This window comes from Paenisporosarcina sp. TG-14, from assembly GCF_000297555.1.
GTDB lineage: Bacteria > Bacillota > Bacilli > Bacillales_A > Planococcaceae > Paenisporosarcina > Paenisporosarcina antarctica.
Genome location: NZ_AMGD01000007.1, coordinates 1 through 57,671, shown reverse-complemented (window position 1 = coordinate 57,671; position 57,671 = coordinate 1). Strand labels below are relative to the sequence as shown.

The 57,671-nt window shown below is 37.0% G+C and carries 60 protein-coding genes, 1 tRNA gene, 1 other RNA gene, 1 pseudogene and 2 riboswitches (1 of these 65 running past the window's edge); of the genes and pseudogenes, 52 read left to right on the top strand and 11 right to left on the bottom strand.

Annotated features, from left to right (window positions below):
* The 8 genes from hisIE to C406_RS0103325 form a co-directional block, all read left to right on the top strand.
* On the top strand, positions 1 to 454 hold the 3' portion of the coding sequence (gene hisIE / locus C406_RS0103360) for a bifunctional phosphoribosyl-AMP cyclohydrolase/phosphoribosyl-ATP diphosphatase HisIE (RefSeq protein WP_017379177.1). 182 nt of this gene lie to the left of the window's left edge; only the last 454 of its 636 coding nucleotides appear in the window; the start codon falls outside the window, past its left edge; it ends in the stop codon at positions 452 to 454.
* A 73-nt stretch (positions 455 to 527) separates the two neighbouring features.
* Positions 528 to 2,054: a tetratricopeptide repeat protein gene (locus C406_RS0103355; RefSeq protein WP_017379176.1), complete on the top strand. Its 1,527-nt coding sequence runs from the start codon at positions 528 to 530 to the stop codon at positions 2,052 to 2,054.
* Between the two features lie 293 nt (positions 2,055 to 2,347).
* Entirely contained in the window at positions 2,348 to 3,298 is a 951-nt protein-coding gene (gene trxB / locus C406_RS0103350; RefSeq protein ID WP_017379175.1) for a thioredoxin-disulfide reductase, read from the top strand.
* A gap of 378 nt (positions 3,299 to 3,676) precedes the next feature.
* On the top strand, positions 3,677 to 4,153 hold the full coding sequence (locus C406_RS0103345) for an NUDIX hydrolase (RefSeq protein ID WP_017379174.1): 477 nt from the start codon (positions 3,677 to 3,679) through the stop codon (positions 4,151 to 4,153).
* Positions 4,153 to 5,037, top strand: coding sequence for an RNase adapter RapZ (rapZ, locus tag C406_RS0103340; RefSeq protein ID WP_017379173.1), 885 nt, complete (start codon positions 4,153 to 4,155; stop codon positions 5,035 to 5,037). The genes C406_RS0103345 and rapZ overlap by 1 nt, the downstream gene beginning before the upstream one ends.
* Positions 5,038 to 5,041: 4 nt before the next feature.
* Positions 5,042 to 6,034 carry a gluconeogenesis factor YvcK family protein gene (locus tag C406_RS0103335; protein ID WP_017379172.1) on the top strand — a complete coding sequence of 331 codons (993 nt, stop codon included), beginning with the start codon at positions 5,042 to 5,044 and terminating at the stop codon, positions 6,032 to 6,034.
* A 27-nt stretch (positions 6,035 to 6,061) separates the two neighbouring features.
* Positions 6,062 to 7,006: a DNA-binding protein WhiA gene (gene whiA / locus C406_RS0103330; RefSeq protein WP_017379171.1), complete on the top strand. Its 945-nt coding sequence runs from the start codon at positions 6,062 to 6,064 to the stop codon at positions 7,004 to 7,006.
* Positions 7,007 to 7,091: 85 nt separating this feature from the next.
* Complete coding sequence (locus C406_RS0103325) at positions 7,092 to 7,349, top strand: HPr family phosphocarrier protein (RefSeq protein WP_017379170.1); 258 nt, start codon at positions 7,092 to 7,094, stop codon at positions 7,347 to 7,349.
* A 49-nt stretch (positions 7,350 to 7,398) separates the two neighbouring features.
* On the opposite strand, the gene C406_RS0103320 is transcribed toward C406_RS0103325, so the two are convergent.
* Positions 7,399 to 7,470 (bottom strand) — tRNA-Arg (locus C406_RS0103320).
* Positions 7,471 to 7,640: 170 nt separating this feature from the next.
* Between C406_RS0103320 and clpP the strand changes: the two genes are divergently transcribed.
* From clpP to C406_RS0103235, 18 genes are all read left to right on the top strand, one after another.
* Positions 7,641 to 8,234: an ATP-dependent Clp endopeptidase proteolytic subunit ClpP gene (clpP, locus tag C406_RS0103315; protein ID WP_017379169.1), complete on the top strand. Its 594-nt coding sequence runs from the start codon at positions 7,641 to 7,643 to the stop codon at positions 8,232 to 8,234.
* A 109-nt stretch (positions 8,235 to 8,343) separates the two neighbouring features.
* Complete coding sequence (locus C406_RS0103310) at positions 8,344 to 8,922, top strand: LemA family protein (RefSeq protein WP_017379168.1); 579 nt, start codon at positions 8,344 to 8,346, stop codon at positions 8,920 to 8,922.
* Entirely contained in the window at positions 8,922 to 9,683 is a 762-nt protein-coding gene (locus C406_RS0103305; protein WP_017379167.1) for a TPM domain-containing protein, read from the top strand. Before C406_RS0103310 ends, C406_RS0103305 begins: the two co-directional genes overlap by 1 nt.
* A gap of 333 nt (positions 9,684 to 10,016) precedes the next feature.
* Positions 10,017 to 11,288, top strand: coding sequence for an RNA polymerase factor sigma-54 (gene rpoN, locus C406_RS0103300; protein WP_017379166.1), 1,272 nt, complete (start codon positions 10,017 to 10,019; stop codon positions 11,286 to 11,288).
* Positions 11,288 to 11,521 (top strand): glutaredoxin family protein, encoded by a 234-nt coding sequence (locus tag C406_RS0103295; protein WP_017379165.1) that lies wholly within the window; start codon positions 11,288 to 11,290, stop codon positions 11,519 to 11,521. Before rpoN ends, C406_RS0103295 begins: the two co-directional genes overlap by 1 nt.
* Before the next feature lie 116 nt (positions 11,522 to 11,637).
* Positions 11,638 to 12,669, top strand: coding sequence for a sugar-binding transcriptional regulator (locus C406_RS0103290; RefSeq protein ID WP_017379164.1), 1,032 nt, complete (start codon positions 11,638 to 11,640; stop codon positions 12,667 to 12,669).
* Between the two features lie 18 nt (positions 12,670 to 12,687).
* Positions 12,688 to 13,692 (top strand): type I glyceraldehyde-3-phosphate dehydrogenase, encoded by a 1,005-nt coding sequence (gene gap / locus C406_RS0103285; protein ID WP_017379163.1) that lies wholly within the window; start codon positions 12,688 to 12,690, stop codon positions 13,690 to 13,692.
* Positions 13,693 to 13,833: 141 nt separating this feature from the next.
* The gene (locus tag C406_RS0103280) at positions 13,834 to 15,021 is read left to right on the top strand and encodes a phosphoglycerate kinase (protein WP_017379162.1); all 1,188 of its coding nucleotides are present in this window, start codon (positions 13,834 to 13,836) and stop codon (positions 15,019 to 15,021) included.
* Positions 15,022 to 15,033: 12 nt separating this feature from the next.
* On the top strand, positions 15,034 to 15,795 hold the full coding sequence (gene tpiA / locus C406_RS0103275; protein WP_017379161.1) for a triose-phosphate isomerase: 762 nt from the start codon (positions 15,034 to 15,036) through the stop codon (positions 15,793 to 15,795).
* On the top strand, positions 15,788 to 17,332 hold the full coding sequence (gene gpmI / locus C406_RS0103270) for a 2,3-bisphosphoglycerate-independent phosphoglycerate mutase (protein WP_017379160.1): 1,545 nt from the start codon (positions 15,788 to 15,790) through the stop codon (positions 17,330 to 17,332). Before tpiA ends, gpmI begins: the two co-directional genes overlap by 8 nt.
* A gap of 3 nt (positions 17,333 to 17,335) precedes the next feature.
* Complete coding sequence (eno, locus tag C406_RS0103265; protein ID WP_017379159.1) at positions 17,336 to 18,631, top strand: phosphopyruvate hydratase; 1,296 nt, start codon at positions 17,336 to 17,338, stop codon at positions 18,629 to 18,631.
* Between the two features lie 248 nt (positions 18,632 to 18,879).
* Positions 18,880 to 19,107: a preprotein translocase subunit SecG gene (secG, locus tag C406_RS0103260; protein ID WP_017379158.1), complete on the top strand. Its 228-nt coding sequence runs from the start codon at positions 18,880 to 18,882 to the stop codon at positions 19,105 to 19,107.
* A gap of 360 nt (positions 19,108 to 19,467) precedes the next feature.
* Positions 19,468 to 20,214 (top strand): alpha/beta hydrolase, encoded by a 747-nt coding sequence (locus C406_RS0103255; RefSeq protein ID WP_017379157.1) that lies wholly within the window; start codon positions 19,468 to 19,470, stop codon positions 20,212 to 20,214.
* Positions 20,215 to 20,257: 43 nt separating this feature from the next.
* Positions 20,258 to 22,579: a ribonuclease R gene (gene rnr / locus C406_RS0103250; RefSeq protein ID WP_017379156.1), complete on the top strand. Its 2,322-nt coding sequence runs from the start codon at positions 20,258 to 20,260 to the stop codon at positions 22,577 to 22,579.
* A 52-nt stretch (positions 22,580 to 22,631) separates the two neighbouring features.
* Positions 22,632 to 23,099 carry an SsrA-binding protein SmpB gene (smpB, locus tag C406_RS0103245; RefSeq protein WP_017379155.1) on the top strand — a complete coding sequence of 156 codons (468 nt, stop codon included), beginning with the start codon at positions 22,632 to 22,634 and terminating at the stop codon, positions 23,097 to 23,099.
* A 156-nt stretch (positions 23,100 to 23,255) separates the two neighbouring features.
* Positions 23,256 to 23,610, top strand: a transfer-messenger RNA (tmRNA) gene (gene ssrA / locus C406_RS20080).
* A 546-nt stretch (positions 23,611 to 24,156) separates the two neighbouring features.
* Positions 24,157 to 25,467, top strand: coding sequence for a polysaccharide biosynthesis tyrosine autokinase (locus C406_RS0103240; protein ID WP_017379154.1), 1,311 nt, complete (start codon positions 24,157 to 24,159; stop codon positions 25,465 to 25,467).
* Positions 25,468 to 25,478: 11 nt separating this feature from the next.
* Positions 25,479 to 26,228, top strand: coding sequence for a tyrosine-protein phosphatase (locus C406_RS0103235; protein WP_017379153.1), 750 nt, complete (start codon positions 25,479 to 25,481; stop codon positions 26,226 to 26,228).
* A 261-nt stretch (positions 26,229 to 26,489) separates the two neighbouring features.
* On the opposite strand, the gene C406_RS0103230 is transcribed toward C406_RS0103235, so the two are convergent.
* Both C406_RS0103230 and C406_RS0103225 read right to left on the bottom strand, forming a co-directional pair.
* On the bottom strand, positions 26,490 to 27,065 hold the full coding sequence (locus tag C406_RS0103230; RefSeq protein ID WP_017379152.1) for a GNAT family N-acetyltransferase: 576 nt from the start codon (positions 27,063 to 27,065) through the stop codon (positions 26,490 to 26,492).
* Positions 27,066 to 27,083: 18 nt separating this feature from the next.
* Positions 27,084 to 27,569 carry a DinB family protein gene (locus tag C406_RS0103225; RefSeq protein ID WP_017379151.1) on the bottom strand — a complete coding sequence of 162 codons (486 nt, stop codon included), beginning with the start codon at positions 27,567 to 27,569 and terminating at the stop codon, positions 27,084 to 27,086.
* A 148-nt stretch (positions 27,570 to 27,717) separates the two neighbouring features.
* Between C406_RS0103225 and hutH the strand changes: the two genes are divergently transcribed.
* Both hutH and C406_RS0103215 read left to right on the top strand, forming a co-directional pair.
* Complete coding sequence (hutH, locus tag C406_RS0103220) at positions 27,718 to 29,223, top strand: histidine ammonia-lyase (protein WP_017379150.1); 1,506 nt, start codon at positions 27,718 to 27,720, stop codon at positions 29,221 to 29,223.
* Between the two features lie 204 nt (positions 29,224 to 29,427).
* The gene (locus tag C406_RS0103215) at positions 29,428 to 30,318 is read left to right on the top strand and encodes a 5'-3' exonuclease (protein WP_017379149.1); all 891 of its coding nucleotides are present in this window, start codon (positions 29,428 to 29,430) and stop codon (positions 30,316 to 30,318) included.
* A gap of 43 nt (positions 30,319 to 30,361) precedes the next feature.
* Here C406_RS0103215 and C406_RS0103210 read toward each other — a convergent pair whose 3' ends face one another.
* The 8 genes and pseudogenes from C406_RS0103210 to C406_RS0103190 all read right to left on the bottom strand — a co-directional run bounded on the left by C406_RS0103210 (position 30,362) and on the right by C406_RS0103190 (position 32,729).
* On the bottom strand, positions 30,362 to 30,886 hold the full coding sequence (locus tag C406_RS0103210) for a C39 family peptidase (RefSeq protein ID WP_017379148.1): 525 nt from the start codon (positions 30,884 to 30,886) through the stop codon (positions 30,362 to 30,364).
* A gap of 176 nt (positions 30,887 to 31,062) precedes the next feature.
* A complete protein-coding gene (locus C406_RS21390) occupies positions 31,063 to 31,233 on the bottom strand; it encodes a catalase-related domain-containing protein (RefSeq protein ID WP_237740502.1) in 171 nt (56 codons plus the stop codon).
* A gap of 35 nt (positions 31,234 to 31,268) precedes the next feature.
* On the bottom strand, positions 31,269 to 31,406 hold the full coding sequence (locus tag C406_RS21385; RefSeq protein WP_443146799.1) for a hypothetical protein: 138 nt from the start codon (positions 31,404 to 31,406) through the stop codon (positions 31,269 to 31,271).
* On the bottom strand, positions 31,360 to 31,473 hold the full coding sequence (locus tag C406_RS21380) for a catalase (protein WP_443146798.1): 114 nt from the start codon (positions 31,471 to 31,473) through the stop codon (positions 31,360 to 31,362). Before C406_RS21380 ends, C406_RS21385 begins: the two co-directional genes overlap by 47 nt.
* A pseudogene (locus C406_RS21375) lies at positions 31,439 to 31,697 on the bottom strand (catalase). The gene C406_RS21380 and the pseudogene C406_RS21375 overlap by 35 nt, the downstream one beginning before the upstream one ends.
* Before the next feature lie 73 nt (positions 31,698 to 31,770).
* A complete protein-coding gene (locus tag C406_RS0103200; RefSeq protein WP_017379146.1) occupies positions 31,771 to 32,094 on the bottom strand; it encodes a thioredoxin family protein in 324 nt (107 codons plus the stop codon).
* Positions 32,095 to 32,157: 63 nt separating this feature from the next.
* A complete protein-coding gene (locus C406_RS0103195; protein WP_017379145.1) occupies positions 32,158 to 32,472 on the bottom strand; it encodes a spore coat protein in 315 nt (104 codons plus the stop codon).
* Positions 32,469 to 32,729, bottom strand: a complete 261-nt coding sequence (locus C406_RS0103190) for a hypothetical protein (protein WP_017379144.1) — start codon at positions 32,727 to 32,729, stop codon at positions 32,469 to 32,471. The genes C406_RS0103195 and C406_RS0103190 overlap by 4 nt, the downstream gene beginning before the upstream one ends.
* Before the next feature lie 372 nt (positions 32,730 to 33,101).
* Between C406_RS0103190 and C406_RS0103185 the strand changes: the two genes are divergently transcribed.
* The 24 genes from C406_RS0103185 to C406_RS20070 all read left to right on the top strand — a co-directional run bounded on the left by C406_RS0103185 (position 33,102) and on the right by C406_RS20070 (position 57,615).
* Complete coding sequence (locus C406_RS0103185) at positions 33,102 to 35,468, top strand: 3-hydroxyacyl-CoA dehydrogenase/enoyl-CoA hydratase family protein (RefSeq protein ID WP_017379143.1); 2,367 nt, start codon at positions 33,102 to 33,104, stop codon at positions 35,466 to 35,468.
* 25 nt (positions 35,469 to 35,493) lie between these two features.
* A complete protein-coding gene (locus C406_RS0103180; RefSeq protein ID WP_017379142.1) occupies positions 35,494 to 36,669 on the top strand; it encodes an acetyl-CoA C-acetyltransferase in 1,176 nt (391 codons plus the stop codon).
* Positions 36,670 to 36,686: 17 nt separating this feature from the next.
* Positions 36,687 to 38,459, top strand: coding sequence for an acyl-CoA dehydrogenase family protein (locus C406_RS0103175; protein ID WP_017379141.1), 1,773 nt, complete (start codon positions 36,687 to 36,689; stop codon positions 38,457 to 38,459).
* Between the two features lie 90 nt (positions 38,460 to 38,549).
* A complete protein-coding gene (locus C406_RS0103170; RefSeq protein ID WP_017379140.1) occupies positions 38,550 to 38,909 on the top strand; it encodes an arsenate reductase family protein in 360 nt (119 codons plus the stop codon).
* A 69-nt stretch (positions 38,910 to 38,978) separates the two neighbouring features.
* On the top strand, positions 38,979 to 39,359 hold the full coding sequence (gcvH, locus tag C406_RS0103165) for a glycine cleavage system protein GcvH (protein WP_017379139.1): 381 nt from the start codon (positions 38,979 to 38,981) through the stop codon (positions 39,357 to 39,359).
* An 83-nt stretch (positions 39,360 to 39,442) separates the two neighbouring features.
* Positions 39,443 to 39,778 (top strand): hypothetical protein, encoded by a 336-nt coding sequence (locus C406_RS0103160; protein WP_017379138.1) that lies wholly within the window; start codon positions 39,443 to 39,445, stop codon positions 39,776 to 39,778.
* 13 nt (positions 39,779 to 39,791) lie between these two features.
* Positions 39,792 to 40,100 carry a thioredoxin family protein gene (locus C406_RS0103155; protein WP_017379137.1) on the top strand — a complete coding sequence of 103 codons (309 nt, stop codon included), beginning with the start codon at positions 39,792 to 39,794 and terminating at the stop codon, positions 40,098 to 40,100.
* A gap of 57 nt (positions 40,101 to 40,157) precedes the next feature.
* Positions 40,158 to 40,264: riboswitch (SAM riboswitch) on the top strand.
* An 86-nt stretch (positions 40,265 to 40,350) separates the two neighbouring features.
* On the top strand, positions 40,351 to 41,376 hold the full coding sequence (locus C406_RS0103150) for a methionine ABC transporter ATP-binding protein (protein ID WP_017379136.1): 1,026 nt from the start codon (positions 40,351 to 40,353) through the stop codon (positions 41,374 to 41,376).
* Positions 41,369 to 42,037, top strand: a complete 669-nt coding sequence (locus tag C406_RS0103145; RefSeq protein ID WP_017379135.1) for a methionine ABC transporter permease — start codon at positions 41,369 to 41,371, stop codon at positions 42,035 to 42,037. The genes C406_RS0103150 and C406_RS0103145 overlap by 8 nt, the downstream gene beginning before the upstream one ends.
* A 58-nt stretch (positions 42,038 to 42,095) precedes the next feature.
* Positions 42,096 to 42,917, top strand: coding sequence for a MetQ/NlpA family ABC transporter substrate-binding protein (locus tag C406_RS0103140; protein WP_017379134.1), 822 nt, complete (start codon positions 42,096 to 42,098; stop codon positions 42,915 to 42,917).
* Positions 42,918 to 43,077: 160 nt separating this feature from the next.
* Positions 43,078 to 44,268 carry a dicarboxylate/amino acid:cation symporter gene (locus tag C406_RS0103135; RefSeq protein WP_017379133.1) on the top strand — a complete coding sequence of 397 codons (1,191 nt, stop codon included), beginning with the start codon at positions 43,078 to 43,080 and terminating at the stop codon, positions 44,266 to 44,268.
* A 101-nt stretch (positions 44,269 to 44,369) separates the two neighbouring features.
* Positions 44,370 to 44,900, top strand: a complete 531-nt coding sequence (locus C406_RS0103130) for a hypothetical protein (RefSeq protein WP_017379132.1) — start codon at positions 44,370 to 44,372, stop codon at positions 44,898 to 44,900.
* 189 nt (positions 44,901 to 45,089) lie between these two features.
* A complete protein-coding gene (locus C406_RS21210; RefSeq protein WP_017379131.1) occupies positions 45,090 to 45,218 on the top strand; it encodes a hypothetical protein in 129 nt (42 codons plus the stop codon).
* Between the two features lie 284 nt (positions 45,219 to 45,502).
* Positions 45,503 to 46,282, top strand: coding sequence for a Fe-S cluster assembly ATPase SufC (gene sufC / locus C406_RS0103120; RefSeq protein WP_017379130.1), 780 nt, complete (start codon positions 45,503 to 45,505; stop codon positions 46,280 to 46,282).
* Between the two features lie 17 nt (positions 46,283 to 46,299).
* Positions 46,300 to 47,604 (top strand): Fe-S cluster assembly protein SufD, encoded by a 1,305-nt coding sequence (gene sufD, locus C406_RS0103115; protein WP_017379129.1) that lies wholly within the window; start codon positions 46,300 to 46,302, stop codon positions 47,602 to 47,604.
* On the top strand, positions 47,604 to 48,833 hold the full coding sequence (locus C406_RS0103110; protein ID WP_017379128.1) for a cysteine desulfurase: 1,230 nt from the start codon (positions 47,604 to 47,606) through the stop codon (positions 48,831 to 48,833). The genes sufD and C406_RS0103110 overlap by 1 nt, the downstream gene beginning before the upstream one ends.
* A complete protein-coding gene (gene sufU / locus C406_RS0103105; protein ID WP_017379127.1) occupies positions 48,823 to 49,263 on the top strand; it encodes a Fe-S cluster assembly sulfur transfer protein SufU in 441 nt (146 codons plus the stop codon). The genes C406_RS0103110 and sufU overlap by 11 nt, the downstream gene beginning before the upstream one ends.
* Positions 49,264 to 49,281: 18 nt before the next feature.
* Positions 49,282 to 50,679: a Fe-S cluster assembly protein SufB gene (gene sufB, locus C406_RS0103100; RefSeq protein WP_017379126.1), complete on the top strand. Its 1,398-nt coding sequence runs from the start codon at positions 49,282 to 49,284 to the stop codon at positions 50,677 to 50,679.
* Between the two features lie 110 nt (positions 50,680 to 50,789).
* Positions 50,790 to 51,614 (top strand): sulfite exporter TauE/SafE family protein, encoded by an 825-nt coding sequence (locus C406_RS0103095; protein ID WP_017379125.1) that lies wholly within the window; start codon positions 50,790 to 50,792, stop codon positions 51,612 to 51,614.
* A gap of 12 nt (positions 51,615 to 51,626) precedes the next feature.
* Positions 51,627 to 52,991, top strand: coding sequence for a bifunctional metallophosphatase/5'-nucleotidase (locus C406_RS0103090; RefSeq protein WP_017379124.1), 1,365 nt, complete (start codon positions 51,627 to 51,629; stop codon positions 52,989 to 52,991).
* A gap of 46 nt (positions 52,992 to 53,037) precedes the next feature.
* Complete coding sequence (gene yunB, locus C406_RS0103085) at positions 53,038 to 53,811, top strand: sporulation protein YunB (RefSeq protein WP_017379123.1); 774 nt, start codon at positions 53,038 to 53,040, stop codon at positions 53,809 to 53,811.
* Between the two features lie 53 nt (positions 53,812 to 53,864).
* Positions 53,865 to 54,051, top strand: a riboswitch (Lysine riboswitch).
* A gap of 140 nt (positions 54,052 to 54,191) precedes the next feature.
* Complete coding sequence (locus tag C406_RS0103080) at positions 54,192 to 55,751, top strand: Na+/H+ antiporter NhaC family protein (protein ID WP_017379122.1); 1,560 nt, start codon at positions 54,192 to 54,194, stop codon at positions 55,749 to 55,751.
* A 199-nt stretch (positions 55,752 to 55,950) separates the two neighbouring features.
* Positions 55,951 to 57,483 (top strand): sodium-dependent transporter, encoded by a 1,533-nt coding sequence (locus C406_RS0103075; RefSeq protein WP_017379121.1) that lies wholly within the window; start codon positions 55,951 to 55,953, stop codon positions 57,481 to 57,483.
* Between the two features lie 12 nt (positions 57,484 to 57,495).
* Positions 57,496 to 57,615 carry a methionine/alanine import family NSS transporter small subunit gene (locus tag C406_RS20070; protein WP_017379120.1) on the top strand — a complete coding sequence of 40 codons (120 nt, stop codon included), beginning with the start codon at positions 57,496 to 57,498 and terminating at the stop codon, positions 57,613 to 57,615.
* The last annotated feature ends 56 nt before the right edge of the window (positions 57,616 to 57,671 follow it).

The following is a 57,671-nucleotide window of genomic DNA, read 5'->3' as shown; positions in this document are numbered from 1 at the left end:
TAAAGGTGCGACGAGTGGAAACACGCAACAAGTCGTTGCAATAAGAGCAGATTGTGATGAAGATGCATTAGTAGTTGAAGTGCTTCCTAAAGGACCGGCTTGTCATACTGGTGAAGTCAGTTGTTTTCATAAAGTCATCGTTGCTCCAGGTCAAGCGGTTGGAAGCTTTGGGATATTAGCTAACTTAGTTCAGGTTATTCAGGATCGCGAAAAATCAATGCCTGAAGGGGCATATACTACGTATTTATTTGAAAAAGGCGTAGATAAAATTGGCAAAAAAATAGGAGAAGAAGCGACAGAAGTGGTCATTGCTGCAAAAAATCGTGACGCAGAAGAATTACAATGGGAAGCGGCTGATTTACTGTATCATTTATTAGTACTGTTACAAGAACAAAAAGTGAATTTGTACGATGTATTAGAAGTATTACAAAAACGACATGAGAGTAAATCATAAATTTCTGTGATATAATAGAGAAATACTGAAAAGGAACCTAGTGTGTTCCTTTTTATTTTTTCGGAGGCATCAATTGGAAAAAAAACACATAAAACCAGGGAAAGAAAACATCGTCTCGTTTATTCCAACCGGCGAATATTATTATCAAAAAGCATTACAAGCTTTAAATCGAGAGAAGTTTGAAAAGGCCCATAAATATTTAAAACGTGCATCGGAGCTCAGTCCAGATGATCCGCATATTCTAATGCAATACGCTATTGTGGAAATGGAGAATGAAAGTTACGACCATGCACTTGATTTATTGCAAAATGCACATAGTATTGACCCTACTGAAACAGAAATCATTTTTTTCTTAGCAGAAGTCAATGCTCATATAGGCTTTCTTTCAGATGCCCGCAAGTTTGCAAAAAAGTATGTTGAATTGGATATGACTGGCGTCTATGCTGAAGAAGCGTTGGAAATCATTGATTTTTCAGAACAAGGAGATTGGTCTTTGTTTGAAGAAGATAATTTTGGAAGTGAAATCTTAACTATTCAAGAAAAAGCCAGACGTATGATGGAAAAAGGTAACTTTGATCAAGCTATTGAAGTCTTGGAAAAGTTAATTGAAGAAAACCCGGAATTTTGGGCGGCTTATAATAACTTAGCATTAGCTTATTTTTATGTAGGTAAAGTCGATCAAGCGAAAACTTTACTACATAAAGTATTAGAAGATAACACAGGTAATTTACATGCATTGTGTAACTTAGCGGTTGTCCACTATTACGATAAAAATGAGCAGGAGCTCAGTCATTTGTTAAATTTGCTGAGCAAAATCCAACCGTATATGTTGGAACATCGATACAAACTTGGTGCAACTTTTGCTTTAGTGGGTCGCTATGACGATGCATATAAATGGTTACGTTCACTTCAAAAACGAGGGTATGAAGGTGATCCAGGATTTTATTTTTGGTTATCACATTCAGCTTATTTTTCGGGTCATGAAAATGAAGCGCGTCATTATTGGAAGCAATTGATTCACATTGATCCCGAAAAAGAAGGACTTGAACCTTGGGCTGGTCAACAAGAAGGGGATTCTTTAAAAGGGATGGAGCATAATCGTGATTTTATAGTAGAAAAACTCGAAAATGCGTATCGTAGTGAGCGTATGTTTGGTTTGTTTTTACTTGGTAAAACTGCTCATCATCAAGAAATAATGGCTCATCCAGAATGGGTAAATCTTGAAACTTATTCTATTATGGAAAAATGGTTATTAGGTCATGCTTTAGGAAATGGATTCAAAACGAATCAACCGACTGAACGTTCTTTTAAACGTGCACTTGAAGCGACGGAGATTTTGTATATGGATAATCATCCTGTGACAATTGACGGGTCGTTTTTGTTTCAAATGTGGTTTGTTTTGATTGAACGTGCAATTGATAAAGGCTATGAATTTAAAAATCCAAAAGCTTTAGCGGCGGCAGCTGATTATATGTTCCAGTCATCGCGAACTCAAGGAATTACGAAAAAGGCGTTTGCTGAACATTATGGAATTACAACGCCAACTTTGACCAAATATATAAATGAACTTACTCAATACTTACCACTATTTGATAATTAATGTCCGCACATTCATGACTTCAGTCATGCTGTGAGGGCATTTTTTTCTTTTATGAACAATCAAACTTAAAGTAGGGTGTTTGTAAATTTACCTTCCTTCAGTATTTAGTAAATGCCGAGACTTTATTATTAGGAATCTCATGATAACTAAAATCATCTTAGAGTTTTCATGACTGAAAGAATTTTATAAATGAGACTTTAGTCATGTAAACTTAAAACATAAGCAAAAAAGTTGAATCACTACTATAAATCTTATAAGATTTGTGAGCGGACTATGGTTTAGGAGGTTTATTAATGAGTGAAGAAAAAATTTATGATGTTGTGATTATTGGCGCAGGACCTGCTGGTATGACAGCGGCTGTATATACATCACGTGGAAACTTATCGACTTTAATGATTGAGCGAGGAATTCCAGGTGGCCAAATGGCAAATACTGAAGAGGTTGAGAATTATCCTGGTTTTGAACATATTTTAGGGCCAGAACTTTCTACCAAAATGTTTGACCATGCGAAGAAATTTGGCGCAGAGTATGCTTATGGAGATGTAAAAGAGATTATTGATGGCGAAGCTTTTAAAACAATAAAAGCTGGAGGAAAAGAATATAAAGCGCGTGCCGTTATATTAACACCAGGTGCTGAATATAAAAAAATGGGTATTCCAGGCGAAACAGAACTCGGGGGACGCGGAGTAAGCTATTGTGCAGTCTGTGATGGGGCTTTCTTTAGAAATAAAGAATTAGTCGTTGTTGGCGGAGGAGACTCTGCTGTTGAAGAGGGTGTGTATTTAACTCGTTTTGCAAGCAAAGTGACAATTGTTCACCGTCGTGAAGAGTTACGTGCCCAAAAAATTCTACAAGACCGTGCATTTGCAAATGAAAAAATTGATTTCATTTGGAATCATACCGTAAAAGAAATTAACGATGAAAAAGGAAAAGTGGGAAGCGTCACATTGGCTTCAACTGTTGATGATTCTGAACATGAATTTAAAGCGGACGGAGTATTTATATATATTGGTATGCTTCCACTAACAAAACCCTTTTCAAACTTAGGTATCTTAAATGAAAATGGCTATATCTTAACTAACGATCAAATGGAAACAAGCATTCCAGGTATTTTTGCTGCAGGAGATGTGCGAGAAAAAACATTAAGACAAATTGTCACAGCAACGGGTGATGGCAGTATTGCTGCTCAAGCTGCGCAGCATTACATTGAAGAGTTACATGAAAAAATAAATGTGAAATCTTAATTTTTAATCATTCTTTAATCCAGCTGTAATACTATCGCAACAATTAAAGTGTATATTAAAGATAGTAAATTGACCCCCCTTTTTATAGCAACATTTTGTCAGGCTGCTTCTCGATTGAAATCGACGGAGTAGCCTCTTTTTTGTGTATCTAGTTCGCGTGTCGCTCAACTCCCAAACATCCAAGTCAGATTAGATTTGGTTACCCATTATAGGTGGGTCCTCCATGGAGGAGAATAAAGCTAGCATTTAAGGGTTCGACCCAAAAGTGCTGAACTAAAGCGTCGCTCTTCGCTTTTATTTTTGCATACTTTTTGATATGCACTCCATCAAAGTTGTATAATAGAATTAGTGAGTTTACTTGGATGTGGAGTGTCGAATGTGCAACGTATAGCAAATTTAATTGTTTTAAAAGATAATCAAGTACTTTTATTAAAGAAACCACGCAGAAATTGGTATGTCGCACCTGGTGGGAAAATGGAAGCCGGAGAGTCTATCTACAATTCAGCAATAAGAGAGTTTAAAGAAGAAACAAATACAACACCAGTAAATCCCCATTTAAAAGGTGTGTACACTATGGTTACACGTGATGAGCAACAAGTCGAAAGTGAATGGATGTTATTTACATTTGTTTCATATGATTTAGAAGGAATTCCTTTTGAAATCACTAAAGAGGGTATCCTGGAATGGCATCCTGTGGAAGACTTAGCTCATTTACCAATGGCTGAAGGAGATCGTACAAATTTACAATTTGCTGTTTCTGGCAAAGGAGTTCAGTATGGAACATTTGTGTATACAACAGATTTTGAATTAATCAAAGAAGATATTCAAGTGTCATATGAAGGAGAGGAACATTGATGGAATTACAATCAACTCAAGATTCAGAATTTGTCATTATTACCGGCATGTCTGGCGCTGGGAAAACAGTAGCCATTCAAAGTTTCGAAGATCTCGGATTTTTCTGTATCGATAACTTACCACCTGCACTGTTATTGACTTTTTTAAAGTTAATGAAAGAATCAGGTAAAGACATGAACCGTATTGCCACTGTTATGGATATGCGCGGCGGAGATTTTTTTGATTCTTTAATTGGTGCTCTAGATGAAATGGCGAAAGGGAGTGTGGTGACTCCGAAGATTTTGTTTTTAGAAGCAGACGATGAAACACTTGTCAGACGCTACAAAGAAACACGTCGCTCACATCCACTTGCACCTGCAGGTTTGCCACTAGAAGGCATTGCAAAAGAACGTTTATTGCTTTCGGAGTTGAAAGGAAGATCAAATTTCATTTACAACACTTCTACTTTAAAACCGAAAGAGCTTCGTGAAAAAATTCAAGGAGAGTTTTCATCAAAAGGAAACTATACATTTACCTTAAATATTATGTCATTTGGGTACAAACATGGTATGCCTATAGATGCTGATTTAGTTTTTGATGTGCGATTCTTACCAAACCCTTACTATATAGAAGATTTACGACCGAAATCAGGCTTAGATTCTGATGTATCAGGTTATGTATTAAATAAACCTGAAACTCAAGTATTAATTGAAAAATTAACAGATTTACTTACTTATATGATTCCTCAATATAAACGAGAAGGTAAACGCCAACTGGTTATCGCATTTGGTTGTACAGGTGGACAACATCGCTCAGTAACCCTTACGGAATACTTTGCAGAGTTGTATCAAAAAGATTATCAAACTGTAATTACGCATCGCGATATTACACATAGGAAGGATTGATGGAATGGCACGTCCCAAACGCCGTAAAAGAATAGTCATAATCGGTGGGGGAACGGGTTTATCCACGTTACTTCGGGGATTAAAGAAGTTTCCTTTAGACATTACTGCAATTGTAACAGTTGCAGATGACGGAGGAAGCTCAGGTAGACTTCGAGACGATTACGATATTCCTCCTCCAGGAGATATTCGAAAAGTAATGGCTGCATTATCAGATGTGGAACCTCTAGTAGAAGAAATGTTCCAGTATCGTTTCAGTCAATCTGAAGACTTAGGTGGACATTCCCTTGGTAATCTAATGTTGACGGCGTTAACAGATATTACAGGTGACTTTTCACATGCAATTCGTGAAATGAGTCGTGTATTAAATGTTCATGGGACGATATTACCAGCTGCAAATCAGACAATTACACTTCATGCTGAACTCGAAGATGGAACAATTGTAACGGGGGAATCAAAAATCCCTACTTACAACCAACGAATTCTTCGTGTATTTTTAACGCCAACAGATGTGGAACCGCTTGCAGATACTATTAAAGCCATTCGGAAAGCTGATTTACTCGTAATTGGTCCAGGAAGTTTATATACTAGTATTTTACCTAATTTATTAGTACAGGGTATTAAAAAAGCTATTCTTCAATCAAAAGCTCCCAACATATACATTTGTAATTTAATGACACAAGCTGGAGAAACTCTTGATTACACGGCGGCAGATCATGTTCGCGCGCTTACCTTACATATGGGAGAACCTTTTATACAAACGATTTTGCTAAATACAGATCAAGTGCCGTTGTCCATACAAAAAGTATACGAACAAGAATTAGCCAAGCCGGTTAGTTATGATGAATCCCTATTAAATGAATTAGGAATAACAGTGGTCAAAAAAGATATAGCGACCATTCAGGATGGAGCCATAAGACATGAAGCAACCAAAGTTGCTGAATGGCTAGTCCAATACGCGGAAGATAGAGAAAATGCCATTAAGCAATCACTTTTCTAACTCTTTCGCTCGAAAGGGGGAACACTTATGTCGTTTGCATCTGAAACTAAAAAAGAACTGACGCAAGCTGACATAATACCTTGTTGTGCGAAAGCAGAGTTATCTGCACTAATTCGCATGAATGGTGCGCTTTCATTTGCTAATCGTAGTTTAAGTTTAGACGTTCAAACTGAAAATGCTGCAATTGCAAGGCGCTTATATACCTTAATGAAAGAGTTGTATCCCTACCGTGTAGAATTATTGGTACGTAAAAAGATGCGATTAAAGAAGAATAATGTGTATATATGTCGAGTGCGCGATGGCTCAAAAGCATTACTAGAAGATTTAAAAATTATCTCAGAAGATTTTCAGATTAATCACACGATTTCTGCTGAACTGGTTAAAAAGAATTGTTGTAAGCGTGCCTATTTGCGAGGTGCATTTTTAGCTGGTGGATCAGTCAATAATCCTGAAACATCTGCTTATCATTTAGAAGTATATTCAGTATATAAAGACCATAGTGAAGCACTCGTAGACTTAATGAATGGTTTCAAACTAAATGCTAAAACAATCGAACGTAAAAAAGGATTTGTAACATATTTGAAAGAAGCGGAGAAAATCTCGGATTTCTTTAGTATTACTGGGGCACATCACGCGCTGTTGAAATTTGAAGACGTACGAATTATCCGTGATTTGAGAAATAGTGTGAATCGACTTGTAAACTGTGAAACTGCAAATTTAAACAAAACCATTGGAGCAGCAATTCGCCAAGTGGAAAATATACGGTATATAGATAACGCAATTGGTATAGATCAACTACCAGAGAAACTAAGGGAAATTGCTCGTTTGCGTGTCGAATATCAAGATGTGACATTAAAGGAGCTTGGAGAGATGGTTTCTACAGGAACCATTAGTAAATCAGGTATTAATCATCGGTTGCGTAAACTTGATGAAATAGCTGATGGACTTCGCGGTGGTGCGGCTTTTTCTTAATGCAATCGATAGTTGTGGATATAGTCTGAATAGTCTAACATATACACCATACATGAACAAAAAGAGTTTAGGGAGGCATGAACGAATGGCGGAAAAACAAGTACAAGTAGCATTGAAATCTGGATTGCAGGCACGACAGGCTGCTCTTTTTGTGCAAGAAGCAAATCGTTTTCAAGCAGATGTGTATTTACAAAAAGGTGAGAAAAAAGTGAATGCAAAAAGTATTATGGGTATTATGAGCTTAGCAATTAGTAAAGGAACTTCAGTAACAATCAGTGCTGAAGGATCTGATGAGCAACTAGCGGTAGCTGGATTAACTGCAATGATTCAAAAAGAAGAATAGAAAAAAACCTTCGATTAAAATCGTAGGTTTTTTTCTCTAACTTAAATGACGCCCTCGGCGAGAATCGAACTCACATTTTAAGCTTCGGAGGCTCATGTGCTATCCGTTGCACCACGAGGGCAGGCGACTCTACTATTATACAAAGTTAAGAAACAAAATTCAACTGTCCTTTTCTGTGCATAATAATTGACCTTTCTTGACCAACTTGTATATGATAAGGTAACAACTGAGAACAGCTTAAGAGACTCAGTATGTAAGAAAATTAATTTATGTTTAAAGGAGGCAATTTCGATGAACTTAATTCCTACAGTAATTGAACAAACAAGCCGTGGAGAACGTGCTTATGACATTTACTCACGTTTACTTAAAGACCGAGTAATTATGCTAGGAAGTGGTATTGATGACAATGTTGCAAACTCTATTGTTGCCCAATTACTTTTCCTAGAAGCAGATGATCCAGAAAAAGACATTTCAATTTACATTAACAGCCCAGGTGGTAGTATCACAGCGGGTATGGCGATTTTTGACACAATGCAATTTATTAGACCAGATGTACAAACAATCTGTATCGGAATGGCTGCATCAATGGGTGCTTTCTTACTAGCAGCTGGAACCAAAGGCAAACGTTATTCGTTACCAAATGCTGAAGTCATGATTCACCAACCACTAGGTGGAGCTCAAGGGCAAGCAACGGAAATTGACATTGCTGCAAAACGTATTTTATTTTTACGTGACAAGTTAAACGGAATTTTGGCTGAGCGTACAGGTCAAACGATTGAAGTAATTGCAAAAGACACAGAACGTGATAACTTTATGACAGCTGAACGTGCGAAAGAATATGGCTTAGTTGATCATATAATTTCTCGTAGTGAATTAAAAAAATAATATAATTAAGCTACAGTGACTTTTAAAGTCATTGTAGCTTTTTTTAATTAAGTTTTAATTTCTCATAATAAGGTAGATACTTTACTAAACTAACCAAGAGGTGAAAAATATGAAAAAGACTTTAGGTCCAATTATGATTGTAGTACTTTTGATTGTCGTATTAGCTCTTATGTTAATTCCTAGTTATAACGGATTTGTAAATGGTGAAGAAAATGTGGATCAAGCATACGCTCAAGTAGAAAATCAATTACAAAGGCGACTTGATTTGATTCCAAATTTAGTAGAAAGCGTAAAAGGATTTGCGGATCAAGAAAAAGAAGTGATTGATAGTGTAACTGAAGCTCGTGCTCGTTTAGCTGGAGCTGGTTCTCCTGAAGATCAAGCAACAGCGAATGATGAATTATCAGGTGCATTAAGCAGATTATTAGTGGTTGTAGAAAATTATCCCGATCTTAAGTCTGATGTTAATTTCCGACAATTAATGGATGAACTAGCAGGGACAGAAAATCGTTTATCAGTAGCACGCCAAGATTATAATAATGTAGTAGCTGATTTTAACCGCAAAGTAAAACGTTTCCCAGGAATCATGCTAGCTGGAATTTTTGGATTTGATGAAAAAGAATACTTTAAAGCAGATGCAGCGGCACAAGATGCACCAAAAATTGATTTCGGAGGAGCTGACGATTGATGAAAAAAGCTGCGCTCTTCGTAGGGACGGCGCTATTTTTTCTGTTGACGTATGCGCCAATGATTCAGGCTGCAACAATCCCAAAAGCCGTTGGTGACATTTATACACAAGACTTTGCCGGACTGCTAAATGCTGAACAAAAAGCAGAGCTTAATAAAATAGCAGCTCGCTTAGATGATGCAACTAGTGCCCAAATCGCTGTATTAACAGTCAATTCACTAGATGGTGCAGACATTCAAAGTTTTGCGAACCAAGCATTTCGTGAATATCAATTAGGTGATGCAGAGAAAAATAACGGTGTCTTGCTAGTCATTGACATGGATACAAGGGAATTGTGGGTGGAAGTCGGCTATGGTCTAGAAGGGGCTTTACCAGATGGAAAAGTAGGACGAATTTTAGATGAGTATACAGTCCCTTACATGAAGAATAATCAAGAAGATCAAGCGATTCTAAATACAATGAAAGTCTTTTACCAAGAAATAGCAATCGAATTTGGTTGGGATGGAGAAGCGGTCGAAACTGCTAAGGCTGATGAAGGCGGTAGTTCTCTATCGTTTATCATTGTCATCATAATTGTACTAGTGCTATACACGATTTTTAAAAATCGTGGAGGCGGTGGCATGGGAACTGGATCTCGTGGAAGACGTGGAGGATTTCCGATGATGGGACCAGGTTCATTTGGAGGAGGAATCGGCGGTGGTGGTTTCCGTGGTGGGGGCGGCGGATCTTCTGGCGGTGGAGGGGCAGGACGAAAATTTTAGGTGTATTGGAGCGAGTGGCTACCTAGCCACTCGCTTTTTAAAAATATAAGAAAAGTATATATATGGAGACTAACATGCTAAAAATTTCTTTGATGTGAACTCTCGTTAATTCGATTAATGTGAAGTCAAAATTTCCATTTTTAGAAACGAAAGTTTCCTCTCAGTAGAAGTGAATTTTGTTCAATGCTCTATTTTTATTTAGAAATCTTTGGATTGCACAAAAAATTGTCCTATCTTTATGGTCATTAATTGCGCTATTAAGTTAATAATAGTGTCGTTCACTCTTTTCTTTATAACAGTCTCTCGTATAATAAAATAAAGGAGTGGTTTAGTATGGAACAACGCCTAAGTCAAAGACAATTTCAAACACAAAAATTAGCAATGACACAATCGTTGCGACAATCACTCGAAATCCTGAATTTTTCTACTTATGAGTTGGATAGTTTTCTAAGAGATAAACAACAAGAGAACCCTTGGTTAAAAATACGTTCAAAAGGTCCTACACTGATATCTCCAGAAATGGTTCTGCAAATACCTGACCAAACTTCTTATAAAGACATACTATATTCACAATTAATCGACTTTCAACTAACTGACGAACTCACTCAATTAGTTAAGTGGCTCTTGGACGATTTAAATGAAGATGGCTTTTTAATTGATAGCCTAGCAGAGTATGGGAAATGGACAAACAAGCCGGAATCTTTAATTAAAGAAGCTATCGATATCATTCAACAGTTTGAGCCGATTGGGATAGGGGCATTTTCAAAGCAACACGCTCTTATTTTGCAAGCAACATATCATGAAATGTCTAAGCAAACAATTGATATTGTAAAAAATCATTTTGATTTACTAATTAATAGAAAGTGGAAAGAGCTTGCGAAAAAGATGCATATTTCATTAGAAGAAATTCAACAAGTTGCTGATACATTATCCGAGTTCTCAACATCTCCTTTACAACTAATTACAGAACATAAGGCTGCCTACATTCAACCAGATGCCTGTGTGCTAGTTGAAGAAGAAGAGCTAAATATTATTTTTTATGGACATGCTTTCCCAAAAGTCCATATTGATAAATCTTATATGAAAACATTGCCATCACAGATAGACGCTGATGTCATGACTTATATGAAGCAGAAATCAAAAGAAATAAGTAATATTGACGGTCAACTACAGTGGCGTAAATCAACTTTGCAAAGAATCATACAAGAAATTGTCCATAGACAACAAAACTATTTCATACATGGTACACAATTCCTAGTTCCGATGACGATGACGGATGTAGCAGAACTGTTAGAATTACACGAGTCAACTGTGAGTCGTGCTGTACGAGAGAAATATCTTCAAACGCAAACCGGGGTTGTATCATTAAAGTCATTTTTCTCACAACCTTCTACTGAAGACGTATCGGCTACTCATGTTAAAGCACGCATTCAATCTTTTATTGACCATGAAGAAAAGGACAAGCCTCTATCAGATCAAAAAATTGTTGATATGCTAACGAAAGAACGAATTCATTTATCAAGACGTGTGATTACGAAATATAGAAAACAACTTTTAATAGTAAGTTCTTCAAAACGAAAACGATTTGAAAGGAAGGATTCATGATGGAAATAAGATTCTATTCTCGCCCCAACTGCTTATTATGCATAGAAGCCTGGATGATGCTGCAACTTGTAAAAGAAGATGTTTATCTAGATATTGAAGAAATTAATATTGAAGAAAATGATGAAATACATGAAAAATATGTACTTCGTATTCCTGTTATTGAGTATAAGGGAGAAGTAATTCAAGAAGGACGAATTGACTATCCGACATTGTTAGAGGCGTTTAATTCCTAAACGTCTTTTTTATTTGCACTTTTTAAAAAATTAGAGTATATTAATAGTAGAAGTGGGACGATAATTAATTGAGTGGGACAAAAAACGTCCAACTACTTATTTAGAAGGAGAATGCAATGGATCAATTACTAGGAGCACAACAAAAATTGTTACCTGAAATGACGGCACTTCTACAAAAGAGATATCGATTATTAATGACAATTCAATTGTCTGCTGGGATTGGACGTAGAGCATTAGGACAAATTGTCCAAGCAACTGAACGCGAGACTAGAAGAGAATCAGATATATTGCGAGCACAAGGGTTAATTCATGTGTTGGCAAATGGGATGGAAATTACACAAGAAGGCAATGATGTATTACACACTTTAAAAGTGTTAGTTCATGAATTATCTGGATTAGGTGAGATGGAAAGACAATTGGAACAGACTTTTAAGTTAGCTCAAGTAATCATCGTTCCAGGTGACAGTGAAATAGAAAGCTATGCAAAGTCGTTAATTGGTCAGGAAGCAGCAAAGCAACTGGAGCTGTTATCACAAGATCAAGATACTGTCGCTGTTACGGGCGGTAGTACAATTGCCGCTATTACGGATCATTTATCTGTGCATAACAAACCTAAAAATTTAGTGTTTGTAGCAGCACGTGGAGGAATTGGGGAAAACGTAGAATTACAAGCGAATCATATAGCATCAGCATTCGCCCTACAAGCAAGTGGGACTTCTCGAACCCTTTACTTACCAGATCATTTAAGTGAAAAAGCATACAAGACAATGATTAAAGAACCTGTAATAAAGGAAATGATGGATTTATATGATAATACGAACATCGTCATACACGGTATAGGCGACGCTAAAGAAATGGCACGACGTCGAAACTCGAGTCAACAAGAACTAGATACAATTTCTCAGATGCAAGCTGTTGGAGAAGCCTTTGGTTATTACTTTAACGAACAAGGTAAAGCGGTTCACCGCATTCGAACAGTTGGGATTCAATTAAAGCAACTTAAACAAGCTCGACATTTACTTGCGGTGGCGGGTGGAGCTTCTAAAGCTTCCGCCATTCTGTCTTATTTAAAACATGCACCTCGCCAAACGGTATTAATTACAGACGAAGGTGCAGCAAAAAACATAACTCAACTTATGAGTAATTAAAATTAGGAGGAAAAATAAATGACTTTAAAATTAGCTATTAATGGATTTGGACGTATAGGACGCGTGGTTTTCCGCGAAGCAATGAAACAACCTGAGGTGGAAATAGTAGCGATTAATGACTTAACTGATGCAGCGATGTTAGCACATTTATTAAAATATGATTCAGTACATGGTATTTTTAATGCGGATGTTACATCTGACGGTGACTATTTAATCGTGGATGGAAAAAAAGTTCGTGTATATGCTGAAAAAGATCCTTCAGTTTTACCTTGGAAAGAGCTTGAAATTGATATCGTGATTGAAGCTACAGGTATTTTCCGTGATACTGAATCAGCTGGGAAACATATTGAAGCCGGCGCTAAAAAGGTAATCGTTTCATCACCAGGTAAAAAAATGCCGACATTTGTTATGGGTGTTAACCACGAGTCATATAACGAACAAACAGATCATGTGGTTTCAAACGCTTCTTGTACGACAAATAGTTTAGCACCAGTTGCAAAAGTACTTCATGAAAACTTTGGAATGAAACGTGCCATGATGACGACGATTCACTCATACACAAATGACCAACGTATTTTAGACTTACCTCATGGAGATTACCGACGTGCACGTGCAGCCGCTGAATCTATGATTCCAACTTCAACTGGGGCAGCAGCAGCAGTAGCGTTAGTGCTTCCTGAATTAAAAGGAAAATTAGACGGCATGGCAGTTCGAGTACCAACGCCAAATGTATCAATTGTTGATTTAGTTGCAGAGCTTGAAAAAGATGTAACTGTTGAAGAACTAAATGCAGCCTTTAAATTAGCATCTGAAAATGAATTAAAAGGATTCTTAGAATATAATGAAATACCATTAGTATCTCGTGACTATAACGGCAACGCTGCTTCATCAACTGTAGATGGATTATCAACCATGGTACTTGAGAAAAACATGGTTAAAGTGTTATCTTGGTATGATAATGAAACAGGCTACTCTGCACGTTGTATAGACCTTGCATTACACATGTACAAAAAAGGTCTGTAATAGGAAATCCTGACCTTGAGCTAAATGTAACTTGACTTTATTTATAGCGAACATTTGCGACAACCACTATAATAGAGTTGAGTAAAAGGAACGGAGATATACTCCGTTCCTTATTTTTTAAGCATTGAAGGAGGAGAATTCATGAAACAAAAGCAGACAATGCACCAAGTGGACTTTGCAGGTAAACGTGTATTTTGCCGAGTGGACTTTAACGTCCCGATGGATGACGGAATGATTACAGACGATACACGTATTCGTGCATCACTCCCGACCATTCAACATTTGGTAGACAAAGGCGCAAAAGTAATATTAGCAAGTCATATGGGTCGACCAAAAGGAGAAGTTCATGAAGAGTTCCGCTTAACTGCAGTGGGTATACATCTAAGTGAGTTATTACATAAACCAGTTCAAAAACTAGACGAGTCTATCGGTGAGTCAGTAGAAATTGCGATTTCTGGAATGGAAAAAGGAGACATTGTATTACTTGAAAATGTCCGGTTCCATAAAGGGGAAGAAAAGAACGATTCAGCATTAGCAGAGCAATTCGCTAAACTGGCAGATGTATATGTAAATGATGCTTTTGGAGCTGCGCACCGTGCCCATGCTTCTACAGAAGGCATTGCGAAACATATACCGGCAGTTTCTGGATTGTTAATGGAAAAAGAACTAGACGTTTTAGGGAAAGCATTATCTAAACCAGAGCGTCCATTTACTGCTATTATTGGCGGTGCAAAAGTTAAAGATAAGATTGGCGTTATTGATCATTTGTTAGACATAGTGGATAACTTGTTAATCGGTGGAGGCTTATCTTATACGTTTTCGAAAGCACAGGGCTACGATATTGGAAAGTCATTAGTAGAAGAAGACAAAATTGATTTAGCTAAATCGTTTATTGAAAAAGCAAAAAACAAAGGCGTGAATTTATACTTGCCTATTGATGTAGTTGTTGCAAGTGAGTTTTCAAAAGACGCTCAAACAAAAGTAGTGAACATTGATGAAATCCCTTCTGACTGGATGGGTCTTGATATTGGTCCGAAAACAACATCTCAATATTCAGACGTCATTGCCAATTCAAAACTAATCATTTGGAATGGTCCAATGGGCGTATTTGAAATAGCGGCATTTGCAGAAGGAACGAAAGCTGTTGCAAACGCTATGGCCTCGACACAAGGATATACAGTCATCGGTGGTGGAGATTCAGCGGCAGCTGTAGAAAAGTTTGAGGTTGCGCATAAAATGGATCACATCTCAACTGGTGGCGGAGCTTCTTTAGAGTTCATGGAAGGTAAAGACTTACCTGGAGTTGTAGCACTAAACGATCAAAACTAAGGAGGAATTCGCATGCGAAAACCAATTATTGCTGGTAACTGGAAAATGTATAAAACTTTATCTGAGGCAAAACAATTTGCCGAAGAAGTAAAAGGATTAGCACCAGATTCTGTGAAAGTGGATACAGTAATTTGTGCAGCACCACTCTTTCTTGAACAATTAACCCAATCACTATCTGGATCAACTGTTCATGTGGGTGCTCAAACGATGCACTTTGAAAATGAAGGTGCTTTTACTGGCGAAGTTAGCCCAGTTCAATTAGCAGACTTAGGCGTTGAATACGTTATTTTAGGACACTCAGAGCGACGTGAATATTTTAATGAAACAGACGAAGCTGTCAATAAGAAAGTGCATGCGGCATATGCCCATTCATTAACTCCAATTGTTTGTGTAGGTGAAACTCTTGAAGAGCGTGAAGCAGGCAACACGACAGCTAAGGTAGAAGTTCAAGTAGAAAAAGGTCTAGCTGGCTTGAATGAAGATCAAGTGAAACAAACGGTAATTGCATATGAACCAATATGGGCAATCGGTACTGGTAAAACAGCTACATCTGAAGATGCCAATGAAGTGTGTGGGGCAATTCGTTCGAAAGTAGAATCGTTGTTTGGTCAACAAGTGGCGAATGCTGTTCGTATTCAATATGGCGGTTCTGTTAAACCAGAAAATATTGAAGAATTATTATTGATGGAACATATTGATGGTGCCCTAGTTGGTGGCGCAAGCTTAAAAGCTTCCTCATTCCTTAAATTACTAGAGGCTGGTGCCAATGTCTAAATTACCAGTTGCACTGATTATCTTAGATGGCTTTGCTCTTCGTAGCGAGGTTTTTGGCAATGCAGTGGCACAAGCGAAAAAACCAAATTTTGATCGCTTTTGGAATGACTATCCTCACTCTTCCTTGATTGCTTCAGGGAAGGCAGTAGGACTTCCTGAAGGACAAATGGGAAATTCGGAAGTTGGACATTTAAACATTGGTGCTGGACGTATCGTTTATCAAAATTTAACACGCATTCATAAATCGATTGCGGATACCGATTTTTACCAAAACGCTGCGTTTATGGAAGCCATTGCACATGTAAAAGCAAATGGTTCAAAGCTCCATTTAATGGGTTTGTTATCTGATGGTGGCGTTCATTCACACTACGAGCACTTATTTGCTTTGCTGCAAATAGCGAAAACGCACGGAGTTGAAGATGTATTTGTTCATGGATTTTTAGATGGACGCGATGTAGGTCCAACAACTGCACTTGCATATATCGAAGAAACCGAACGTCAAATGTCTGATCTCGGTGTAGGTAAGTTTGCGACTATAAGTGGACGTTATTATGCAATGGATCGTGATCACAGGTGGGAACGTTTAGAGAAAACGTATCGTGCATTAGTGGACGGTGTAGGCGAATCAACTACTTCAGCTGTTGCTGGAGTTCAATCTTCTTATGATAATCAAGTAGCAGATGAATTTGTTGTACCGTTTGTCATTGAAGAAAAAGGACAACCAATCGCAACGATTGACACACAAGATGCTGTTATTTTCTTTAATTTCAGACCGGATCGAGCGATTCAATTATCATCTGTTTTTACAAATCCTGATTGCGATGCATCATTCTCACTGAGTCCTAAACATCCAACTGACTTAAAGTTTGTTACGTTTACTTCCTATAGTGACCAAGTTTTTGCATCTATCGCATATGAAAATGACAACTTAGTCAATACGATTGGGGAAGTTCTTTCAGTAAATGGAAAAACACAATTACGTATAGCTGAAACGGAAAAATACCCACATGTTACGTTCTTTATGAGTGGTGGACGAGAACAACGTTTTCCAGGTGAAGAACGAATATTAATTAATTCACCAAAAGTTGCAACGTATGATTTACAACCAGAAATGAGCGCTTATGAAGTGACCGATGCTTTGTTAGATGCTATTTCATCAGATCGTTTTGATGGCATTTTATTGAATTTTGCTAATCCTGACATGGTGGGCCATAGTGGTATGCTTGAGCCAACGATTCGCGCGATTGAAGTAGTTGACGAATGTTTAGGTAGAATTGTTGATGCACTATTAGCAAAAGGCGGAACAGCTATCATCACGGCAGATCATGGGAATTCAGATGAAGTCTTAACAATTAAAGGTCAACCTATGACTGCTCATACAACTAATCCCGTTCCTGTTATTGTTACAAAAAAAGGAATAAAGCTACGTGAAGATGGCATTTTAGCCGATTTAGCACCAACCATGTTACACTTATTAGGAATTACGCCACCATTTGAAATGACAGGTAAAACATTACTGAAAACTGAGGAGACTTAAAACATGTCAATTATTACACAAATACAAGCTCGTGAAGTATTAGATTCTCGCGGAAATCCAACAGTTGAAGTCGAAGTATTTACAGAAAGTGGCGCATTTGGTCGTGCGATTGTACCTTCTGGTGCTTCCACTGGTGAACATGAAGCCGTAGAGCTACGTGATGGTGACAAAGGACGTTACTTTGGTAAAGGTGTGTTAAAAGCTGTTGAAAATGTAAATGAAGCAATTGCAGATGAACTTGAAGAAAAATTTTCGGTTTTAGATCAAGTATCTATTGATCAAGCTATGATTGAATTAGATGGTACAGATAATAAAGGTAACCTAGGTGCAAATGCCATTCTGGGTGTTTCAATGGCAGTTGCTCATGCAGCAGCAGACTTCTTGGACATTCCATTATATCAATACTTAGGTGGATTCAATGCAAAACAACTACCAGTTCCCATGATGAACATCATTAATGGTGGAGCACATGCAGATAATAACGTTGATATACAAGAATTTATGGTAATGCCTGTAGGGGCAGAATCTTTCCGTCATGCACTCCAAATGGGTGCTGAAATTTTCCATAGCTTAAAATCTGTTTTGAAAGAAAAAGGATTGAATACAGCTGTGGGTGATGAAGGTGGATTTGCACCTAACTTAGCTTCCAATGAAGAAGCCATTACAACCATTTTGACTGCGATTGAGAATGCAGGATATAAAGCAGGCGAAGAAATTTTTATTGCTATGGACGCAGCTTCTTCTGAGTTCTTTAATAAAGAAGATGGCAAATACCACTTAGTAGGAGAAGGGGTTGTAAAATCCTCTGAAGAGATGGTTAATTGGTATACTGAACTATGCGACAAATATCCAATCATTTCAATAGAAGATGGTTTGGATGAAAACGACTGGGCTGGTCATAAATTATTGACAGAACGTTTAGGCGATCGTGTTCAACTTGTCGGCGACGATTTGTTCGTTACTAACACCACTAAACTTTCTAAGGGCATTGAAGAAGGTGTAAGCAACTCAATCTTAATAAAAGTAAATCAAATTGGTACATTAACAGAAACGTTTGATGCGATTGAAATGGCGAAACGCGCTGGCTATACTACAGTGATTTCTCATCGCTCAGGTGAAACTGAAGATGTGACCATTGCAGATATCGCAGTTGCTACAAATGCTGGACAAATCAAAACGGGTGCACCATCTCGTTCTGACCGAGTTGCTAAATACAACCAATTGTTGCGTATCGAAGATCAACTATTCGATACATCTAAATACTTAGGATTGAAAACATTTTACAACTTAAAAAAATAAAGTAGAAAGCTGGACACAACTTTAAATTGTGTCCAGCTTTTTTGCTTTTCAACATCCAAATTTTAGTGAATTTATTTTATGAGCTACACCTTATTTTTCTAAACAGTGTTGAATATTTATCAAGCGATTACACTTGTCCAAATTGTCAACCAGAATTCTTAATGTATTTCTCTATGTTTATTGTGCTTGACTCTATTATTTGGTAAAATAGTATTTGTTGTGATGTTTCTGATCGGGAGGTGGAACAAATGCATGCGTTGTTATTGACTTTACTAGTCATCAATTCGTTAGCATTAATCGTTGTTGTGTTGTTACAATCAGGGAAAAGTGCAGGTTTATCAGGTGCCATCTCTGGCGGAGCTGAGCAACTTTTCGGGAAGCAGAAAGCAAGAGGAATTGATCTTGTCTTACACCGAATTACGATTGTATTAGCTGTATTATTTTTTATTTTGGCAATTGCCGTAACGAAATTATAATAAACACATACGAACCGTCTGACCGACTAAATTGGTTAGGCGTTTTCTTATATTGATTATTAAATGAAAAAGGTAGGAAATTACATTAGTATAAGAAAAGCTTTAACGTGCATCATTATAAATACACACTGTGTTTTTCTAGCACTGATTAATATGGAAATAGGTTAGAAACCAGTATAAAAAATAGAGTATATTATGTCTTGTTCTAAGCGTTAACTCGCTCCCAAGCTTTGTCCATCAGGATGTGGGTCATGAAGGTGTTGCGAGATGACGTCGCGATGTATACCTTCTTTCATCTTATCGCCGAAGTAGAGCAAGATTGGCGCTTTTCACTTTTCTTATTAGATGGAGGTCTTTTTAATGCGAATCGCGCAACCCAAACCGTTCTTTTTTGAAGCGGGTAAAAGAGCCGTATTATTGCTACATGGATTTACAGGAAATTCGTCAGATGTACGTATGCTTGGTCGTTTTTTAGAGAAAAATGGCTATACTAGTCTGGCACCTCATTATAAAGGACATGGTGTACCGCCTGAAGAATTAATTTTAACAGGACCTACTGATTGGTGGGAGGACGTTATACGTGGCTATGACCAATTAAAAGCAGCTGGTTATGAAGAAATTGCAGTTGCTGGATTATCATTAGGTGGTGTTTTTTCATTGAAATTAGGGTATACCTTTCCTATAAAAGGAATTGTGACAATGTGTGCTCCTATGTCTATGAAAACAACAGAACTTATGTATGAAGGCGTTTTAAAATATGCAAGAGATTATAAGCGCTTTGAAGGAAAAGACGCATCTCTTATCGAAGAAGAAGTAGAAGTTCTTCAAAAGAGTTCGATGGAGTCTCTACCTGATTTACGAAGCCTTGTGTATGACGTTCGTGATCATGTGGATCATATTTACGCGCCACTATTTGTTGTCCAAGGACGTCAAGATAGCGTGATTGATACAAACTCAGCCAATATCATTTATGATGAGGCAGAATCATTTGAAAAGGAAATCAAATGGTATGAAAAATCAGGTCATGTGATTACGCTTGATCTTGAAAAAGAACAATTACATGAGGATATACTAGGATTTTTACAGTCATTAGAGTGGCAGGAGTAAAATCTGTCTCACTCGCACACGCTATAAAAAGGAGGGATGAAAGATGGAACAAAATTTACAACAGCGTTTACTGGATTTCATGCGTGAAGAGGAATATAGGCCTTTGACTGTACAAGAGTTTGAGAGTCAATTTGGATTTGAAAATGCGGATGAATTTAAAGAATTAGTTAAGACACTGGTCCGTCTAGAAGAAAAAGGATACGTAATTCGTTCAAAATCAAATCGTTATGGTGTTCCTGAAAGAATGAATCTACTAAGAGGTAAATTTATTGGACATGCGAGAGGGTTTGGCTTTGTTGCACCTGATGAAGAAGGTATGGGGGACATTTTTATTCCACCTACTGAAGTTAACGGGACAATGAACGGAGATATCGTCCTTGTGCGCGTTTCTAGTAATAGTTCTGGAGACCGACGTGAAGGCTCTATTACCAAAATTGTAGAACGTGGCATTTCAAAAGTAGTGGGACAATTCCAAGACAATAAAGGATTTGGTTTTGTTCTTCCTGATGATAAAAAAATCTCAATGGATATTTTTATCGCAAAAGAAGACACACTTGGTGCGACTGATGGACATAAAGTAATAGTTGAAATTACAGGATGGCCAGAAGGTCGTAATTCTGCAACTGGTATGGTGACACAAATTCTAGGACATAAAAATGATCCTGGTGTTGATATTTTGTCTATTATTCATAAACATGGTATTGAAACTGACTTTTCACAACAAGTCTTAGATCAAGCCAATACAGTACCGGATGAAATTGCAAAGTCAGATTTGGAAGGTCGACGTGACCTTCGAAATGAAGTCATAGTAACAATTGATGGCGCAGATGCAAAAGACTTAGATGACGCGGTTACAGTAACCAAGAATCCAGATGGCACCTACAAACTAGGAGTTCATATAGCTGACGTAAGTCATTATGTTACCGAAGGTTCACCTATGGATACAGAAGCATATGACCGGGCGACAAGTGTTTACTTAACAGACCGAGTTATTCCTATGATTCCACACCGTTTATCAAACGGTATTTGTTCATTGAATCCACAAGTAGACCGCTTAACTTTGTCTTGTGAAATGGTTATTAATGGTAGCGGAACAGTGGTCTCACACGAAATTTTCCAAAGTGTTATTAAAACAAAAGAACGAATGACATATACAGATGTCTACAAGATTGTAGAAGAAAAAGATGAAGCTTTACTTGAGAGATACAGTGATTTAGTACCGATGTTTGACCTAATGGTGGAACTTGCTGCTGTTTTACGAGAAAAACGCGCAAATCGTGGAGCAATTGATTTTGACTTTAAAGAATCAAAAGTTCTTGTTAACGAAGAAGGTTGGCCGACAGATGTTGTCATTAGAGAACGAACTGTAGCTGAGCGTTTAATTGAGGAGTTTATGTTAGCTGCAAATGAAACAGTAGCAGAACATTTTCACTGGATGGACGTGCCGTTCATTTATCGTATTCATGAAGATCCGAAACCTGAGAAACTTCAGCGATTCTTTGGATTTTTAACGAACTTTGGTATTGTTGTAAAAGGGGCTGGTAATGAAATACACCCGCGTGCTTTACAAGAAATTGTAGAGTCTATTGCAGGATTACCTGAAGAGCCCGTTATCTCAACCATGATGCTTCGTTCATTGCAACAAGCACGTTATTACTCTGAGAGTCTCGGTCATTTTGGTTTATCAACTGATTATTACACACACTTTACATCACCGATTAGACGTTATCCAGATTTAATTGTGCACCGTTTAATACGCACATATTTAATTAATAAAGATGTATCAAAACCGACCATCGCCCATTGGGAAGCGGTCATGACAGAAATTGCGGACCATACTTCTGAACGTGAACGTCGTGCAGTTGAAGCTGAGCGTGATACAGAATCATTGAAAAAAGCACAATTCATGGTTGATAAAATTGGTGAAGAGTTTGAAGGGATTGTTAGTTCAATCACAAACTTTGGTATGTTTATTGAGCTTCCAAACACCATTGAAGGCCTTGTCCATGTGAGTAATATGACAGATGATTATTATCGATTTGATGATCGTCAAATGATGATGCTAGGAGAACGAGCAGGCAAACAGTTCCGTATAGGAGATGAAGTAACAGTTCGTGTTACGTCTGTTAAACCGGAAGAGTCTGCGATTGATTTTGAAATCGTAGGAATGAATAAATCATTCCCACGTACACGTAAGGAAGCACCAAAAGTGATTCAAGCAAAACGTAAAGAAGGTTCTGGGAATCGTTCATCTGAAAATTCTTCAAAACCTGGTCAGAAAAAAGAAGTAAAACAAAAGAAAAAATATTTCGAAGGCATTGCTAAAAAACAACAAGGTCAAGGTCGTAAAAGAAAGAAAAAGTAAGGAGTTAGAGCGGTGATAAGCCGCTCTTTTCAAAACAGCGAGGTGTACACAAATGGCAAAAGGTCAAGGGAAAGTCGTTGCGCAAAACAAAAAAGCGAATCATGATTTCTATATTGAAGACACGATTGAAGCTGGTATCGTATTGCAAGGTACTGAGATTAAATCTGTAAGAAAAAGTAAAGTTCAATTGAAAGATGCATTTGTGCGAATTCGCAACAATGAAGCCTGGATTTCCAATATGAATATCAGTCATTATGAACAAGGAAATCGTTTTAATCATGAACCTTTACGTTCGAGGAAACTGTTACTTCACAAGAAGCAAATTAACGAGTTAATCGGACTTTCCAAAAGAGATGGTTTTTCAATCATTCCAATCAAAATGTATTTAAAAGATGGCTTTGCCAAGGTGTTAATTGGTATGGGTAAAGGGAAAAAGACTTACGATAAACGTGAGGATTTAAAGAATAAAGAAGCTAAGCGTGATATGGCACGAGCATTCAAGTCTCGAAACCAAGAATAATAATACTTGAAGTTTGACCAATTTTGTCTTATAATGAAATTACTACTTTGCCAGATTTTCATGTAGTACACCCGAACTTCCAATAAGAGTTCAAGAAGGAACAAAAAATAGTGAAAGCAATTTTTTGAGTATGCCTTTTTGATTATCCTTTATTAAGGGGACGTTACGGATTCGACAGGGATGGTCTGAGCTTAAGTTGCGCGTCGGAGGGCTCGGCTCCGTATCAACGGCACTCTATAATAATTGGCAAAAACCAAAACCTAGCATTCGCAGCGTAAGCTGACGATGTTGCTTGTCTTGGCCATCGCCCATGTGGTCATGTACGAGCTCACTTTTAGTGGGATACGATTGTCGATGCGACTTGAGTCGACAAAAAGAGATTTCCAAGTTAGCGCACAAGACGCCCGCTTGTCGGCATAATATTGCGCGAAATTTAATAGGCAAGATACACGCGTAGAAGCTTAAGTGTTGGAGTTTCTGGACGCGGGTTCGATTCCCGCCGTCTCCATTTACATGATTTATGTAGGTGGATATAATCTATTCAATCAAGCACGTCTTTCGATTAACTTCGAAAGACGTGTTTTTTTGTTGTCTAATTGTATGATAAGAGATAAACGTGAGTATAGGCTTGTTTAATTCTTGTATTTATATAAATACAAGAAAAAGGGGTTCATTAGTAGTTATCTATAGTAAGGTACTGGAATATAATCGACTAAGTTGTCTAATTCTTATGGTGAAAAATGTGTGAAAGGAGAGTAAAACCTGGAAAGAATTCGTTCATTATTACATATACAAAGAACGGGTCAGTTAAACCAACCATTCCAAATCCTTAAGTTTCGATCAATGAAGACCACCCAAATGAATCAATTAAACTGCATGCACATGGACTGTCGGTATATCGGAAGATTTTGTATTTAAGAAATCACATAATTCAAAGCGGTAATTAAATAGAGCATGACTTATATTATGTTGAAAACTGTTCATTTCAATTAGATATAAAAATCATCATGCTCACCATTATAGCGATTTTCAAAGGCAAGGGGGCATATTAACTTTCATGAATCGAACTATGGAAATTCGTGATTTTATTAACTTATTTAGAAAGAAGAAGAAAATCATTTTACTGGTTACTTTGAATATAATGCTTATTGGAGGCTTTGCGAGTTTTGCGATACCTACAAAGTTTGAAGCGAAAACAGATGTACTTGTAAATTTCACTACTACAAATATTGTGTCGAGTGGAGAGATTGATGCAAATTTACGCCTTATTGAAACATATAAATATTTGATGAAAAGTAATCGGATATTAAATAAAGTAAACGACTCACTTAAGGAAGCGTATAAAAAAGATGAACTAAATCAAATGGTGAAAATCGAATCAAACATAAATTCACAAATTTTAACCATTTTGGCTGAAGAAAAAACACCGGAAAATGCAGTGGCATTAGCAAATGCCATGGCCACTACTTTTCAGGAAGAAATAAAAACGCTTATGAACTTAGAAAATGTTCAAATATTAAGTGAAGCAACTGTAGGTCAAGATACAAAAGTAATTAAGCCGATTACAGCATTATTTTTTATCATTTCTGCAATTATCGGATTTTTGGTAAGTTATATTTTCGTCCTAATCCAAGAAATGTTTTATACAATAATTGACTCACCCGAAAAAGCTGAAAAAGCACTTGGTTTACCGGTAATCGGTATGATTCCTTCTGGAGAAGGAAAACTTATACATGAATTAGAATCGAATGATATTTTTACAGAAATATTTCGTACCATTCGAGCAAATTTACTGTATGTACTTTCAAAACAACAAGCAAAAACACTACTCGTGACGAGTGCAGAATCTGGCGACGGTAAATCTTACGTGAGCGCAAACTTATGCATTGTGTTTGCGATGGATCAGAAAAAAACCGTCTATGTTGATGCTGATTTACGAAGAGCAAATGGGCGTCAACTGTTTCAATTACCAAAACGTATAGGTGTTACTTCATATGTTGCAGGCTTGTACAATTTGCAAGATATCATACAACCCACTGAAGTGCCTAACCTGTCCTTTATTAGCGCAGGTCCTGTTCCTCCAAATCCAGCGGAGCTAATTTCTTCAGAGAAATTCACTCAGCTTTTAGAAGAACTAAAGAAACAGTTTGACATAATTATAGTAGATACACCTCCATTGCTTGTTGCCGATACACTACATATATCGACAAATGTAGACGGGTGTTTGTATGTAGTGAATGCGGAGGCTTCTAAACTCGAACAGTCTATTCATTCAATTGAACAGTTAAAAAAAGTCCAAGCACCACTAATTGGATCAATTCTCAATAAATCAAAAGAGTCAATTCGTTCTAATTCTTACTACTATTAAGGAGGAAGCATATGTTAGTAGATTTACACAATCATATATTACCGGGGCTTGATGACGGACCAGACACAGAATTAGAGGCTCTCCTTCTAATTCAAAATGCAGTCCATAACGGAGTTACTCATATTGTGGCAACTCCTCACCATCGAAATGGTGTCTTTAATCAAGATATTAATGAGATAAAAGATTCAATTCATACCTTGAATTTATTATTGCAAGAAAGAGAAATCCTGGTGACTATATTGCCCGGTATGGAAGTGCGTCTTCATGCGGACTTACTCGATGAGTTAGCATCTACTACATTGACGATTGCAGGTAGTCATAAATATGTATTAATTGAATTTCCTACTCATCACATTCCCCAGTTTACGGAGTCTATTTTTTATGAGATGCAATTAAAAGGATACATTCCTGTTATTGCTCATGCAGAAAAGAATGAGGAAATAAGAAGGCATCCCAAAAAATTGTTTAATTTGGTTACTAAAGGTGCTCTCGTACAAGTGACTGCTGCCAGTGTGACTGGAGCTAACGGAAAAGATTTGCAAAGATTCGTATTAAAATTATGTCAGCATAATATTGTTCACTTTATTGCTTCAGATGCACACGGTGTTCATATACGGCCATTTTTAATCAAACAAGCCTACCAAGTGATTGAGCATAAACTCGGCAAAAATTTTGTGAACTATTTTCAACAAAATGCTAATCACGTATTAAATGGAGTGGAATTTCAAGTATTTCAACCAGCATTAATAGGAAAAATTTAGATGCGTGTAATTATAGAGAGCGAAGGTATTAAGAGTTGACACTACTGCTTTAGTTAAAAAATAAGCTTTTAAATTATTCGAAGCTTGTCGTTATTAGTGGAATCAAATCTCCTATTAAAACATCGCCGGTTCACCTCTCCTGCTGTCTTTCTTTTCAAATTATATTTATGGAGAAACATCCCTTCAAATAAAGTAAGCGGTTTTTAGTTTCATATTGAGTAAATATCAATGTAATAAGCATAGGAAAAAGAGGTTGGCCATCTAAAGAGCAACCTCTTTTCTGATTATCCTTGTAGCCAGATTCCAATCTTCTCTAGTAATTGAAAATATATAAGCATCATAGTTTTGAGAACCTTGATATAGATAGTTTCTTAATAAACCTTCTTTTACAAATCCGACTTTCAACAATAGTTGCCACGATGCCTTATTTGCTGGAAAAGTGGTTGCACCCACTCGAGACAAGTTTAGCTCCTCAAAGCAATATGGTAAAACAGCTCGTAATGCTTCTTTTATATATCCCTTGCTCCAATAATCAGGATGTAAGTCATATCCGACCTCACATTTTTTACTCCAAAGCTGTAGATTATTCAAGCCAATCGTACCAACTAATTCTTCAGTTTCTTTAACTTGAAGTCCCCATCGAATGGATTGTTTTCTTTCAAAATTTGTTGAAAAAGACTGTATCATTTTCTCCGCTTGTTCTACTTCAACAAATGGATCCATCCCATAATATCGAGTCACATCTTCACGGGAGAATTGTTTAAAAAGAGTAGAAGCGTGTGATTTGTTCAACTCAATCAGTTGTAATCTTTTTGTTTCTAAACGTGGATACGTCATTAAATAACCTCCCTACATCTAGCTTTGACTCTCTTTTGAAAAATATATATAGTCTATCGGGGTGCCTGCTATGTCAAATTGTCTTAAAAATGAAGTCACTTGACCACGGTGGTAGGATGCATGATTGATAAATGTAAAGAACATTTCTTCACGCCTGTTCGAAAATGAATCACCTCTTAAATTAGTAAACTTTAAAACTTGATTCCAATCATCATCTGAAAGCGTTAAAAAGTATTGTTCCATTTCTACATGCAACTTTGTAAAAGCTTTTTTAGTTAATGAAACTGTACTGACATCAAACTCAATCCATTCGGGTTTCTCAATACCGGTTAAACGTTTGTACCATATGTAGTCTACACTCAGTATATGTGAATACGTTTCACTGATAGATTTAAATGAATTCTTTGCCTCTTGATGAAAAACCGAAGCATCTTGTGACTCAACATGATCTAATAATTTTTGAGTCGCCCATTTATGATATCGAAACATCGATTGCCATTCCATTATAAGTCCTCCTTTAAAAATGTTAATATTTTCTATGTTAACACTTTAATGAGGTAATACACTACCACTGCATCTTGTTATAATTTGGTAAATAGTTATTGAAGTTCTATTATGGCACCCTTATACTCGATGTAGAGGAGTGTTCAACATGATCTTATTAACAGGTGAGAATTTAAATATTGAGGAAATGCGCTCTATTTTATTTCAAAATGAACATATAAAATTAGATAAAACTGCGTTAATTCGCGTACAAAATAGCCGTGAAGCAGTAGAACGTATTGTAAAAGAAGGTAGAACCGTTTATGGAATTAATACGGGTTTTGGTAAATTTAGCGATGTCAGCATAAATGAAGAGGACGTTCGAGCATTGCAACTTCATTTAATTCGCTCACATGCTTGCGGAATTGGTGTGCCATTTGAAGAACATGTGTCTCGTGCAATGGTTGTTTTACGATTAAATGCTTTATTAAAAGGTTTCTCAGGAATTCGTGTAGACGTTTTAGAACGCTTAGCTTACATGGTCAATCACTCTATTCATCCAGTCATTCCATCACAAGGGTCACTAGGAGCTTCAGGCGATTTAGCACCCTTATCTCATTTAGCATTAGTATTAGTCGGTGAAGGATTTGTATGGAAAGAAGGACAACAAATAGCAACTTCAGACGTTTGGACGGAACATAACATCGAACCGCTTGTGCTTGAAGCCAAAGAAGGACTCGCACTTATAAACGGAACACAAGCGATGACTGCCCAAGGAGTTGTAAATTGGTTAGAAGCAGAGACACTCGCTTATCAAAGTGAATGGATTGCAGCGATGACAATGGAAGCTCTTCACGGGATTACGGATGCTTTTCACCCAGCTGTTCATAAAGCCCGTGGTTACGTAGAACAAGTTGATGTGGCTAGAAGAATGCTTGAATGGTTAGAAGGCAGTCAATTAGTCACTACCCAAGGCCAAAAGCGAGTTCAAGATGCGTATTCCCTAAGATGTATTCCACAAATACATGGGGCTAGTTGGCAAGTTCTTGGGTATGTAAAAGAAAAGTTAGAGATTGAAATGAATGCAGCAACAGATAACCCACTTATATTTGAAGATGGCGAAGTCATTATTTCTGGTGGTAATTTCCATGGACAGCCAATTGCATTTGCGATGGACTTTTTAAAGATTGCCATGGCTGAGCTTGCAAATGTTTCTGAGCGTCGAATTGAACGACTGGTTAACCCATATTTAAACGAAGGGTTGCCGCCATTTTTGAGTCCTCAACCGGGTCTTCAATCGGGAGCGATGATTTTGCAGTATGCAGCAGCTAGTTTAGTTTCAGAAAATAAAACACTTGCTCATCCAGCGTCGGTGGATTCAATTCCTTCTTCAGCTAATCAAGAAGACCATGTAAGCATGGGAACCATTGGAGCCCGTCATGCAGGTAACATCATTCAAAATGCCCGTCGTGTATTAGCGATTGAAACGTTCTGTGCTCTCCAAGGAACAGAGTATCGTGGCAAAGAAAAAATGTCACCATCTCTACAAGACAAATGGAATGAATATAGAGCATTTATACCGTCTTTGGATGAAGATCGAATCTTTAGCACAGACATAGAGCGTATAAATATTCATTTAAAAAAAGAAACTAACTTTGATACTTATTCAAAATAGTGAAATTATCGCTACATTAAAAGGTGGTCTCTGAATTTTGGAGACTGTCTTTTATTTGTATTAATCTGTATCGTATTCTTATCGTTGTCTTTGTTATAATAGAGGAAGATCCAAAAAGGAGAGATTCCTATAAAACCTTTCGTTATATTATAGGAAGTTTCAAACGGAATCTTTGACAAAAGAATAGCAGAAAGGGGAAAAATCATGCAATCTACTGAAAAACCACATATTTTATTAGTTGACGGAATGGCTTTGTTATTTCGATCATTTTTTGCTACATCAGTTTTCGGACAATATTTTCGCAATGAACAAGGCGTACCAACAAATGGTGTACAAGGTTTTGCTCGCCACGTATTAGCTGCTAAACAAATGATGAAACCAACTCATATGGCCATTTGTTGGGATATGGGGATGCATACTTTCCGTAATGATTTATTTGAAGGATACAAATCAAATCGCCCATCCCCCCCTGAAGAAATGCTTCCTCAATTTGATATGGCGAAAGATATTTCTAAAATGCTTGGCTGGCAAAATTTTGGCGAAGTTGGAATGGAAGCAGATGATTTAATCGGTTCAATGGCATTTAAATGGAAAGATGAAGCAAATATTACGATTGTAAGTGGGGATAAAGATTTATTGCAATTACTCACTCCAACGACGAAAATTGCATTCACAAAAAAAGGGTACACTATATATGATGACTTTACATATGAACGTTTTATTGAGGAATATCAAATAGAACCATCTATATTTGCTGATGTTAAAGCGTTTATGGGTGATTCAAGTGACGGGTATCCAGGAGTAAAAGGGATTGGTCCAAAAAATGCACTTCAATTAATTCAAACTTATGGTTCAGTTGAAGGGGTCATCGCTGCCTTACATGAGTTGAAACCTGGACAACAAAAGAAAATTAAAGAAAATCTGGATATGTTACGCTTATCTAAAAAACTTGCAACCATACATTGTGCAATGGAATTACCTATTGAACTAGATCAATTATCTATTCCTTCTTACAGCAATCAACAATTACAACAAATTGAAGATGCTGGTTTTGGAATTACAAGTCGATATGCACGTTCTTTGTATTCTATTTAGTTACTAGGAACTTTCTAATAATAAACAGAAACACATCTTTCTGTTACTCAAGTAACTTGGACTTAGGAATAATTTTTACAAAGGTTAATACAGGTTTGTTTTTTTCATAGGAGACAGTACGAATGCGGCTTGAACGATTTCTTCCACCATTATCGTGGATGATTAAGTTCAAGACGTTTTTTTTCTCTTCAAATCCAATTAGTGGCACCCAATGGTAGGCAAATTCAAATTTACCAAACCATTTAAAGGTAAAGTAACGATCGAATTTGACAGCAACAGGTCTGCCTTTTACTAATTCTAATTTTGCATCATCTATAGTACAGGTTTCTATTTGCCAAGTTGGACCTAAGATTTTCCTCAAATTGCGTTTCATTCGCCAAGTAAAAAGACCAATTCTTGTTCCCCCAAGTTGTTGGTAAAGCTGATTCGTATCGTAAGGGCAAGAATCTGGCATCCAATAACGCAAAATTGTTAAGACCGTTACTGGACCACAAGCAGAAGGTTGGTAGTGAGACTTTATGGAGCTGTCATATTGTGAATGACCTTTAATGTCTAGTTGAATACGCATGATTTCACCTCATTAAGGAATACGACCTGTAAGTTGATAATTCTCAAAACTGATATCCAAAAATTTTTTCCATCTGCTTTAACAGTACGGAAAAACTCTTTTCATGTAAACATTAAAGCTGTTAGTGATTTTTTTAAATAAAGGAACTAAAGTATTATTCTCATACTTTACTAGTTTCAAGGTAACGATGAACGTCCTTCAGCTAGTGAATGACTTAGGGATGCATCAGCTTGATGGAAGTTTGCAATAACAAGTCCAACGATATCACAATTTTCAATTCCAGAGAATTCTGCTAATAAATTTTTAATTAGCGCTTGTTTAGTAGATTTATCATAGCTTCGATAAATATAATCGGCTTGTCCATAATTATTTGTTTTATCGATTACATTTTTCCTGTAACTCCTGTAACTCCTGTAATCGGTTGATCAATTTCTATATATGCGGTTACTTCTTTTGGCTCTGAGTCAAAACTATTAGGCTCGTAATTTACACGAGAGGTTTGTTGACATAGCACCATCACGTTGATTATTGTGAACTGCTACTTTTGGTTGGTTAATTGGCAATTGTAAGTAGTTCGTACCAAACACAGTGTCGCTGTGTATCTGAATATGAGAACAAACGATCTTGCAACATTTTATCTTCAGAAGGTACCTGGTACAAGGACATCCGGATTAAACCCTACAGATTCTGTCTCAGCAAAGAAATTCTCTACATTGCGATTCAATACCATGGTTCCAACTAACTCAAATGGGAAATCTTTTTCTAACCAAACTTTCGTTGCATCAAGTGGGTCAAAGTCAAAGTTCTCCATTTCTTGAGGATCTAATGTTTGAAGAAATAAGTCCCACTCTGGATAGTCTACAAAAAAAGGATAGACACGAGGTCTATCCTTTTTGACTTTGAAGAAATTCAGTTATTTGTTCAGGAGATTTTGCATTTGCACTGTGCAAATGAGCTTTTTTCTCGCTATCTTGATAAATCAGTAAGCTAGGAATACCCATAACATCATACTTTTCAGCAATTTCAGGTAGTTCATCACGATTTACTTCGTACCATGTATATTGTTGTTTATATTCTTCCACAATCGGGTCGATAAACATGTCCATACGCGTACAATCAGGACACCATACTGCAGAAAATTTGACGATAACTTCGTTATTAGAAGAAATAATATCCTTGAATTGTTCAATAGTTGTAATTGATTTCATACTGTTCCTCCTTGGACCATATAGGAACAGTTTACACTCTTTAACTTCATGAGGGTAGTAATATTATTGAAGTTGTTGTTTGTATCCTTGGAATTGTTGCACAGCTTGTTGGATTTCTTGTGAAGTGGTAGGAGTCAAGACATACCAACCATGCGTAAATAGTAAATCATAAAAGCTACGTTGTTGCTTTGAAGTATCTCGCAGTTGTGAGAAAATAAGTTGATATAGTGCGTCATGACTTGCTTCATGCATAGCCGTTTCGTAAGAACTGCATAAATATTTTTCAGTTGAAAGGGCATCATTTAAGATGTCTCGATCGTTTAATTGAGGTGTTTCAGCAAAAGGAGTTTCTGGATTTTTCACAGTTTGTTGATTCATGAAACTGGACCTCCTTCACTTTGTTGTAATGTCTTTAATAACTCATCATAATGATTGACGTGCATTTGTTCGGCTGCTTCAAATTCTTTTTTCAAATCGGGTAGTTGACAATTTTGTGATGCCCAATTCATTTTTTTAGCGGCTGATAAATTCCATGACATCATATCTTTGTAATAAAGAAAATCCTTAGTCGATATCATTTTAGGTGGTTCTGGATAAAGCATTTGTTCGTCTTTAGGTTCTGAAAACAAGTTCATTTAGTGTACCCTCCTTAAAATTCTAAATTAGTATGTGGAGAAGATGGTTAAATATACGCTTTATCGTCTATTTTATCCATGCAATTAACGATAGTAGAAATATTTTCAACTTTAGAAGCATAATATAATGAAATGGTATTTAAATAAATGGCAACTTAAAATTTTTGTACTTACAATTATTTTTATATGTAGTAATTATAGAAAACTTGGTAAGTACATAAACATGATGAAAATTTCCTTTTCCAATTATCATTTAAATATTGCGAAAAAAGTGAAAATGATCTAAACTAAATGACATAGATGTTGTTTCTATTTTTTTTGATTAATAAATGAATGAACATTCATTCAAAAAATATAAGGGAGGCTTTGCACGTGACTTATCAAATTAAAAAAGCTGCAGTTTTAGGTTCTGGTGTAATGGGTTCAGGTATTGCAGCTCATTTAGCAAATATCGGTATTCCTACATTATTGCTTGATATGGTACCTCGCAATTTATCAGAAGAAGACAAAGCAAACTCAAAAGCTCGTAATCAAATTGCACAAGGATCTTTAGAAAAACTACTTAAGCAAAAGCCTGCACCATTAGCATCAAAGAAAAATCTTGCACTATTGAAGGCTGGAAATTTTGAAGATGACTTAGATAAATTAAAAGATGTAGATTGGATAATCGAAGTAATTGTTGAGAATCTGGATATAAAAAAAGGACTTTACGAGAAAATAGATGCTGTACGTAAACCGGGAACTATCGTTAGTTCTAACACATCAGGTATTAGCATTAACTCGATGGCTGAAGGCCGTTCTGAAGATTTCCAAAAGCACTTCCTTGGTACTCATTTCTTCAATCCACCACGTTATTTGAAATTGCTTGAGGTGATTCCTGCAACTTCAACATCGTCAGAAGTGATTGAATTCATGAAAGAGTTTGGAGAAGATCGCCTTGGAAAAGGTGTTGTAATAGCGAAAGATACACCAAACTTTATTGCTAACCGTATAGGAACGTATGGACTTTTAGTCACACTTCGTGAAATGTTAGCTAGAGGATATTCTGTGGGAGAAGTAGATTCGGTCACTGGACCTGTCATTGGTCGTCCTAAATCTGCAACCTTCCGAACATTAGATGTTGTGGGGCTTGATACATTTGGACACGTAGCAAAAAATGTATTTGATCAAACAACAGGCGACGAACAGAAGGTGTTTGAATTACCAGCGATGATTACGAAAATGCTGGAAAATGGTTGGTTAGGAGCAAAATCTGGGCAAGGATTCTTCGTTAAAAAAGGGAAAGAAATACTTGAATTAAATCCTGAAACGATGGAATATGAGACTGTGAAAAAATTAAAAACACCTTCACTGGAAATGGCAAAGCAACAAAAAGGACTTGCCGCAAAAGTGAGAACGTTAACATATGCAAAAGATCGCACAGGTGAGTTGCTTTGGAGCATATTAGCACCAACGCTTACGTACTCAGCAAAATTACATGGTGAAATTGCTGACGACATTGTCGCAATAGACAATGCCATGAAGTGGGGCTTTGGCTGGGAACAGGGACCATTTGAAATATGGGATGCCATTGGCGTAAAAGAATCAGTCGAAAAAATGAAAGCTGAAGGCATAGAAGTTCCCGCTTTCGCACAAAGTTTACTAGACCAAGGTTTTGATTCTTTCTATAAAGAAGATAATGCTGAGACTTATTTTTTCAATGGCCAAGATTACTCGGCTGTTCCTACAAATGAAAAAGTAATTAATTTAAAACAATTTAAGAAAAAACACGGAGTCATCAAGAAAAATTCGGGTGCTAGTTTAATAGACTTAGGGGATGGCATAGCTTTACTTGAATTCCATTCACAGGCAAATTCAATAGGTCCTGATATTATTCAAATGATTAACTTCGCGGTTGATGAAGTTGAGAAAAACTTTAAAGGCCTTGTTATTGGAAATCAAGGAAAGAACTTCAGTGTTGGAGCAAACCTTGGCATGATTTTAATGGAAGCCCAAGATGATAATATTTTCGAACTTGATTTTGTAGTTCGCTCATTCCAAAATGCAATGTTGAAAATCAAATACAGTTCAAAACCAGTTGTTGCAGCACCTTTCGGAATGACGCTAGGTGGAGGAGCGGAAGTTTGCTTACCTGCTGCACATATTCAAGCGTCTCATGAAACATATATGGGATTAGTTGAAGTGGGAGTTGGTCTTATTCCTGGTGGTGGTGGGAATAAAGAATTATATATGAAACATTTAAAAGGATTGCCAAATGGTGTACACATAGATTACCAATTCGTGGCAAATAAAGTGTTTGAAACGATTGCCACGGCTAAAGTATCGACTTCTGGAGAAGAAGCACGTGAAAATAACTTCTTAAACTTTGTTGATGGTATTAGTGTGAATGCTGATCACTTAATCTATGATGCGAAACAAGTTGCGCTATCTTTATATGAAAATAACTACAAAGCACCACTTCGTGAAAAAGTTCCTGTTACAGGTGAATCAGGTTATGCAACTCTATTACTTGGAGCAGAAGGTATGTTTTTATCTGGTTTCATCAGCGAGCATGATTTGAAAATCGCGAAGAAATTATCTTATGTATTAGCTGGCGGAAAAGTCCCATATGGCACGTTAGTTGACGAACAATGTTTGCTCGATTTAGAGCGGGAAGCATTTTTAAGTTTAGTAGCAGAACCAAAATCTCAAGCCAGAATGCAAAACATGTTGGTTAAAGGAAAGCCGCTTCGTAACTAAAGAGCGGTATAGAGGAGGAGAACTTATGCGCGAGGCAGTAATAGTAGCAGGTGCCAGAACACCTGTAGGGAAAGCGAAAAAAGGCTCCCTTGCAAAAGTGAGACCAGATGATTTTGGTGCATTAGTTGTAAAAGAAACGTTAAAACGAGCTGGTGGATACGATGGCCCAATAGATGATTTAATTTTAGGTTGTGCAATGCCTGAAGCAGAACAAGGAATGAACGTAGCTCGAAATATCGGTGCACTTGCAGGTTTACCAGATACTACACCAGCGATTACGATAAATCGTTTCTGTTCATCAGGACTTCAATCGATTGCTTATGCTGCAGAACGCATTATGCTTGGCCACTCACAAGCCATTATTGCTGGTGGCGTTGAGTCTATGAGTATGGTGCCAATGATGGGTAATACAATTCGACCGAATGCAACACTAGCTGAAACGGCTCCTCAGTATTATATGGGAATGGGTCATACGGCTGAGCAAGTTGCAGTGAAGTATGGCATCACACGTGAAGAGCAAGACGCATTCGCGGTGCGTTCACATGAACTTGCTGCGGCAGCAATTGCATCTGGAAAATACAAAGATGAAATTGTACCAGTTGAAGTACTGAAACGTTATCTTGATGAAAATAATAAAGCGCAAGAAAAGAAATTTATGTTTGAAATGGATGAAGGTGTTCGGGTTGGGACGAACATGGAGACACTCGCAAAACTTCGTCCAGCTTTTAATGTACGAGGGACAGTTACCGCAGGAAATTCTTCTCAAACGTCTGATGGTGCAGGAGCATTACTTGTAATGGATCGTGAAGTTGCAACTGCTCAAGGTTTAAAACCAATGGCGAAATTCCTTTCATTTGCTGTAGGCGGCGTACCTCCAGAAATCATGGGAATAGGACCTATTGTGGCTATTCCAAAAGCGTTGAAAATCGCTGGTCTTTCCATAGAGGACATTGACTTGTGGGAATTAAATGAAGCATTTGCTTCTCAATCCATTCAAGTAGTACGTCATTTAGGTATTGATATTAATAAAGTGAATGTCAATGGGGGAGCTATCGCTCTAGGTCATCCACTTGGCGCAACAGGTTCCATATTAACGTTGAAAATGATTCATGAATTAAAACGTCAAGGGAAGCAGTTCGGAGTTGTCACAATGTGTATTGGTGGAGGAATGGGCGCAGCAGGCGTATTTGAAATTCTTTAATACTAGGAGGAAATAATATGACAGAAATGATTAAAGGTGGAAGCTTTTTAGTAGAAGACGTGGCAATAGAACGTGTCTTCACACCGGAAGATTTTACAGATGAGCATAAAATGATTGCAAAAACTACGGAAGACTTCGTATCACAAGAAGTTGTTCCAGTCATAGAAAAATTAGAAAATCACGAATTTGAGCATTCTGTAAAACTTTTGAAATCAGCAGGAGATATTGGTTTACTTGGGGCTGACGTTCCAGAAGAATATGGCGGTCTTGATTTAGATAAAATTTCATCTGCACTAATTGCTGAAAAAATGTCTCGCGCAGGTGGATTCTCGATTACTCATGGTGCTCATGTGGGGATTGGTTCATTACCAATCGTTCTTTTTGGAAATGAAGATCAAAAGCAAAAATATTTACCAAAACTCTCAACCGGTGAGCTAATCGCGGCTTATGCATTAACAGAGCCAGGCTCAGGATCAGATGCATTAGGTGCTAAAACTTCAGCTAAGTTAAATGCTGAAGGCACGCATTATGTATTAAATGGTGAGAAACAATGGATTACAAATGCAGGCTTTGCTGATGTTTTTGTCGTTTATGCAAAAATTGACGGAGACAAATTCTCTGCGTTCATCGTTGAACGCGAATATTCAGGTGTTTCTGTAGGTGCTGAAGAGAAAAAGATGGGTATTAAATCTTCTTCAACTCGTACATTAATTCTTCAAGACGCTCAAGTACCTGCTGAGAACTTACTTGGTGAAGTTGGTCGTGGTCATGTAATCGCATTTAACATCTTAAACATTGGTCGTTACAAATTAGGTGTAGGTACAGTCGGTGCTTCAAAGCGTGCATTTGAATTAGCTGTAGCATATACAAATCAACGTCAACAATTTAAAACGCCTATTTCATCATTCAATTTGACTAAAGAAAAATTATCAACGATGGCTTCAAGATTATATGCTTCTGAAAGCTTAATATATCGTACAGTTGGATACTTCGAAGATCGTATGAGTCAATTGAGTGCAGACGAACAAAAAGATGGCAAAGCGATAGCGGCGTCGATAGCAGAATACGCTATTGAGTGTTCAATTAACAAAGTCTTCGGTACGGAAGTGTTAGATTACATTGCGGATGAAGCAGTCCAATTACACGGTGGTTACGGCTTCATGCAAGAATATGAAGTAGAACGAATTTACCGTGACTCTCGTATTAACCGTATTTTTGAAGGAACAAATGAAATAAATCGTTTGTTAGTCCCTGGTACTTTCTTGCGTAAAGCGATGAAAGGTGAACTTCCAATTTTACAAAAGGCTCAAGCTCTACAAGAAGAGTTGCTAATGATGATGCCTGAAGAACTTGAAGATGCACCTTTAGCACAAGAAAAAATGCTTGTACAAAATGCTAAAAAAATAGGATTATTAGCAGCTGGTTTAGCTGCACAACGATATGGTACAAAGCTTGAAAGTGAACAAGAAGTGCTTGTAAACATTGCGGATATCGTTAATAACTTATTTGCAATGGAATCAGCTGTTCTTCGTACAGAAAAAGCTATCCAACGTGTTGGTGTTGAGAAAGCAAATCAAAAACTTTTATACACACAAATCTTCTGCCAAGAAGCATTTGAACTTATCGAAAAAGATGCAAAAGAAACATTGATTGCTGCAGTTGATGGTGACAACTTACGTATGATGCTTTCAGCACTTCGTAAATTAACGCGTTCAACTCCTTATAACGTTATTGCTAAAAAACGTGAAGCTTCTGTTAAATTAATCGAAGCTGAAAAATATATTGTTTAATAGACACATTAAATAGAAAATCCGACCGCTTCCTATGAGGCGATCGGATTTCTTTTTTGTTATTATGATATAAACCAAGGAGGTTAAAGTATGTCGATTACGTATTATGGATATCCTAATTGTGGAACCTGCAAAAAAGCAAAAGCATGGTTAGATGCTGAAGGAGTATCGTATAATGAAGTACATATTGTAGAAACACCACCTTCAAAAGAACAATTGAGAAAAATGGTGGAGATAAGTGAACTTCCTCTCAAGAAGTTTTATAACACGAGTGGAATGAAATATAGAGAGCTTGGCTTGAAAGATAAAATTTCAACAATGACAGATGACGAGCAGTTTGAATTACTAGCATCAGAAGGGATGTTAATTAAAAGACCTCTTGTTACGGACGGTTTAAAAGCAACAGTAGGCTTTAAAGAATCGAATTTTGCTGAGAACTGGAAAAGCTAATTACCTTGTTTTTAAAGAAGAAATATGTCAAAATGAAGTTGAATGTATTACATATCTGGAGGGGTATTAATGAGCACACCAAAAGATTTACGCTATTCTGAAGAACACGAATGGGTTAAAGTTGAAGATGGAAAAGCTCGCATCGGTATCACACACTTCGCTCAATCTGAGCTTGGTGATATTGTATTCGTTGAACTTCCACAAGTAGGCGACGACATTAAAACGAACGAGCCTTTTGGAAGTGTTGAATCTGTTAAAACAGTTTCTGAACTTTACGCACCAATTAGCGGTAAAGTTGTTGAAGTCAACAGTGGCTTAGAAGACAGTCCTGAATTTGTTAATGAATCTCCATACGAAAACGCGTGGATGGTTGTTATTGAGCCGACGGATGTTTCTGAAATTGAATCTTTAATGACAGCAGAGCAATACGAAAAAATGACTCAAGAGTAAAATCGTTTATTAAACGCCGACATATGTTCGGCGTTTTTTGCATCTGTCGAGTATAAGTCAGTCTATCCAGGAGTGATCATGCGGTGGATAAAATCATAGTTGTAGAAGGACGTTCAGATAAACAACGATTATTGCCTCTTCTTGCAGAGCCTGTTGAAATAATTTGTACAAATGGAACTGTAAGTGCAACTCGTTTAGAAGAGTTACTAGATCCTTATGCAAAATTGGATATTTATGTATTTGTAGATGCTGATAAATCAGGTGAGAAATTGCGAGCGCTCATTAAACGTGAATATCCTGAAGCGCTTCATCTATATACTGATATAACATACCGTGAAGTAGCGACAACCCCTATCAAAGTCCTTGCGAGCATTTTACTTGGAGCGAATATTGATGTGAAATCGGAATTTATTGTATAAAAGGATGAAGATAATGAAAGAATGGACAACTGCAGAGTGGGAAACTAATTCTCAAAGCGCCAATATTGCAGCTTATTATTTATACGCCCCAATGTGTGGAACTTGCCAAGTCGCATCCAAAATGTTGGAAGTGGTGGAAGAACTCTTGCCTAATGTGCAAATAGGGCAAGCGAATTTAAATTATGTAGAGGATTTAGCTATTGACCAGAAAATTGAAAGTGTACCGTGTTTAATAATTGCTCAAAACGGACAAATTCAAGAAAAAATATACGCATTTCAATCAGTTCCTTTTTTGTATAATCAATTGAGAAAAAATATTTGACGTTCACTTTTGAACGTGTTACATTATCAGTCGTAACAAAAAACTTAATATCGTAAACTCTTATAAAGAGAGGCTGAGGGAAGTGCCCTATGAAGCCCGGCAACCGTCACAATGTGTGAAATGGTGCCAAATCACTCAAAGTATATTACTTTGAAAGATGAGAGAACGGTCTAACGTATATAACTATGCATTTAGTCCCTTCTGCTTTTCTGCGGAAGGGACTTTTTGAATTCAGAGGTGAACTAGAGAAATGATTCAATTACAAAACTTATCAAAAACATTTCAAACAAGTAATGGTCAACTTATTGCAGTAGATGACGTTACATTGACAGTTGAACAAGGTGAGATTTTTGGCATTATTGGCTATAGTGGTGCTGGTAAAAGCACATTAATTCGTTTGTTAAATGGACTAGAAAAACCGACTTCCGGAAGTGTGACAGTTAACGGCCAAGAAATATCATCAAGCTCAGGTCAAGCGCTTCGCAGTTCTAGACAGAAAGTTAGTATGATTTTTCAACACTTTAACTTACTGTGGTCTCGAACAGTTGAAGATAATATTTCATTCCCGCTCGAAATTGCTGGAATAAGCAAAATGAAACGTAAGGAACGAGTAAAAGAGTTAATCGAGCTAGTTGGATTAACTGGGAGAGAGAATGCGTATCCTTCTCAATTATCAGGTGGACAAAAACAACGTGTTGGTATTGCGCGTGCGCTTGCAAATAACCCCGAAGTATTACTGTGTGACGAAGCTACATCAGCGCTCGACCCCGAAACAACGGATCAAATACTAGAGTTGCTCGTGGATATTAACAAACGCTTAGGGTTAACGATTGCACTCATAACACATGAAATGCATGTTATTCGTAAAATCTGTCATCGCGTTGCTGTCATGGAAGCGGGGAAAGTGGTCGAAATGGGTTCAGTACTCGAAATCTTCCAAACACCTCAACAGGACATTACGAAACGCTTTGTAGCACAAATAAATGGTCCAGATGAAGCAAGTCAAACAATCGCTCATCTTATTGAGCAATATCCTTTAGGCAAACTCGTAAAGCTAGTGTTTGTTGGGGATCGAACAGAACAACCTATCCTTTCGAGGTTAATTAAACAATATCAAGTTGAAGTAAACATTGTGCAAGGAAATATCTCACAAACTCAAAATGGTGCATACGGAACATTGTATTTACAAATTGATGGTGATTCCTTAGCGATTGATGAAGCAATTGATTATTTACATGGACAAGATGTTCATACGGAGGTGATCTCACATGATTGAAAACCTTCTACCTAATGTTGATTGGGAAAAAATGTGGGAAGCTACACTGGAAACACTTTATATGTCTGCAATGGCCACTGGTTTCACATTTGTCATCGGACTTGCACTAGGCATTTTGTTATTTCTGACTAGCCCACATCAATTATGGGCAAATAAGATGGTGTATTGGTTAACGGGGGCATTTGTTAACATCTTCAGATCCATCCCATTTATCATTCTAATCATTTTGTTAATCCCGTTTACTAAGTTTTTACTTGATACCATCCGTGGTGCAAATGCAGCATTACCAGCACTTATCATTGGTGCTGCACCGTTTTATGCACGCATGGTGTTAATTGCTTTACGTGAAATTGATAAAGGAGTAATCGAAGCTGCTCGCTCAATGGGTGCAAGGACGTCGACTATCATTTGGAAAGTGTTACTACCCGAGTCATTTCCTGCATTACTTTCTGGACTTACAGTAACAGCTGTGGCTCTCGTTGGATATACAGCAATGGCAGGCATTATTGGAGCTGGAGGATTAGGAAACTTGGCATTTTTAGATGGCTTCCAACGTAGTCGTGAAGATGTAACAATCGTCTCGACAATCTTCATATTAGTAATTGTATTTATCATCCAATGGAGTGGTGATGCCATCACATCTAGATCTGATAAACGTTAATTTGGTGCCTACGAGTAAATACTCGATCACATATAACACAAAAAAGGGAGAGACAATCATGAAGAAATTTGTAGCAGGAATTTTATTATCAGTAAGTGCCATCACACTAGCAGCATGTGGTGATAGTGATGCTGGAGACAGTGGAGATAGTAAAGAACTAGTGGTGGGAGCTTCAAACGTTCCACATGCTGAAATATTAGAACAAGCAAAACCGTTGCTTGAAGAACAAGGGATTGACCTTGTAATCGAAACATATCAAGACTATATTTTACCAAACAAAGACTTAGAATCTGGTGATTTGGATGCAAACTACTTTCAACATATACCTTATTTAGAATCACAAATCGCAGATAATGGCTATGATTTCGTCAATGCTGGTGAAATTCATATTGAACCTATCGGTGTTTATTCTAAAAAATATAAATCATTAGAAGAACTTCCTGAAGATGCAACAATCTTAATTAGTAATTCTGTTGCTGACCATGGTCGAGTTCTTTCAATGTTAGAAGCAGAAGGATTAATTAAATTAGCTGACGGTGTTGATAAAACAACAGCAGAAGTGAAAGATATCGTGGAAAATCCAAAAAACTTGGAATTCGATGCAGAGTATGAAGCGGCACTTCTTGTTCAATTGTATGAAAACGAAGAAGGCGACGCGGTATTGATTAACTCAAACTATGCAATCGATGCTGGAATCAACCCATTAGAAGATTCAATCGCGATTGAAAAAACTGATTCACCTTATGTAAACATCATTGCAGTTCAATCAGGCGATGAAGACAACAAAGAAATTAAAGCATTAGTGGAAGTATTGAAATCAAAAGATATTCAAGATTTCATTTCGGAAGAATGGGGCGGCTCAGTCGTTCCGGTAAAATAACAAAAAAATAAATGAAAGACGTCGAGTTTCGACGTCTTTTAATTTTGCAGAAAAAACGGAGTATTCCGGCTTTTGATGGTTGTATTCACTTTAGTAAGTGGGTGTGTTAAAGTAATCTCATCTTTTCGGAGAGCACACTTGTACATTTAAGGAGGACAACATGAAAAAGATTAAAATCGGATTACTAGCACGAATCGTACTTGCAATTGCACTAGGTGTTTTAGTCGGGTCGTTTGCACCTGAATCAGTCGTTCAAATTATGGCAACATTTAATGGTTTATTCGGTAACTTTTTAGGTTTTGTTGTTCCATTAATTATTATTGCATTCATTGCTCCTGGGATTGCCCAACTTGGCAAAGGGTCAGGGAAATTATTAGGACTTGCTACAGTGTTCGCTTATTCATCCACTATAGTAGCCGGTTTTCTCGCGCTATTTGTAGCATCTAATGTGTTGCCAAAGTTTATTTCTTCTTCTAAAGGCGAATCTTTTGAAAATCCTGAAGAATTTCTTGCAACGGCTTTCTTTAAAGTCGATATGCCTCCAGCATTAGGGATTATGACTGCATTACTTCTTGCATTCATTTTTGGTATTGGCATGGCATCAACAAATAGTGAAGTGCTAAAACGAGGATTCGATGAGTTTAACATCATTATTGAAAAAGTCATCTCGAATGTCATTATTCCTTTGCTACCTATACATATCTTTGGAATCTTTATGAACATGACATTTGGTGGTCAAGTAGCCAAAATATTATCTGTCTTTGCTATCGTTTTTGTACTAGTTCTTCTTTTACATTTTACTATGCTTCTTTTACAATATTCGACTGCAGGGGCTTTGAATAATAAAAATCCTTTCAAGCTACTTAAAATTATGTCTCCTGCCTATTTTACAGCTCTAGGAACACAATCTTCAGCAGCTACAATTCCTGTCACATTGCGACAAGCTCGTAAAACTGGAGCTTCTGAAAAAGTAACAGACTTTACAGTTCCACTTTTTGCAACAATTCATTTGTCAGGAAGTACAATTACGATTGTGACATGTGCAATTGGTGTTCTCTTGTTAAATGGTCAAGCAATAGAATTAAAAGAAATGGTGCCTTTTATTTTTATGGTAGGTATTACAATGATTGCAGCACCAGGAGTTCCTGGAGGAGCAGTTATGGCGGCAATAGGATTACTTAGTTCGATGTTAGGATTTAATGAAACTATGATTGCGTTGATGATTGCACTTTACTTAGCACAAGATAGCTTTGGTACTGCAACAAATGTAACGGGTGACGGTGCATTAGCATTAATTGTAAACCGATTTTCACGTGATGAAGCGGCTAAAATAGACACCTTAAAGAGTTAATATTCAAGCAGTTCTGACTGTTTGGTAATTTATTTACAATTCATTTTTCCTGTGGTAATATAACAAAGCAAATATTCCCACATTTTAAAGGAGATTAAATTATGAAAAAATTACTATTACTTCTTGCTTCCCTCTCTTTAGTTCTTGCAGCTTGTTCTGGAGACAAAGAAGAAACAAAAGAAACTACTAATGAAGAAACTACAACTTCAGAAGGAAAAGTGAATCCTGCTGGAGATATGATGAAGTTTTACTTATCAATTTCTAACTCAATTAATGAAGTTGATGCGGATTTAAACGCTTATGAAAGCGCAAAAGCTGTAGAAGAACTTCCTGAAGGTACTGAACTTAAAACGATGCAAGATGCTGCAAAAACAGCTGCAGATAATGCTGCTGTAAAAGTCGAAGAATTAGAAGTTCCTGCTGAATTAAAAGATCAACAAGAAGCAATCGACTCAGCATTAACTAAAATGCATGAAGCTTATACACTAAAATCAGAAGCCCTAGCTGCTGAAGGTGAAGTTGTATTAGATAAAGCAAATGCAAAATTTGAAGAGGCTGACGCTGAATTAAATAAGGTATTAGAAGAAGTAGGCTTAGCTGGTTCAAGTATTTTAAACGAAGTATCTCTATAATGAAAAATTCGTCCGTAAATTCGGACGAATTTTTTTGTTTAAAGTAGTTTGTGTTGGGTAAATATAAAAATGTGAAGGATAACAACTCATAACTTTGAGTTGAAAATTTGAAAGGAATGATTCACTATCCAATCACCAGATCAAGCATTCACAGAACGTATGGACCATGCATTCAGAAGTAAACATGGAGTGGGATTAGTTGATTACCAAAACAATTCAGAGCTCCGTCTACAAGTAGAAATGCAACGTGAACGTGATTATGAAGTTGGTCAACAAGTAGCAGCTAAAATAGAGCGACAAGCACATCGCGAAGGATAATTCAAAATTAACATAATCAATGAACCTTGGTTCATTGATTTTTTTGTTTATTTTTTAATAAAATAAATTCTCATTTAGATAGTCTTCATTGAAAATGACATTCTATCATCTAAACAACCTAAGTAAACGTGCTAATAAAGAGATTACTAATATGTATTGAAGGATTTTCATATATGAAACAGTCCGTCCAAAAGATTTGCATGTGCTTAAAATTTCAGTTAAGATTAGAATGATAATAATTAAGAATGGTATTTCCATTCATTTATACACTTGGAGGTAGTAAAATGTCGACTTTAGTTATTCAAGATCTTCACGTTGCCATTGATGGTAAGGAGATTCTTAAAGGGTTAAACCTTACAATTAATACAAACGAAATTCATGCGGTTATGGGTCCTAACGGGACTGGTAAATCAACATTAGCATCTGCAATTATGGGACACCCTAAATATGAAGTAACTTCTGGCTCTATAACTTTAGATAACGAAGATGTACTTGAGATGGAAGTAAACGAACGAGCACAAGCGGGTATTTTCTTAGGAATGCAATATCCAAGTGAGATTAACGGTGTTACTAATGCCGATTTCTTACGTTCGGCAATAAATTCTCGTCGCGAAGAAGGCGATGAAATTTCAATCATGAAGTTCATTCGTGAACTTGATAAGAAAATGGATTACCTTGAAATGGATCAGGAAATGGCACAACGCTATTTAAACGAAGGATTCTCAGGTGGCGAAAAGAAACGCAACGAAATTCTTCAATTAATGATGATTCAACCTAAAATTGCGATTCTCGACGAGATTGACTCTGGTCTTGATATAGATGCTCTAAAAATTGTAGCAAATGGAATTAACCAAATGCGTGGAGAAGATTTTGGTTGTTTGATTATTACTCATTATCAACGCTTACTTGATTATATTACACCTGATCATGTTCACGTAATTATGCAAGGTCGTATAGTGAAAACTGGTGGTCCTGAACTTGCTCATAAATTAGAAGAGCAAGGCTACGATTGGATTAAAGAAGAATTAGGAATTGAAGACGAGACTGTAGGTCAAGAAGCGTAAGGAAAGGAGACATACACATGACGGTTGAAACAAAATTGGCATTAACCGAACAAGATGTACGCTCCTATTCAACGGCGAATCAAGAACCTTCTTGGTTTGCTGAATATCGTGTACAAGCTTTTCAGGCGGCAGAAAACTTGCCAATGCCAAAACCAGACAAAACAAAAATTGATAATTGGAACTTCACAAACTTCCCAGTTCATGCAGTAGAAAGCGATACGTTCGCTTCACTTGCTGAGTTACCAGAAGAAGTGAAAGCCATTGTTACAGAAAATCAAAAAAGTGTTTATATTCAACGCAACAACACACCTGCTTATTTACAAGTTTCTGATGAGTTAAAAGCGCAAGGTGTTATTTTTACAGATATATTCACTGCTGTTCGCGAACATAGTGAGCTAGTTCAAAAGTATTTCATGACGAACGGTGTGAAAACGGATGAGCATAAACTCGCTAGTCTACATGCTGCTTTATTAAATGGTGGCGTATTTGTATACGTTCCGAAAAATGTTGAGATAGTTGAACCAATTCAAGTCGTTTACTTGCATGACAATACTCAAGCTTCTCTTTTTAACCACACAATTGTTGTAGCTGATACGAATAGCTCAGTAACTTATGTGGAAAACTATCTTTCAACTGTTCCAGAAGCATTCGGAGTTGTAAATATTGTTTCTGAAGTGCTAGCAAAAGACAATGCACGTATTACTTTCGGAGCTGTAGATGTATTGGCGAAAGGATTAACAACTTACGTAAATCGTCGAGGCATAGCAGACCGTAATGCTCGTATTGATTGGGCTCTTGGACTAATGAATGATGGCAATACCATTTCAGAGAACGTTACACACTTAGTTGGAGACGGTTCTTATGGTGATACCAAAATGGTTACAGTTGGTCGAGGGAAACAGAAGCAAAACTTCACGACTAAAATAATTCACTGGGGTAAACACTCTGAAGGATTTATTTTGAAACATGGTGTTATGAAAGATGAAGCCTCTTCCATTTTCAATGGAGTTGGAAAAATCGAACATGGTGCTACAAAAGCTAACGCTGTTCAAGAGGCACGTATATTAATGTTGAATGAAAAAGCACGTGGAGATGCAAATCCAATTCTGTTAATTGACGAAGATGATGTAACTGCAGGACACGCAGCTTCTGTAGGTCGTGTAGATCCACTTCAACTATACTACTTAATGAGTCGCGGTATTTCTAAGCAAAATGCAGAACGATTAGTTGTTCATGGTTTCCTTGCACCAGTTGTAAATGTTTTACCTATAGAAGGTGTTAAAAAGCAACTTGCGGAGGTCATTGAAAGGAAAGTGCGCTAATGATCAATAAAGACATTCGAAGCTATTTCCCTATTTTGAACCAAGAAGTGAACGGTTATCCGCTAGTCTATCTTGATAGTGCAGCGACATCTCAAAAACCCGTTCAAGTCATTGAAGCGTTAAGAAAATATTACGAGTTCGATAATTCAAATGTTCACCGAGGTGTTCATACACTTGGTAATCGCGCAACTGAAAGTTATGAAGGCGCGCGTGAAAAAGTGCGTAACTTCATTTCAGCAAAGTCTACACAAGAAGTCATTTTCATGCGTGGAACAACTACTGCTCTTAATACAGTGGCCCAAAGTTACGGTGAAGCAAATGTACAAGAAGGTGATGAAATTGTCATCACGTATATGGAGCATCACTCTAATATCATTCCTTGGCAACAATTGGCCAAAGAAAAAGGTGCCATTTTAAAATACGTAGATTTAGAAGAAGATGGAACGCTATCTTTAGAAAAAGTGCGTGCAACGATTACTCAACGTACTAAAATTGTTTCGATTATGTATGTGTCAAATGTTCTTGGAACAATGAACCCAATAAAAGAAATTACACAGATTGCTCACGAAAACGGAGCAATTATGGTGGTAGATGGAGCACAAGCTGCTCCTCATTTACGCATTGATGTACAAGATTTAGATTGTGATTTCTTCGCTTTTTCTGGTCATAAAATGTGTGGTCCTACAGGGATTGGTGTGTTATATGGAAAGAAAGAGTTGCTCGAGCAAATGGAGCCTGTCGAATTCGGGGGCGAGATGATTGACTTCGTTGGGTTATATGACTCTACGTGGAAAGAACTTCCATGGAAGTTTGAAGGCGGTACTCCAATCATTGCAGGTGCTGTAGGATTAGCTGCAGCAATCGATTTCTTAGAAGAAATTGGTCTTGATGAGATCGAGAAGCATGAACATGAACTCGCAGCATATGCAATGGATCGTATGTCTACGATTAATGGTTTAACGATTTATGGACCAAAAGATCCGGGGAAAAGAGCAGGGATTGTTACCTTTAACGTAAATGATGTACATCCTCACGATTTGTCGACTGTTCTGGATATGAATGGTATTGCAGTTCGTGCTGGACATCATTGTGCGCAACCATTAATGAAATGGTTGCAGGTATCAGCTACTGCGCGTGCAAGCTTCTATGTGTACAACTCTGAAGAAGATATTGACCGATTAGTAGCGGGACTTAGTACGGCAAAGGAGTATTTTAACGATGTCTTTTAAAAATTTGGATCAGCTATATAGATCAGTCATTATGGATCATTACAAAAAACCTCGTAACAAGGGGTCACTTGAAGATGGTAGTGTCACAATTGATATGAATAACCCTACTTGTGGGGACCGTATTCATTTAACTTTGCAAGTCACTAATGGAATTGTGGAAAATGCTAAATTTGATGGAGAAGGATGTTCCATTTCAATGGCATCTGCCTCTATGATGACGCAGGCTGTAAAAGGAAAACCGGTCGAAGAAGCTTTAAATCTTTCGACAATTTTCTCGGATATGATGCTTGGGAAAGAGCTTGATGACTCTATTGACTTAGGCGATATCGAATCTTTATCTGGTGTAACCAAGTTTCCGGCGCGTATTAAATGTGCCACTCTTGCTTGGAAAGCCATGGAAAAAGGTGTAGAAAACGAATCACATTCGTAATAGAACGGAGGAAAGATGATGGCTAAAAAAATGCCTGAAATTGGAGATTATAAATATGGGTTCCATGATAAAGACGTTTCTATTTTCCGTTCAAAACGTGGATTAACTCGGGAAATCGTTGAGACAATTTCAAATATGAAAGAAGAACCTCAATGGATGTTGGATTACCGTTTAAAATCTTTGGAAATTTTTTACTCAAAACCAATGCCACAATGGGGTGGAGATTTAGCTCCACTGAACTTCGATGAAATTACGTATTATGTAAAACCATCAGAAGCGACTCAAACTTCATGGGATGAAGTGCCAGAGGAAATTAAACGTACATTTGATAAACTTGGAATTCCAGAAGCAGAGCAAAAATATTTATCAGGAGTTTCTGCTCAATATGAATCTGAAGTCGTTTACCATAGCATGAAACAAGAACTTACTGATATGGGAATTATATTTAAAGACACTGGTGCAGCTCTTCGTGAAAATGAAGAACTTTTCAAAAAATACTGGGGTACAATTATTCCGAATACAGATAATAAGTTCGCAGCATTGAACTCAGCAGTATGGTCAGGTGGATCTTTCATCTATGTGCCACCAAATACTAAAGTAGAAACACCGTTACAAGCATACTTCCGTATTAACTCGGAAAATATGGGGCAATTTGAGCGTACGCTTATAATCGTTGATGAAGGTGCACATGTTCACTATGTTGAAGGTTGTACGGCACCTGTATACACAACGAACTCTCTACACAGTGCAGTTGTTGAAATTGTTATAAAAAAAGATGCATATTGCCGTTACACAACCATTCAAAACTGGGCAAATAATGTCTATAATTTAGTGACAAAGCGTGCAGTTTGTGATGAAAATGCAACAATGGAATGGATTGATGGAAACATCGGTTCTAAATTGACAATGAAATACCCAGCAGTCATCTTAAAAGGTGAAGGTTCACGTGGTATGACATTATCGATTGCCATTGCAGGTAAAGGTCAACATCAAGATGCAGGAGCGAAAATGATTCATTTAGCGCCAAACACTTCTTCAACGATTATCTCTAAATCAATTTCGAAGCAAGGTGGTAAAGTAACTTACCGCGGTGTTGTTCGTTTTGGTCCTAAAGCATCTGGTGCACGTTCAAACATTGAATGTGATACGTTAATCATGGATAACTTGTCTACTTCTGATACTATTCCTTATAACGAAATTTTGAATGACAATGTATCTTTAGAACACGAAGCTAAAGTTTCAAAAGTGTCTGAAGAGCAATTGTTTTACTTGATGAGTCGAGGAGTTTCGCAACAAGAAGCAACAGAAATGATCGTAATGGGCTTTATAGAGCCATTTACAAAAGAATTACCTATGGAATATGCAGTTGAGATGAACCGTTTGATTAAGTTCGAAATGGAAGGTTCAATCGGCTAAATATCTAATTTCTTTAAAACCTCGCCTTAAGGCGAGGTTTTCTTTGTTTGATGAAATATATGATATGATAATGAACAAATGGATTTAGATAAGTTTGAAGGAGAATGGGTATGGAATATGTACTACTGGCACTAGTTGGGTTATTTTCTGGCGTTGTAGGTGCCTTAGTAGGTCTTGGTGGAGGTATTATCCTAGTGCCAGCTACTCTTTTCTTAGGGGGATCCAGTGGATTAATTTCAGGGATTACTCCTCAGAATGTTGTAGGGCTATCTGTTATTATGATGATTTTTACAGGCTTAGCCTCTACTTTAACGTTCATGAAAGCAAGGACTGTAGATTATCGAAGTGCTCTCATCTTCTTTGTAGGAAGTGTGCCTGGTACTATTTTAGGGGCATGGGTAAACAAAGGATTAGACTTGCCATCATTTAATTTATACTTTGGGATTTTATTAATTATGTTATCTACCTTATTACTGGTTCGAAAATATATAAAACCAGTAAAATGGTTTGTTAATAACGGCAAGAAAAAAACTTTTACAGATACTCATGGAAAAAACTATGTTTATGGTTATCCAGTATGGTTTGCTCTTATTTTAACGTTTGGTGTTGGTTTTGCATCTGGTTTATTTGGAATTGGTGGTGGATCCATCATTGTACCAGCTATGATTTTATTATTCTTATTCCCCCCACATGTAGCGGTTGGTACTTCGATGTTTATGGTCTTTTTATCAGCTTTAGTAAATTCAGCTAGTCATATTTCTTTAGGCAATGTGCCATGGTTGTATACACTTCCAGTTATACCAGCAGCCTTTATTGGAGCGAAAATTGGAGCAACTTTAAATCAACGTATTAAATCGGAAACATTAGTAGTTGCTTTGCGTATAATCTTATTATTACTCGGTGTTCGTTCGATTGTAGCGGGGCTGATGGGATAAGGAGTTGACCAAATGATTGAAACCATTCACTTTTATCATACCAATGATTTACATAGTCATTTTCAACATTGGCCACGAATTCATGAACTCGTAACAACACGAAAAAAATGGCATCTCGAAGAAGGCGAATCAAGTTTCACATTAGATCTTGGTGATCATATCGATCGTTCACATATCTTTACAGAGGGAACATTAGGTAAAGGAAATGTTGACCTTTTAAATAAAGCACAATACGACGTGGCAACTATTGGAAATAATGAAGGAATTACACTTTCGCACAATGAATTAGAAAACTTATATCTTCATGCTCAATTTGATGTAGTAGTTGGAAACTTGATTGAGCAAGATGGAAAATTACCAAAGTGGTTAATTCCAACAACTATATTGACAACTATATATGGAACGAAAATTGGTGTAACAGCACTTACAGCTGAATACACGCTGTTTTATAGTCAATTGGGATGGCAAGTGACTGAAGCATTTGATGCTTTGAGTAATCAATTAATGGAGTTAAAGAAAAAAACAGATATCATTATCTGCATGTCCCATTTAGGTATAAATGAAGATGAGATAATGGCAGAGAAATTTCCTGATATTGACGTAATCTTCGGTGCACATACACACCATATTTTCCACGAAGGAAAATTAATTAATAATTCTTTGTTAGCTGCAGCTGGTAAATATGGCTATTATGTTGGACATGTTACCGTGGATTTTGATTTAGAAGCGAAATTGATTGTAAAAAAACAAGCTCATTTATATGATACAAATGAACTGAAAGAATGTGCAAATGAGGATGAATTTCTAGAAGAATTAGCCATTATTGGTAAAGCTAATTTAATGGAAACTGCATTTATCCATAATGAGACGTTTAAGAAAGAGTGGTTTAAAGAATCTGCTTTATCAACTTATTTTGGTAAAGCATTAACTGCGTTTTGCCAAACGGATTGTGCCTTATTTAATGCTGGTTTATTTTTGTCAGATCTAAAAGAACAGGAAGTCTCATATTTTGATATTCACAAAATGATGCCACATCCGATTAATCCATGTGTAATTGAACTAACAGGTGAAGAGTTAAAAGATATATATTTATTGTCGTTAAATGAAAGTTGGCCAAATTTAGAGATTAAAGGTTTAGGTTTTCGTGGTGTTGTGATGGGAAAAATGATTACACACCAATTTACAGTTGTTGATCAAATATTATTTGTTCAAAATAGACGGATAGAACCAACAGAAATTGTTCGTTTAGCTACCATTGACATGTTCACATTTGGTTACTTTTACCCCATATTTAAAGAGTCACCAAAGACTTATTTTATGTCTGACTTCATTAGAGATGTTTTAATTGTGTATGGACAAAAACAACAACTTATATAGGTATAAATGAACCCTCCTTGTCGTAACATGACGTAGGAGGGTTTTCGTGCGACTACGTAAAGTTTCTAAAAGGTCAATCTATTGGAAAGGCAAGAACATTATCCCTGTGTTCTTTGTTTTTGTCGTAATTTCTGTTGGCTTAATGTTTTATCTCGTGAATGTTCGTTTAACCCCAATCTATTTACAGTATGCAGAGGTACAATCCAAAAAAATCGCATCACTTGTTGTTAGTAAAGCCATTAACTCTCGAACCGCAGATTTAATGAATGCAACTGATATCATAGTTGAAGTTCCATCAGAATCCCCAGGTACTGTGACGACTCAATTTAATACGGAAATAATTAATCGTGTTCAAGCTGATATCATAACCTTGGTACAGACCCAATTAGAACAAGCTGAAAAAGGCAACTTGGCCAATTTACCTTATTTGGATGATATAGAGTATGATCCAGACGCAATGGAAGATAACGGAGGCATTGTATTTTTAGTTCCTCTTGGTCAAGCGACAAATATCCCACTCCTTGGAAATCTAGGACCTAAAATTCCAATACGTTTTCATGTTATTGGAAATTTACAGTCGAACGTAGTTTATGATATTCGTGAATTTGGAATTAACAATGCAATGATAGATGTAAGTGTTGTTATCACAGTCAATGTACAAGTTATTGTCCCACTCGCAACAAAAGCGACGGTAATTGAACAAAAAATTCCAGTTGCACTTGGAATAATTTCTAGTCCTGTTCCTCAAATTTATACTAAAGGAAGCGGAGCGAATGCACCACAAGTAGAAGTACCGTATCAACCTCCATCCGCTCCATAATAAGTTATTGCAATAAGGTCCGTTTATTGTTAAAATAGGAAATGAAATTAATATCGATGGGTAGAGGCCGCATAACTTATTAGTAACATACGCGAGGATGATAACGAAGACCGTATGTAAAAGGGAGTTTTGCCGAAGTAAAATGATTGTGTCTAACAGTATTTTATTGGGGTTATTCTAAACAAGAATAACACTATCATTTATAGGCGAAATGCATATAAATGGTGAGCTACAGATCGTGGGTAGGATACATCAATTTGTCTATTCGCAACTTGTCTGGGCTGGTTTCTTAACATTCATTTTGAATGTTAAAGATTCCAGTCTTTTTGTATGCTTACTCGTATTCTGTGACCACCCCCATGCGGAGGAGGAACATAGGTATGTCAGGAACTATATTATCAATTTTACCCCCAATACTTGCAATTGTGATGGTCTTACTTACACGTCGTGTACTGATCTCACTAGGTACAGGTATCGTTTTAGGAGCTTTACTAATTCATTCATTCTCACCAGGTAAATCGCTAGTAAGTTTGTGGCAATCATTCCAAGTGACATTTTGGGATGGAGGACTAAATACGTATAATGTCTTTATTATTCTCTTTTTATTTTTACTAGGCATCATCACAGCTTTCGTTAGTTTATCTGGTGGAAGTCGAGCGTTTGCAGAGTGGGCAGTAAAGCATATCAAAACGCGAAGAGGAGCTAAGCTATTAACTGCATTTCTTGGTGTGGTTATCTTTATAGATGATTATTTTAATGCTTTAGCTGTTGGACAAATTGCACGTCCAATAACGGATCATCACCGCATCTCACGTACTAAGTTAGCATACTTTATTGATTCAACATCTGCACCGGTTTGTGTAGTTTCACCAGTATCAAGCTGGGGAGCATATTTAATTGGATTGATTGGGACAATACTGGCTACTCAATCAGTTATAACATACTCACCATTAACTGCATTTATCATGATGGCACCAATGAATTTTTATGTAATTGCAGCACTTGCTATGGTGTTTTTCGTAGCGATTACAGACTTCGATTTATTGGAAATGAAAAAACATGAACGTAGAGCAATCGATACAGGGGAAGTGTTTGATCCAAAAAAAGATATTCCTGGTCAATTAAAAGAAGATTTCCCTGTTCATAGTCATGGGAAAGTAAAAGACTTAGTTCTACCAATTGTTACACTTGTAATTGCGACAATCGGAGCAATGCTATGGACAGGATATCAAAATGCAGGTGTTCTAGATATTTGGGCAATTTTTGAGAATACTGATGTACCGAAGTCATTGTTAATTGGTGGTACTGCAGGTGCAGTTGTATCTATTGTTCTTTATCTCTTACAGTTCGGAAAAAATGAAAAAGCCAACCTTTCATATCTTAGTAAAGGAATTTGGAGCGGAATTCAATCCATGCTACCTGCTGTGTTAATATTAGTTTTTGCTTGGTCATTAACGTTTATTATAGATAAGCTTAAAACAGGCGAATATTTAGCTCAAGTAGTAATCGATGCCAATCTTCCAATAGGTTTATTACCAGTTATTCTGTTTATATTAGCTGGAGGTATGGCATTTGCAACAGGTACCTCATGGGGGTCTTTCGGAATTTTATTACCGATTGCAGGAACCATAATGATTAGCGCTGATCCTACGATGTTATTACCTACTTTAGCAGCAGTGCTAGGAGGGGCCGTGTTAGGTGATCATTGTTCACCGATTTCAGATACGACCATTTTATCTTCTACTGGTGCTGGATGTAATCATATTGATCACGTCACGACTCAACTACCGTATGCATTAATTTCAGCAGCCGTTGCATCAGTTGGGTACTTAGTTTTAGGATTAACTGGGTCCGTTTGGTTATCATTGGGACTTGTAATAACTATTCTTGCAATACTATTTTATGTTTTAATTAAGATGAGCGAAAAATCGACAAATTAATAGGTAAACATATACAGAGCGAGGGTTTATTCCCTTGCTTTTTTTTTATTTAATAATAGTTTATTATATAAAAAAACATCTTTACAAGTTAATTCACTATAGTATACTAGTTTTAGATTAATAAATAATCTGAATATAAACAAGCTTCCTAATATTACAATAGTACTTTTGGGGGCGAAACAAAAAGGAGGAAAAAAACATGGAACAACGTTCTCAATGGGGATCACGAGCTGGCTTTATTCTGGCTGCAGTTGGTTCCGCGGTAGGACTCGGAAACATTTGGCGTTTTCCGTACGTAGCTTTTGAAAATGGTGGAGGCGCTTTCTTTATCCCGTACTTATTCGCGCTTTTAACAGCCGGTATTCCTATTCTTATTTTAGAATTCACTTTGGGACATAAGTACCGCGGTTCCGCACCATTATCATTCTTCCGCATGGGCGGGAAAAAAGCAGAATGGCTCGGCTGGTGGGCAGTATTTGTTTCCTTTGTAATATCAACATACTATGCAGTCATTATTGCCTGGGCGATGAAATACACAGTGTATTCTGTTAACCAAGCATGGGGAGAAGATACTGCTGGATTCTTATTTGGTACAGTTTTAAAATTAGGCGATGTACCAGGTGAAGCGGGTGGATTAGTACCCGGAGTAGCAATACCTTTACTACTTGTTTGGGTTATTGTATTAATTATTTTATTTGCAGGTATTAAAAAAGGAATTGAACTCGCTAATAAAATCTTCATACCAACATTAGTTATTCTTTTCTTATTAGTAGTAATACGAGCAGTTACGTTGGATGGAGCGGGACTTGGTTTAACAGCATTTTTTGAACCTAACTTCTCTGAATTAACAAATCCAGCAGTATGGGTTGCTGCATATGGACACATCTTCTTTAGTTTATCAATTGCATTCGCTATTATGATTACGTATTCTAGTTATCTTCCTAAAAAGTCTGATATTACAAATAATGCATTTATAACAGGTTTTGCTAACTCAGGTTTTGAATTACTTGCAGGTATAGGTGTATTCTCAGCTCTAGGATTTATGGCTGCTTCACAAGGTGTTGCAGTAGCTGACGTTGCATCTGCAGGCGTGGGTCTTGCTTTTGTGGTGTTCCCACAAATAATTAGCCAGTTCCCAGGAATGAACGGACTGTTTGGCGTCTTGTTCTTCCTTTCACTTACATTAGCTGGTATAACTTCACTAATATCTATATGTGAAACTTATGTAGCGGGATTTTCAGAAAAGTTTGGAATTTCTCGTAACAAAGCAGTTATTTTTGGAGTAGGAACAGCAGCCGTTATTTCATTCTTATTTGCAACAAACGGTGGTTTGTACTTCTTAGATGTTGCTGACTATTTCATCAATCAATTCGGTGTTGCTGCAATTGGTTTAGTTGAAGTTATTGCAATCGCTTGGTTCTTTAAAAAGCTTCCTGTATTCGAAGATCATGCAAATGCTGTATCTGATATTCGTTTAGGTGCTTGGTGGAAAATTTGCTTGAAATTTGTGACACCTTTAGTTTTAGGTTACATGATGTTTGGTTTATTGAAACTGAATTTAACAAAAGCTTTTGAATCCGATACAGGAAACTATGAAGGCTATTCAAATGCATTCATTCTTTATCTTGGATGGTTTGTGGCTGCTGGTGCCATTATTTTAGGATTCATATTTACGGCTATAAAATGGAACAAAAATACTGATGTTGATGCACATCAACATGATAATGAATAAGGAGGACTTCAGATGACAACAAGTGCAATTATTATGATGGTTATTGGAGTCGTCATCATATGGGGCGGCTTAGCAGCAAGTATCGTATATGCTGTATCAAAATCAAGACAAAAATCAAGACAAAAAGCATAAACAAAAAGCGTCTCTCTCATAGAGACGCTTTTTGTTTTAGTGTGCCCAGCATGGGC

Bases quoted from the DNA above. Each gene is read 5' to 3' on its own strand.
- trxB (WP_017379175.1), top strand. From the start codon at position 2,348: ATGAGTGAAGAAAAAATTTATGATGTTGTGATTATTGGCGCAGGACCT.
- rapZ (WP_017379173.1), top strand. From the start codon at position 4,153: ATGGAATTACAATCAACTCAAGATTCAGAATTTGTCATTATTACCGGC.
- C406_RS0103335 (WP_017379172.1), top strand. From the start codon at position 5,042: ATGGCACGTCCCAAACGCCGTAAAAGAATAGTCATAATCGGTGGGGGA.
- whiA (WP_017379171.1), top strand. From the start codon at position 6,062: ATGTCGTTTGCATCTGAAACTAAAAAAGAACTGACGCAAGCTGACATA.
- C406_RS0103325 (WP_017379170.1), top strand. From the start codon at position 7,092: ATGGCGGAAAAACAAGTACAAGTAGCATTGAAATCTGGATTGCAGGCA.
- clpP (WP_017379169.1), top strand. From the start codon at position 7,641: ATGAACTTAATTCCTACAGTAATTGAACAAACAAGCCGTGGAGAACGT.
- C406_RS0103310 (WP_017379168.1), top strand. From the start codon at position 8,344: ATGAAAAAGACTTTAGGTCCAATTATGATTGTAGTACTTTTGATTGTC.
- C406_RS0103305 (WP_017379167.1), top strand. From the start codon at position 8,922: ATGAAAAAAGCTGCGCTCTTCGTAGGGACGGCGCTATTTTTTCTGTTG.
- rpoN (WP_017379166.1), top strand. From the start codon at position 10,017: ATGGAACAACGCCTAAGTCAAAGACAATTTCAAACACAAAAATTAGCA.
- C406_RS0103295 (WP_017379165.1), top strand. From the start codon at position 11,288: ATGGAAATAAGATTCTATTCTCGCCCCAACTGCTTATTATGCATAGAA.
- C406_RS0103290 (WP_017379164.1), top strand. From the start codon at position 11,638: ATGGATCAATTACTAGGAGCACAACAAAAATTGTTACCTGAAATGACG.
- gap (WP_017379163.1), top strand. From the start codon at position 12,688: ATGACTTTAAAATTAGCTATTAATGGATTTGGACGTATAGGACGCGTG.
- C406_RS0103280 (WP_017379162.1), top strand. From the start codon at position 13,834: ATGAAACAAAAGCAGACAATGCACCAAGTGGACTTTGCAGGTAAACGT.
- tpiA (WP_017379161.1), top strand. From the start codon at position 15,034: ATGCGAAAACCAATTATTGCTGGTAACTGGAAAATGTATAAAACTTTA.
- gpmI (WP_017379160.1), top strand. From the start codon at position 15,788: ATGTCTAAATTACCAGTTGCACTGATTATCTTAGATGGCTTTGCTCTT.
- eno (WP_017379159.1), top strand. From the start codon at position 17,336: ATGTCAATTATTACACAAATACAAGCTCGTGAAGTATTAGATTCTCGC.
- secG (WP_017379158.1), top strand. From the start codon at position 18,880: ATGCATGCGTTGTTATTGACTTTACTAGTCATCAATTCGTTAGCATTA.
- C406_RS0103255 (WP_017379157.1), top strand. From the start codon at position 19,468: ATGCGAATCGCGCAACCCAAACCGTTCTTTTTTGAAGCGGGTAAAAGA.
- rnr (WP_017379156.1), top strand. From the start codon at position 20,258: ATGGAACAAAATTTACAACAGCGTTTACTGGATTTCATGCGTGAAGAG.
- smpB (WP_017379155.1), top strand. From the start codon at position 22,632: ATGGCAAAAGGTCAAGGGAAAGTCGTTGCGCAAAACAAAAAAGCGAAT.
- C406_RS0103240 (WP_017379154.1), top strand. From the start codon at position 24,157: ATGAATCGAACTATGGAAATTCGTGATTTTATTAACTTATTTAGAAAG.
- C406_RS0103235 (WP_017379153.1), top strand. From the start codon at position 25,479: ATGTTAGTAGATTTACACAATCATATATTACCGGGGCTTGATGACGGA.
- C406_RS0103230 (WP_017379152.1), bottom strand. From the start codon at position 27,065: ATGACGTATCCACGTTTAGAAACAAAAAGATTACAACTGATTGAGTTG.
- C406_RS0103225 (WP_017379151.1), bottom strand. From the start codon at position 27,569: ATGGAATGGCAATCGATGTTTCGATATCATAAATGGGCGACTCAAAAA.
- hutH (WP_017379150.1), top strand. From the start codon at position 27,718: ATGATCTTATTAACAGGTGAGAATTTAAATATTGAGGAAATGCGCTCT.
- C406_RS0103215 (WP_017379149.1), top strand. From the start codon at position 29,428: ATGCAATCTACTGAAAAACCACATATTTTATTAGTTGACGGAATGGCT.
- C406_RS0103210 (WP_017379148.1), bottom strand. From the start codon at position 30,886: ATGCGTATTCAACTAGACATTAAAGGTCATTCACAATATGACAGCTCC.
- C406_RS0103200 (WP_017379146.1), bottom strand. From the start codon at position 32,094: ATGAAATCAATTACAACTATTGAACAATTCAAGGATATTATTTCTTCT.
- C406_RS0103195 (WP_017379145.1), bottom strand. From the start codon at position 32,472: ATGAATCAACAAACTGTGAAAAATCCAGAAACTCCTTTTGCTGAAACA.
- C406_RS0103190 (WP_017379144.1), bottom strand. From the start codon at position 32,729: ATGAACTTGTTTTCAGAACCTAAAGACGAACAAATGCTTTATCCAGAA.
- C406_RS0103180 (WP_017379142.1), top strand. From the start codon at position 35,494: ATGCGCGAGGCAGTAATAGTAGCAGGTGCCAGAACACCTGTAGGGAAA.
- C406_RS0103175 (WP_017379141.1), top strand. From the start codon at position 36,687: ATGACAGAAATGATTAAAGGTGGAAGCTTTTTAGTAGAAGACGTGGCA.
- C406_RS0103170 (WP_017379140.1), top strand. From the start codon at position 38,550: ATGTCGATTACGTATTATGGATATCCTAATTGTGGAACCTGCAAAAAA.
- gcvH (WP_017379139.1), top strand. From the start codon at position 38,979: ATGAGCACACCAAAAGATTTACGCTATTCTGAAGAACACGAATGGGTT.
- C406_RS0103155 (WP_017379137.1), top strand. From the start codon at position 39,792: ATGAAAGAATGGACAACTGCAGAGTGGGAAACTAATTCTCAAAGCGCC.
- C406_RS0103150 (WP_017379136.1), top strand. From the start codon at position 40,351: ATGATTCAATTACAAAACTTATCAAAAACATTTCAAACAAGTAATGGT.
- C406_RS0103145 (WP_017379135.1), top strand. From the start codon at position 41,369: ATGATTGAAAACCTTCTACCTAATGTTGATTGGGAAAAAATGTGGGAA.
- C406_RS0103140 (WP_017379134.1), top strand. From the start codon at position 42,096: ATGAAGAAATTTGTAGCAGGAATTTTATTATCAGTAAGTGCCATCACA.
- C406_RS0103135 (WP_017379133.1), top strand. From the start codon at position 43,078: ATGAAAAAGATTAAAATCGGATTACTAGCACGAATCGTACTTGCAATT.
- C406_RS0103130 (WP_017379132.1), top strand. From the start codon at position 44,370: ATGAAAAAATTACTATTACTTCTTGCTTCCCTCTCTTTAGTTCTTGCA.
- sufC (WP_017379130.1), top strand. From the start codon at position 45,503: ATGTCGACTTTAGTTATTCAAGATCTTCACGTTGCCATTGATGGTAAG.
- sufD (WP_017379129.1), top strand. From the start codon at position 46,300: ATGACGGTTGAAACAAAATTGGCATTAACCGAACAAGATGTACGCTCC.
- C406_RS0103110 (WP_017379128.1), top strand. From the start codon at position 47,604: ATGATCAATAAAGACATTCGAAGCTATTTCCCTATTTTGAACCAAGAA.
- sufU (WP_017379127.1), top strand. From the start codon at position 48,823: ATGTCTTTTAAAAATTTGGATCAGCTATATAGATCAGTCATTATGGAT.
- sufB (WP_017379126.1), top strand. From the start codon at position 49,282: ATGGCTAAAAAAATGCCTGAAATTGGAGATTATAAATATGGGTTCCAT.
- C406_RS0103095 (WP_017379125.1), top strand. From the start codon at position 50,790: ATGGAATATGTACTACTGGCACTAGTTGGGTTATTTTCTGGCGTTGTA.
- C406_RS0103090 (WP_017379124.1), top strand. From the start codon at position 51,627: ATGATTGAAACCATTCACTTTTATCATACCAATGATTTACATAGTCAT.
- C406_RS0103080 (WP_017379122.1), top strand. From the start codon at position 54,192: ATGTCAGGAACTATATTATCAATTTTACCCCCAATACTTGCAATTGTG.
- C406_RS0103075 (WP_017379121.1), top strand. From the start codon at position 55,951: ATGGAACAACGTTCTCAATGGGGATCACGAGCTGGCTTTATTCTGGCT.
- C406_RS20070 (WP_017379120.1), top strand. From the start codon at position 57,496: ATGACAACAAGTGCAATTATTATGATGGTTATTGGAGTCGTCATCATA.